Source organism: Pyrococcus woesei (genome assembly GCF_050496105.1).
Classification (GTDB): domain Archaea; phylum Methanobacteriota_B; class Thermococci; order Thermococcales; family Thermococcaceae; genus Pyrococcus; species Pyrococcus furiosus.
Genome location: NZ_CP179867.1, coordinates 1,340,260 through 1,397,192, shown reverse-complemented (window position 1 = coordinate 1,397,192; position 56,933 = coordinate 1,340,260). Strand labels below are relative to the sequence as shown.

The 56,933-nt window shown below is 40.2% G+C and carries 61 protein-coding genes and 1 tRNA gene (1 of these 62 running past the window's edge); 29 read left to right on the top strand and 33 right to left on the bottom strand.

Annotated elements, in window-relative coordinates:
- Positions 1-545: the 5' portion of a cysteine--tRNA ligase gene (gene cysS, locus ACMFNG_RS07775; RefSeq protein WP_014835307.1), read on the bottom strand. It extends 889 nt beyond the left edge of the window; only the first 545 of its 1,434 coding nucleotides appear in the window; the start codon lies at positions 543-545; its stop codon lies off the left edge, out of view.
- Between the two features lie 112 nt (positions 546-657).
- Here cysS and ACMFNG_RS07770 point away from each other — a divergent pair, with 112 nt between their 5' ends.
- Positions 658-885: an Lrp/AsnC family transcriptional regulator gene (locus ACMFNG_RS07770; protein WP_011012160.1), complete on the top strand. Its 228-nt coding sequence runs from the start codon at positions 658-660 to the stop codon at positions 883-885.
- Between the two features lie 6 nt (positions 886-891).
- Here the strand turns inward: ACMFNG_RS07770 and ACMFNG_RS07765 are convergent, their stop codons facing one another.
- The 3 genes from ACMFNG_RS07765 to ACMFNG_RS07755 form a co-directional block, all read right to left on the bottom strand.
- On the bottom strand, positions 892-1,560 hold the full coding sequence (locus tag ACMFNG_RS07765; protein ID WP_011012159.1) for a TIGR00153 family protein: 669 nt from the start codon (positions 1,558-1,560) through the stop codon (positions 892-894).
- 4 nt (positions 1,561-1,564) lie between these two features.
- Complete coding sequence (locus ACMFNG_RS07760) at positions 1,565-2,803, bottom strand: inorganic phosphate transporter (RefSeq protein ID WP_011012158.1); 1,239 nt, start codon at positions 2,801-2,803, stop codon at positions 1,565-1,567.
- A 71-nt stretch (positions 2,804-2,874) separates the two neighbouring features.
- The gene (locus ACMFNG_RS07755; protein ID WP_011012157.1) at positions 2,875-3,528 is read right to left on the bottom strand and encodes a metallophosphoesterase; all 654 of its coding nucleotides are present in this window, start codon (positions 3,526-3,528) and stop codon (positions 2,875-2,877) included.
- A 409-nt stretch (positions 3,529-3,937) separates the two neighbouring features.
- Here ACMFNG_RS07755 and ACMFNG_RS07750 point away from each other — a divergent pair, with 409 nt between their 5' ends.
- From ACMFNG_RS07750 to ACMFNG_RS07730, 5 genes are all read left to right on the top strand, one after another.
- Entirely contained in the window at positions 3,938-4,726 is a 789-nt protein-coding gene (locus ACMFNG_RS07750) for a nitrilase (protein ID WP_011012155.1), read from the top strand.
- Between the two features lie 5 nt (positions 4,727-4,731).
- Complete coding sequence (locus tag ACMFNG_RS07745; RefSeq protein WP_011012154.1) at positions 4,732-5,415, top strand: fumarylacetoacetate hydrolase family protein; 684 nt, start codon at positions 4,732-4,734, stop codon at positions 5,413-5,415.
- Between the two features lie 424 nt (positions 5,416-5,839).
- Positions 5,840-6,004 (top strand): hypothetical protein, encoded by a 165-nt coding sequence (locus tag ACMFNG_RS07740; protein ID WP_164490361.1) that lies wholly within the window; start codon positions 5,840-5,842, stop codon positions 6,002-6,004.
- Complete coding sequence (locus ACMFNG_RS07735; protein ID WP_011012152.1) at positions 5,994-7,208, top strand: RNA-guided endonuclease InsQ/TnpB family protein; 1,215 nt, start codon at positions 5,994-5,996, stop codon at positions 7,206-7,208. Before ACMFNG_RS07740 ends, ACMFNG_RS07735 begins: the two co-directional genes overlap by 11 nt.
- 370 nt (positions 7,209-7,578) lie before the next feature.
- Positions 7,579-8,094 carry a hypothetical protein gene (locus ACMFNG_RS07730; RefSeq protein ID WP_223208965.1) on the top strand — a complete coding sequence of 172 codons (516 nt, stop codon included), beginning with the start codon at positions 7,579-7,581 and terminating at the stop codon, positions 8,092-8,094.
- A gap of 4 nt (positions 8,095-8,098) precedes the next feature.
- Here the strand turns inward: ACMFNG_RS07730 and ACMFNG_RS07725 are convergent, their stop codons facing one another.
- The 12 genes from ACMFNG_RS07725 to trm14 all read right to left on the bottom strand — a co-directional run bounded on the left by ACMFNG_RS07725 (position 8,099) and on the right by trm14 (position 19,322).
- Positions 8,099-8,500, bottom strand: a complete 402-nt coding sequence (locus ACMFNG_RS07725; RefSeq protein ID WP_223208964.1) for a hypothetical protein — start codon at positions 8,498-8,500, stop codon at positions 8,099-8,101.
- Between the two features lie 278 nt (positions 8,501-8,778).
- Complete coding sequence (locus ACMFNG_RS07720; protein WP_011012149.1) at positions 8,779-9,960, bottom strand: ABC transporter permease; 1,182 nt, start codon at positions 9,958-9,960, stop codon at positions 8,779-8,781.
- Entirely contained in the window at positions 9,957-10,841 is an 885-nt protein-coding gene (locus ACMFNG_RS07715) for an ABC transporter ATP-binding protein (protein ID WP_011012148.1), read from the bottom strand. Before ACMFNG_RS07715 ends, ACMFNG_RS07720 begins: the two co-directional genes overlap by 4 nt.
- Positions 10,842-10,944: 103 nt before the next feature.
- Entirely contained in the window at positions 10,945-11,484 is a 540-nt protein-coding gene (locus ACMFNG_RS07710; RefSeq protein ID WP_011012147.1) for a phosphate signaling complex PhoU family protein, read from the bottom strand.
- Positions 11,485-11,546: 62 nt separating this feature from the next.
- Positions 11,547-12,140, bottom strand: a complete 594-nt coding sequence (locus tag ACMFNG_RS07705; protein WP_011012146.1) for a PhoU domain-containing protein — start codon at positions 12,138-12,140, stop codon at positions 11,547-11,549.
- Complete coding sequence (locus ACMFNG_RS07700; protein ID WP_011012145.1) at positions 12,137-12,898, bottom strand: phosphate ABC transporter ATP-binding protein; 762 nt, start codon at positions 12,896-12,898, stop codon at positions 12,137-12,139. Before ACMFNG_RS07700 ends, ACMFNG_RS07705 begins: the two co-directional genes overlap by 4 nt.
- Positions 12,895-13,725 (bottom strand): phosphate ABC transporter permease PstA, encoded by an 831-nt coding sequence (gene pstA / locus ACMFNG_RS07695; RefSeq protein ID WP_014835305.1) that lies wholly within the window; start codon positions 13,723-13,725, stop codon positions 12,895-12,897. The genes ACMFNG_RS07700 and pstA overlap by 4 nt, the downstream gene beginning before the upstream one ends.
- Positions 13,712-14,560, bottom strand: a complete 849-nt coding sequence (pstC, locus tag ACMFNG_RS07690) for a phosphate ABC transporter permease subunit PstC (RefSeq protein ID WP_011012143.1) — start codon at positions 14,558-14,560, stop codon at positions 13,712-13,714. Before pstC ends, pstA begins: the two co-directional genes overlap by 14 nt.
- Before the next feature lie 68 nt (positions 14,561-14,628).
- Positions 14,629-15,471, bottom strand: coding sequence for a TIM barrel protein (locus ACMFNG_RS07685; RefSeq protein WP_288073250.1), 843 nt, complete (start codon positions 15,469-15,471; stop codon positions 14,629-14,631).
- 33 nt (positions 15,472-15,504) lie between these two features.
- Positions 15,505-16,989: an alkaline phosphatase gene (locus ACMFNG_RS07680; RefSeq protein ID WP_011012141.1), complete on the bottom strand. Its 1,485-nt coding sequence runs from the start codon at positions 16,987-16,989 to the stop codon at positions 15,505-15,507.
- 13 nt (positions 16,990-17,002) lie between these two features.
- Positions 17,003-18,130 carry a phosphate ABC transporter substrate-binding protein PstS gene (pstS, locus tag ACMFNG_RS07675; protein ID WP_011012140.1) on the bottom strand — a complete coding sequence of 376 codons (1,128 nt, stop codon included), beginning with the start codon at positions 18,128-18,130 and terminating at the stop codon, positions 17,003-17,005.
- A gap of 94 nt (positions 18,131-18,224) precedes the next feature.
- Positions 18,225-19,322: a tRNA (guanine(6)-N2)-methyltransferase gene (trm14, locus tag ACMFNG_RS07670; protein WP_011012139.1), complete on the bottom strand. Its 1,098-nt coding sequence runs from the start codon at positions 19,320-19,322 to the stop codon at positions 18,225-18,227.
- Between the two features lie 102 nt (positions 19,323-19,424).
- Here trm14 and ACMFNG_RS07665 point away from each other — a divergent pair, with 102 nt between their 5' ends.
- Positions 19,425-20,483, top strand: coding sequence for an ABC transporter permease (locus ACMFNG_RS07665; protein WP_223208963.1), 1,059 nt, complete (start codon positions 19,425-19,427; stop codon positions 20,481-20,483).
- A 1-nt stretch (position 20,484) separates the two neighbouring features.
- Positions 20,485-21,618 (top strand): ABC transporter permease subunit, encoded by a 1,134-nt coding sequence (locus ACMFNG_RS07660; RefSeq protein ID WP_011012137.1) that lies wholly within the window; start codon positions 20,485-20,487, stop codon positions 21,616-21,618.
- 112 nt (positions 21,619-21,730) lie between these two features.
- Here ACMFNG_RS07660 and ACMFNG_RS07655 read toward each other — a convergent pair whose 3' ends face one another.
- Positions 21,731-22,798: a GTPase gene (locus tag ACMFNG_RS07655; protein ID WP_011012135.1), complete on the bottom strand. Its 1,068-nt coding sequence runs from the start codon at positions 22,796-22,798 to the stop codon at positions 21,731-21,733.
- Positions 22,752-23,087: a TIGR04076 family protein gene (locus ACMFNG_RS07650; RefSeq protein WP_011012134.1), complete on the bottom strand. Its 336-nt coding sequence runs from the start codon at positions 23,085-23,087 to the stop codon at positions 22,752-22,754. The genes ACMFNG_RS07655 and ACMFNG_RS07650 overlap by 47 nt, the downstream gene beginning before the upstream one ends.
- 124 nt (positions 23,088-23,211) lie before the next feature.
- Here ACMFNG_RS07650 and ACMFNG_RS07645 point away from each other — a divergent pair, with 124 nt between their 5' ends.
- The 6 genes from ACMFNG_RS07645 (at position 23,212) to tdh (ending at position 32,135) form a co-directional block, all read left to right on the top strand.
- A complete protein-coding gene (locus ACMFNG_RS07645) occupies positions 23,212-24,621 on the top strand; it encodes a DUF515 domain-containing protein (RefSeq protein ID WP_011012133.1) in 1,410 nt (469 codons plus the stop codon).
- 4 nt (positions 24,622-24,625) lie between these two features.
- On the top strand, positions 24,626-25,555 hold the full coding sequence (locus tag ACMFNG_RS07640) for a hypothetical protein (RefSeq protein WP_288073258.1): 930 nt from the start codon (positions 24,626-24,628) through the stop codon (positions 25,553-25,555).
- 8 nt (positions 25,556-25,563) lie between these two features.
- Positions 25,564-28,989, top strand: a complete 3,426-nt coding sequence (locus ACMFNG_RS07635; RefSeq protein WP_430515133.1) for an ATPase, T2SS/T4P/T4SS family — start codon at positions 25,564-25,566, stop codon at positions 28,987-28,989.
- Positions 28,990-29,001: 12 nt separating this feature from the next.
- Complete coding sequence (locus ACMFNG_RS07630; protein ID WP_011012130.1) at positions 29,002-30,069, top strand: type II secretion system F family protein; 1,068 nt, start codon at positions 29,002-29,004, stop codon at positions 30,067-30,069.
- 10 nt (positions 30,070-30,079) lie between these two features.
- Positions 30,080-31,009 (top strand): type II secretion system F family protein, encoded by a 930-nt coding sequence (locus ACMFNG_RS07625; protein ID WP_011012129.1) that lies wholly within the window; start codon positions 30,080-30,082, stop codon positions 31,007-31,009.
- A gap of 79 nt (positions 31,010-31,088) precedes the next feature.
- Positions 31,089-32,135, top strand: coding sequence for an L-threonine 3-dehydrogenase (gene tdh / locus ACMFNG_RS07620; protein ID WP_011012128.1), 1,047 nt, complete (start codon positions 31,089-31,091; stop codon positions 32,133-32,135).
- A gap of 169 nt (positions 32,136-32,304) precedes the next feature.
- Here tdh and pheT read toward each other — a convergent pair whose 3' ends face one another.
- The 5 genes from pheT to ACMFNG_RS07595 all read right to left on the bottom strand — a co-directional run bounded on the left by pheT (position 32,305) and on the right by ACMFNG_RS07595 (position 37,514).
- A complete protein-coding gene (pheT, locus tag ACMFNG_RS07615) occupies positions 32,305-33,975 on the bottom strand; it encodes a phenylalanine--tRNA ligase subunit beta (RefSeq protein WP_011012127.1) in 1,671 nt (556 codons plus the stop codon).
- A gap of 10 nt (positions 33,976-33,985) precedes the next feature.
- Complete coding sequence (locus ACMFNG_RS07610; protein WP_011012126.1) at positions 33,986-35,485, bottom strand: phenylalanine--tRNA ligase subunit alpha; 1,500 nt, start codon at positions 35,483-35,485, stop codon at positions 33,986-33,988.
- 218 nt (positions 35,486-35,703) lie between these two features.
- Positions 35,704-36,342: a DUF120 domain-containing protein gene (locus ACMFNG_RS07605; RefSeq protein WP_011012125.1), complete on the bottom strand. Its 639-nt coding sequence runs from the start codon at positions 36,340-36,342 to the stop codon at positions 35,704-35,706.
- Entirely contained in the window at positions 36,329-36,904 is a 576-nt protein-coding gene (locus tag ACMFNG_RS07600) for an endonuclease V (protein ID WP_011012124.1), read from the bottom strand. Before ACMFNG_RS07600 ends, ACMFNG_RS07605 begins: the two co-directional genes overlap by 14 nt.
- Positions 36,891-37,514, bottom strand: coding sequence for a haloacid dehalogenase (locus ACMFNG_RS07595; RefSeq protein WP_014835302.1), 624 nt, complete (start codon positions 37,512-37,514; stop codon positions 36,891-36,893). Before ACMFNG_RS07595 ends, ACMFNG_RS07600 begins: the two co-directional genes overlap by 14 nt.
- A gap of 87 nt (positions 37,515-37,601) precedes the next feature.
- Here ACMFNG_RS07595 and ACMFNG_RS07590 point away from each other — a divergent pair, with 87 nt between their 5' ends.
- Genes ACMFNG_RS07590 through ACMFNG_RS07575 form a run of 4 tightly spaced genes read left to right on the top strand, consistent with a single transcriptional unit; the run spans position 37,602 to position 39,431 of the window.
- Positions 37,602-37,934, top strand: a complete 333-nt coding sequence (locus ACMFNG_RS07590) for a transcription factor S (RefSeq protein WP_011012123.1) — start codon at positions 37,602-37,604, stop codon at positions 37,932-37,934.
- Positions 37,916-38,095, top strand: a complete 180-nt coding sequence (locus ACMFNG_RS07585) for a hypothetical protein (protein ID WP_011012121.1) — start codon at positions 37,916-37,918, stop codon at positions 38,093-38,095. The genes ACMFNG_RS07590 and ACMFNG_RS07585 overlap by 19 nt, the downstream gene beginning before the upstream one ends.
- A complete protein-coding gene (locus ACMFNG_RS07580; protein WP_011012120.1) occupies positions 38,085-38,834 on the top strand; it encodes a DNA polymerase sliding clamp in 750 nt (249 codons plus the stop codon). Before ACMFNG_RS07585 ends, ACMFNG_RS07580 begins: the two co-directional genes overlap by 11 nt.
- A 36-nt stretch (positions 38,835-38,870) precedes the next feature.
- Positions 38,871-39,431 (top strand): hypothetical protein, encoded by a 561-nt coding sequence (locus ACMFNG_RS07575; RefSeq protein WP_014835300.1) that lies wholly within the window; start codon positions 38,871-38,873, stop codon positions 39,429-39,431.
- On the opposite strand, the gene ACMFNG_RS07570 is transcribed toward ACMFNG_RS07575, so the two are convergent.
- Positions 39,388-40,641 (bottom strand): MFS transporter, encoded by a 1,254-nt coding sequence (locus ACMFNG_RS07570; RefSeq protein WP_011012118.1) that lies wholly within the window; start codon positions 40,639-40,641, stop codon positions 39,388-39,390. The two genes, ACMFNG_RS07575 and ACMFNG_RS07570, sit on opposite strands and share 44 nt — an antisense overlap.
- 95 nt (positions 40,642-40,736) lie before the next feature.
- On the opposite strand from ACMFNG_RS07570, the gene ACMFNG_RS07565 reads away from it, so the two are divergent.
- A tRNA-Trp gene (locus ACMFNG_RS07565) sits at positions 40,737-40,885 on the top strand.
- Between the two features lie 3 nt (positions 40,886-40,888).
- Here ACMFNG_RS07565 and ACMFNG_RS07560 read toward each other — a convergent pair.
- Genes ACMFNG_RS07560 through ACMFNG_RS07520 form a run of 9 tightly spaced genes read right to left on the bottom strand, consistent with a single transcriptional unit; the run spans position 40,889 to position 47,019 of the window.
- The gene (locus ACMFNG_RS07560; protein ID WP_011012117.1) at positions 40,889-41,575 is read right to left on the bottom strand and encodes an aspartate racemase; all 687 of its coding nucleotides are present in this window, start codon (positions 41,573-41,575) and stop codon (positions 40,889-40,891) included.
- Positions 41,572-42,090 carry a cob(I)yrinic acid a,c-diamide adenosyltransferase gene (locus ACMFNG_RS07555; RefSeq protein ID WP_014835299.1) on the bottom strand — a complete coding sequence of 173 codons (519 nt, stop codon included), beginning with the start codon at positions 42,088-42,090 and terminating at the stop codon, positions 41,572-41,574. The genes ACMFNG_RS07560 and ACMFNG_RS07555 overlap by 4 nt, the downstream gene beginning before the upstream one ends.
- 8 nt (positions 42,091-42,098) lie before the next feature.
- Complete coding sequence (locus ACMFNG_RS07550; RefSeq protein ID WP_014835298.1) at positions 42,099-43,049, bottom strand: transglutaminase-like domain-containing protein; 951 nt, start codon at positions 43,047-43,049, stop codon at positions 42,099-42,101.
- A gap of 1 nt (position 43,050) precedes the next feature.
- Entirely contained in the window at positions 43,051-43,644 is a 594-nt protein-coding gene (locus ACMFNG_RS07545; RefSeq protein WP_011012114.1) for a lysine exporter LysO family protein, read from the bottom strand.
- Positions 43,641-43,889, bottom strand: a complete 249-nt coding sequence (locus ACMFNG_RS07540; RefSeq protein ID WP_011012113.1) for a membrane protein — start codon at positions 43,887-43,889, stop codon at positions 43,641-43,643. Before ACMFNG_RS07540 ends, ACMFNG_RS07545 begins: the two co-directional genes overlap by 4 nt.
- 1 nt (position 43,890) lies before the next feature.
- Positions 43,891-44,343, bottom strand: coding sequence for a hydrogenase maturation protease (locus ACMFNG_RS07535; protein ID WP_048059049.1), 453 nt, complete (start codon positions 44,341-44,343; stop codon positions 43,891-43,893).
- 31 nt (positions 44,344-44,374) lie between these two features.
- Entirely contained in the window at positions 44,375-44,785 is a 411-nt protein-coding gene (locus tag ACMFNG_RS07530; RefSeq protein WP_011012111.1) for a Zn-ribbon domain-containing OB-fold protein, read from the bottom strand.
- Between the two features lies 1 nt (position 44,786).
- Positions 44,787-45,953: a thiolase domain-containing protein gene (locus tag ACMFNG_RS07525; RefSeq protein WP_014835296.1), complete on the bottom strand. Its 1,167-nt coding sequence runs from the start codon at positions 45,951-45,953 to the stop codon at positions 44,787-44,789.
- 13 nt (positions 45,954-45,966) lie between these two features.
- On the bottom strand, positions 45,967-47,019 hold the full coding sequence (locus ACMFNG_RS07520; RefSeq protein ID WP_011012109.1) for a hydroxymethylglutaryl-CoA synthase: 1,053 nt from the start codon (positions 47,017-47,019) through the stop codon (positions 45,967-45,969).
- A gap of 238 nt (positions 47,020-47,257) precedes the next feature.
- Between ACMFNG_RS07520 and ACMFNG_RS07515 the strand changes: the two genes are divergently transcribed.
- The 10 genes from ACMFNG_RS07515 to ACMFNG_RS07470 all read left to right on the top strand — a co-directional run bounded on the left by ACMFNG_RS07515 (position 47,258) and on the right by ACMFNG_RS07470 (position 56,812).
- On the top strand, positions 47,258-47,815 hold the full coding sequence (locus ACMFNG_RS07515; RefSeq protein WP_011012108.1) for a pyruvate/ketoisovalerate ferredoxin oxidoreductase subunit gamma: 558 nt from the start codon (positions 47,258-47,260) through the stop codon (positions 47,813-47,815).
- Positions 47,816-47,851: 36 nt separating this feature from the next.
- A complete protein-coding gene (locus ACMFNG_RS07510; protein WP_011012107.1) occupies positions 47,852-48,169 on the top strand; it encodes a 3-methyl-2-oxobutanoate dehydrogenase subunit delta in 318 nt (105 codons plus the stop codon).
- 12 nt (positions 48,170-48,181) lie between these two features.
- Positions 48,182-49,366, top strand: a complete 1,185-nt coding sequence (gene porA, locus ACMFNG_RS07505) for a 2-ketoisovalerate ferredoxin oxidoreductase subunit alpha (RefSeq protein ID WP_011012106.1) — start codon at positions 48,182-48,184, stop codon at positions 49,364-49,366.
- 5 nt (positions 49,367-49,371) lie between these two features.
- A complete protein-coding gene (locus tag ACMFNG_RS07500) occupies positions 49,372-50,307 on the top strand; it encodes a 3-methyl-2-oxobutanoate dehydrogenase subunit beta (RefSeq protein ID WP_011012105.1) in 936 nt (311 codons plus the stop codon).
- A 48-nt stretch (positions 50,308-50,355) separates the two neighbouring features.
- A complete protein-coding gene (porD, locus tag ACMFNG_RS07495) occupies positions 50,356-50,673 on the top strand; it encodes a pyruvate synthase subunit PorD (RefSeq protein ID WP_011012104.1) in 318 nt (105 codons plus the stop codon).
- A 10-nt stretch (positions 50,674-50,683) separates the two neighbouring features.
- On the top strand, positions 50,684-51,874 hold the full coding sequence (gene porA / locus ACMFNG_RS07490; RefSeq protein ID WP_011012103.1) for a pyruvate synthase subunit PorA: 1,191 nt from the start codon (positions 50,684-50,686) through the stop codon (positions 51,872-51,874).
- Positions 51,875-51,884: 10 nt separating this feature from the next.
- Positions 51,885-52,880, top strand: coding sequence for a pyruvate synthase subunit PorB (gene porB, locus ACMFNG_RS07485; RefSeq protein ID WP_011012102.1), 996 nt, complete (start codon positions 51,885-51,887; stop codon positions 52,878-52,880).
- 49 nt (positions 52,881-52,929) lie between these two features.
- The gene (locus tag ACMFNG_RS07480; protein WP_048059048.1) at positions 52,930-53,700 is read left to right on the top strand and encodes a hypothetical protein; all 771 of its coding nucleotides are present in this window, start codon (positions 52,930-52,932) and stop codon (positions 53,698-53,700) included.
- A 4-nt stretch (positions 53,701-53,704) separates the two neighbouring features.
- Positions 53,705-56,218, top strand: a complete 2,514-nt coding sequence (locus ACMFNG_RS07475; RefSeq protein WP_011012100.1) for a CDC48 family AAA ATPase — start codon at positions 53,705-53,707, stop codon at positions 56,216-56,218.
- Between the two features lie 75 nt (positions 56,219-56,293).
- Complete coding sequence (locus tag ACMFNG_RS07470; protein WP_011012099.1) at positions 56,294-56,812, top strand: hypothetical protein; 519 nt, start codon at positions 56,294-56,296, stop codon at positions 56,810-56,812.
- The last annotated feature ends 121 nt before the right edge of the window (positions 56,813-56,933 follow it).

The following is a 56,933-nucleotide window of genomic DNA, read 5'->3' as shown; positions in this document are numbered from 1 at the left end:
AGGGCGAAATCTTCAGGGTTTTTCTTCCCTTCACCAGGTTCAACTCTTGCTCCTTTTTGGAGATCCTCAATTTTTACTCCGCTAAGCTTTCCGTATTCTGGAAACTTTTTAACTTCAAAGTAAATTCCATCACTTCCCTCATAAGCATATCCCTTTTCCTTAAGCTTCCCAATGAACTCTATAATATCGTCTATGTGATCTGTAACCCTAGGATAAATATCTGCAGGCTTTACCTTTAATGCTTCCATATCTTCAAGGAATATTTTTATAAATCTCTCAGCTAGCTCTTTTGGGTCTTCTCCCGTCTCTCTTGCTCTTTTGATTATCTTGTCATCTATATCCGTAAAGTTCATCACCATAAGTACGGTGTATCCTTTATGTTCTAAATATCTCCTGATCACGTCAAAGGCTATGTATGTCCTTGCATGTCCCAAGTGAGGATAATCATAAACTGTGGGACCACACACGTACATTTTCACTTCTCCTTCCCTTAGGGGCTTAAATTCTTCCTTTTGTTTCGTTAAGGTATTGTAAACCTTGAGCATATTCTTCCCCCTGGGCACAGTATTAGTTTTGGCTATTTATTAGAGTGTCGATGAGGGCAAGCAAAGGCAACATTTAAATACTAGAGAGCGTAAGTTAATTTGGTGATGAAAAGTGGTTACAGCCTTTATCTTGATGGTAACGGCAGCTGGTAAGGAAAGAGAAGTTATGGAGAAATTACTAGCTATGCCAGAAGTTAAAGAAGCCTACGTAGTCTATGGAGAATACGACCTAATAGTTAAGGTAGAGACCGACACTCTAAAAGACCTTGACCAGTTTATAACAGAAAAGATAAGAAAGATGCCAGAAGTTCAGATGACTTCGACTATGATTGCCATCTGATCTCTTTTATTTACTCATCATTATTCTTATTCTTTCTGCGGCATCCTTTGCTTTATCTGAAATGTTGCTTATAGTTCTGCCTATATTAAGGAGGTATATCCCTTCAGTCCAGCTAATGTTAGCATTTAAGACTAGTCTCATAAGTTTGGTGTCTAGACCATCAATTTTGTTTTCTACTTCCTCTATTTGCCTTATGAGGTCGTATTCTTTCTTTATTTCATTCTCAGAAAATCCACTCTCTACTACCATGTCCATCTGCTTTATTGCTTCATAAACTAACTTTGCTGCTCTTATGCTCTCTTTTCCCATTTTTAGAATAATATCTTTGATGTCTTCAGGCACATTCCCTCTATCTCTCACCAGTAGCCACTTAGCTGTATCTTCAGCAGCATCAGCTATTTTATCCTGCATGTGGAGGTATTCTAGAACATCACTCCTCTGAACGGGCATTAAGAGCTTTGCAGTTATGCTTTCCCTAAGTTCCATCTTTATTCTATCAGCAACATCCTCAAGTCTGTCAACTTCCACTGCAAGCTCCTTCATTTTTTCGTAATCTCCCTTAGCCCATGCCTCTAAGGCTTTTTCCAATGTTTCTACAGTCTCAACTACAACCTCTGCATGCTTTATAAGAGGCTTGAATGGACTTTTAGCAAAGAGTTTCGTCCAAACCTGCATGGTATCACCCCATTAACATCATTAAGGCCTTAAATATTATTCCAGCTATTACTCCTGCAGCTGGAACTGTAACGAACCACGAGATTATTATGTCCTTAACTATATCCTTGTTTATCGCTTTTATTCCTCTTGCAAGACCAACTCCAATTACGGCACCAACTACTGTGTGAGTAGTAGATATTGGCATCCCCAACCAAGAGGCAATCAAAACTACCGTAGCTGCTGAAAAGTCTATTGTAAACCCTCTAGTGTTTGTCAGCTCTGTTATTTTCTTTCCAACGGTTTCCATAACTTTATATCCATAAGTTGCGACACCTATTGCTATTCCCAGTCCTCCAAGGGCCAATATCCACCTTGGAACTGGCACCTTTGCTCCAGCAAGACCGAACATTGCCACTGTATAAACTGCTGCCACTGGTCCTATTGCATTAGCAACGTCGTTTGCTCCGTGGGCAAGTGCAACGTATGCTGATGTTATAACCTGCACCCTTCTAAATACTCTCTCAGCTCCAAGATAGGGATCAGTGGCTGGAAATCTCTTTTCCAATATTAAGGAGACTACTATGAATGTTAGAATTCCAGCTGGCATTCCGTATTTGAGAAATCCTTCAAGTAATGAATTACCGTGTAGAACCTTTATGTAGAACATTGTTCCAATGACCACAAATGCTAGCCCTATCCAGAATGGAGACCATCTCTTTGCACTTTTCACAGGGTCCTTGCTTTGAAGAACCGTTTTACTTAGCGCTCTGAATACTAGGTATGCAAAGATTGCTCCGACGATTGGGGAGAGTATCCAACTGAGAACTACTTTAATCATCTTATCCCAATTTACTATTGACATTCCTCCATAAACAATTCCATAACCCACTATCCCCCCTATTATTGAGTGAGTAGTAGATACTGGAAGTCCATATTTTGTTGCGATTACTAGCCATATTGTTGCACCAATTAATGCCGCTATTGAGCCAAATATTAAGACATTTGGATCTGTAATTTTTGAGGGATCGATGATGCCTTTTCTAATTGTCTCTGTAACTGTCTTTCCAAAGAAATAAGCTCCCATAAATTCAAGAACTCCAGCAATTATCACGGCCTGTCTGGGTGTTATTGCTCCTGCACCTACGGCGGTGCTCATGGAATTAGCAGCATCATTTGCACCTATTGCCCAGGCCATTGCAAATCCCAAAAGTATCGTAATTAACAAAATTGGATCAGCAAGCATGGCGAACCCCAGTTGCATGTGTTTCCCTCCAAATAAATATTTTACCGCTATAGAAAATATATAGCTCAGTATTCTATATAGATCGTTGATTAGATATCTATGGTATATTGGCCTAGGTAAATCCCAGGGGGAATAACTACATCAACTGTTTTTACTTCTTTGAGCGTAGGAATCATTTTTATCGCTTGTTTGGTCTCAATTCCCTCGTAAAAGGGATTTATTGTTGGCAAAACTACATACCTTCCAGCTTTTATGAAACATTTTGCTTTTTTCTTAATTCCTTTAACGTTTACATAAATAACAGGGTGAGCATGGCCTAAAAATGCAATCTTAAACTCTATTGGAGGTGCAACTTTGTGACCATGAAAAAATAGAACGTCATCGAGCAAATAGTATTCGACAACATTTATGTTATCGAAGTTTTTAGTGACTTCTTCTATTCTCCCATCATGATTTCCCTTTGTGATTATTACTATGTAATCTTTAAGCTCTAAAAAGAACGACATCAAAATCTTTCGAGTAAAACTGCTCAGTCCAATTTCCTCCTTTATATCTCCTAATATTATTATTGCATCTGGATTCTTGGATTTTATAAAATTTGCAAGTTTTTCTTCTAACCTCGACCTAATTCTAACACCTTTAGCTATTTCAAAACCGAGATGAGGATCTGCAAAAATTAGAGTTTTTCCTAAAGATGTTTCAAATTCTAAAGAATAAAGGGAAAAATCTTCAAAAAAAGCCATCAGATTAGACCTCTCTCTTTCTTCCTCTGTCTCTTCAGCCTCCTTATTCTCTTCTTAATCCACTTCCACCTCATTCTACCTTTCTTTTTCCATTTCCTTGGTCTCCTCTTCATGATCATCACCTCCTTATTTTCCCAATTTTTACCTTCTAAGTCAATTTTTAAGTTTTATTGGTTTTTACATTTTCCCCAAGTTCTTAGGACATTTTGCTTAATTGGCTGGTTATTTGATTATAATCATTGAATGCGATACAGACACAAAAAATTTTCAATCTTTTGTCATCTTAAAACTATTTTATTGGCAAGGCAACTAACAGAATTGAAAAAATGTGATCTTAGGAGATCTGAGAGTTTTTCTTATAATCTAAACATTGAAATACTAAATAAGCAACTAGATATGGGGGGTTATCATGGTTAAGGTTGCCTATGTGCAAATGGAACCTAAAATACTTGAACTTGACAAGAATCTCTCAAAGGCTGAAAAATTAGTAAAAGAGGCAGCAAAGAGAGAAGCTAAACTCATAGTTCTCCCTGAGCTTTTTGACACTGGATACAATTTTGAAAGCAGAGATGAAGTATTTGAAATAGCTCAAAGAATACCTGAAGGAGAAACAACTACCTTTCTCATGGACCTTGCTGGAGATTTAGAGGTCTACATTGTGGCAGGTACTGCTGAAAAATATAACGATCGCTTATACAATTCAGCAGTTCTCGTAGGTCCCACTGGCTACCTGGGAAAATATAGAAAGATCCACCTCTTTTATAGGGAGAAGGTATTCTTTGACCCGGGGGATCTTGGCTTTAATGTATTTGACCTGGGGTTTATAAGAGTAGGAATTATGATATGCTTCGATTGGTTTTTCCCTGAATCTGCCAGAACTCTTGCCTTGAAAGGAGCGGATATTATAGCTCATCCAGCCAATTTAGTTATGCCCTATGCTCCTAGAGCCATGCCCATAAGGGCTCTTGAAAACAGGGTATATATAATAACTGCAGATAGAGTAGGAGAAGAAAGAGGGCTAAGATTCATTGGAAAAAGCTTGATTGCCTCTCCAAAAGCGGAAGTTCTAGCCATGGGAAGCGAAACTGAAGAAGAGGTGGGAGTTGCAGAAGTAGACATCTCATTAGTAAGAAACAAGAGGATAAACGATTTAAATGATATCTTCAAGGATAGGAGGCCGGAATATTACTTTAGGTGATGAGCATGAGTTTTGTTAGGCTTCCTTTTAGAGATAGCTATTATGAGCTAAGGCCAACCAAGATAATAGCTCTAGCAAAGAACTATGCAGAGCATGCAAAAGAGATGGGTGACAATCCACCCACCGAGCCCATAATATTTCTTAAGCCTCCTTCAGCACTAATTGGCCCAGGAGAGCCCATTATACTTCCAAAGATTAGCAAGAGAGTAGACCACGAAGTAGAATTGGGAGTAATTATAGGGAAGAAAGCCAAGAAAGTTCCTGCAGAAAAGGCTTTTGACTATGTGTTGGGTTATACAATTATTCTCGACATAACCGCTAGGGATCTTCAGGAGAAAGCTAGAAAAATGGGACACCCATGGACTGTATCTAAGGGGTTTGACACATTTGCTCCCGTTGGTCCGAGGATAGTTGACAAGAGAGAGCTAGATCCCTCAGACTTGGAGATAGGACTAAAAGTTAACGGGGAAGTTAGACAGCTTGGAAGGACTAGCCAGATGATATTCAAGATTCCTCAGCTCATCGAATACATATCTAATATAATGACCCTCGAGCCGGGAGATATAATTGCTACTGGAACTCCTCCTGGGGTAGGGTCATTGAGGCATGGTGACCACATTGAGGCGTGGATAGAAGGAATAGGAAAGGTCGAGTTCGACGTTTTAGCTGAGGATTCTATCTTATGCTGACTAATTTTTTGTTTATGATATTTGTGGAAATGATGTTTCGTGCCTTAAATCTGTCATGTAGCTTGCCTGCATTTTTGCACTGGGGTTTGTTGGCAAGAGCGTCTGGGAGCGATTAAAGATCTGCTCAAAATTGAGCAAAATATTTGTGAACGGGACGTTGAGTACCTATGCCGTAAACTACTTGAACTTGGGACAATCGTAATAGAATGTGACATGAATTTGAAAGGACTCTTGGTGGATTCCCTTTTCTTTTTCATAATTTCTGCCTTGACAACGCGGAAAATTAAGAATACGCACAGACGTGACTACTTCTGTCTATTCTTATGGGCTGTTTTATAGATAGTTAAAAGCGTTAAGTTTGGGTGGTTTGTATCGTCAAAAAGTTTATAAACTTCTAGAGCCATATGTATGGTGGTGGATGTATGTGGGGAAGATGACTATAGTGATTGATGATGATTTAGAAGAAGAATTCAGAAGACTTGTTGCCCTAAAATACGGGACACGAAAGGGGGTTCTTGGAGCGGCAATAAGCGAGGCCATAAAAATGTGGATCAGAAAAACCAAGAAGGAGCTAGAAAATGCCGAGTGAAACAATTAAACTTACTGCAAAATTCAAACTCAAGGAGATACCTAATGGGTTAGATGTTCTCTTCTCGACTTATCGGGAGATTGTGAACTTTCTAATTTCTTATGCATATGAAAACAACATTACTAGCTTTTATAGGCTTAAAAAGGAAACGTACAAAAACCTCCGCAAGGAGTATCCTGAATTACCAAGCCACTATCACTATACAGCCATAGATATGGCTACTAAAATTTACAGGGGTTACCGCAAGAGGAGGGGTAAGGCTAAGGGTAAGCCAGTTTTCAAGAAGGAAGTTATAATGCTCGACGATCATCTCTTCAAGCTAGACTTTGAAAAAAGAATAGTAAAACTCTCCACTCCGAGTGGAAGGATTGAGTTAGAATTCTATCCAGCAAAATATCACGAGAAGTTTAAGGGTTGGAAGGTAGGCCAAGCTTGGCTAGTAAAGACTCCAAAAGGTCTCTTCATTAACGTTGTATTCTCCAGAGAGGTTGAAATTAGAGAGCCTGAAAACTTTATCGGCGTGGATTTGAATGAGAATAATGTAACGCTCTGCCTTCCAAAGGGTGAGTTTATCCAAATAATTACCCATGAGAGGGAGATAAGGACTGGCTATTTTGTAAAGCGGAGAAAGATTCAGAAGAATCTTAGGGTTGGAAAGAAGAGGGAAGAGCTTCTCGAAAAGTATGGGAGTAGGGAGAGGAATAGAGTGGATGACCTTTATCACAAATTAGCCAATAAAATTGTTGAATTGGCTGAGAAATACGGTGGTATTGCCTTGGAGGATTTAACAGAAATAAGGGATTCAATTAGGTATTCGGCTGAATTGAATGGTCGTCTTCATCGCTGGAGTTTTAGGAAACTCCAGCGCATAATCGAATACAAGGCGAAATTAAGGGGTATAAAAGTTATTTTCGTTAACCCCGCTTATACTTCCACCCTGTGCCCGATATGTGGGGGTAAGTTAAGCCCGAATGGGCACAGGGTTTTGAAATGCAAATGTGGTTTTGAGGCTGATAGGGATGTTGTTGGAAGTTGGAATGTTCGCTTGAAAGCCTTGAAGATGTGGGGAGTCACCGTTCCCCCCGAAAGCCACCCGATGAAGAAGGGAGGGTGGAAGGTCAGCCGTATCGACATTACACAAATCACGGCTGACCAGAACGGTTACTTTATGCGGCGGCTGAGGAGGGCTCTTTTGTTGCAGTAGTCTTACTTGTTATGATGTCTCTCCCAGAGAAATTTAAGCGTACGATTGACTGGATTATAATTGTCATTTCCTCATTATTCCTGAACTCATATCTCATTTACAGCCGCTTAACTTCAATGAGTTCTATTTATGTCATCTCCAGTCTCACCGTTTTCTTATTGTGGACAGTGGGAGTTCTCAGAATGAGTCTCATATGTATTGTAACCTCTGTAATTCTCTCAGGTTTGATCTTCTATAGGTTTCCGCTTATTCCATTTATAATGGGAGCTTTCATGTTACTCTTGTGTTGGAGGGGGATAAAGGAGAATGAGGGAATTAAGGACAAATGACGTATGTCTTTGCATATCTGAAACCGTGGAGGGGAGGGGGTATGAGAAAGAGAGTGTTGTTTGTCATTTTGGTAGTTCTGGCGGGTGGTGGCTGTATATCTATCCATCACTCAACAATAGATGTCTTATCTTACTGGTCATCAATTACATCTTTCACCGCCCAGGAAACCATCAAAATCAACAACCAGACGTTCGAGAGCCGTGTCTCTTTCACAAAGCCTGATAAAATTATTAGGGAGGATTATGTTAATGGCTCCTTGGCTCAGAAAATCATAATAGAAAACGGCATTCAGACAGTAATTACATCTAGTGGAACTTTCACTCTGAACGCGACTCTTGATGATGTCAATGCCCTCGATCCCTTTGCGTTGATATTAAATAATCTCAACTCCTTCAACGTCACAAAGAATGGCAATAAGCTTCTCTTGACCCCTAAAACTCCTGGACTTCCAGCCTACACCGTAGAACTCAACGGAAAGCTGCCAAAAAGAATCATAATTCAGCAGGAAGGGCTGAGGATGGTCATTGAGTACAGAAGGATTAATGTGACCTCTTAGGGCGCTACTCCTTCTTGTTTACAATCTTCGCTGAGATCCATCTTCTTCCCTGTCCTTCATTTTTAACGACTAGAATATGTTCTCCACTAGGTATTTTAATGCTGTTGAATTCCACGCTCTGCACTTTCTCCCAGGCTTTATAATAGCTGAAAAATTCACCATTCTTCATCTTTTTGAAGTCCTCTTTTGTAAGGATGTACACACTTATATTTCCATCTGCCATAATGTAGCCGTTTAAAACAGAGTTTCCTGCTAAGTTATAGGTGTGGTAGTTCTTAAAACTAGTCTTCCACTCGTAGTTGATACTTCCATAGGTAGAAGTTATGTAATCCACAGCAAGCCCTATAGCGAGGAAAATAGCTATTGTTAGGATGATAACACTAACCCTCCTCATGAACCATCCCATTAAATATATGAAATACAATTTAAAAAAGTTTATTGGAGGTCTTAACTTTTTTCTTTTGAAGGCCTCGTCCTTTAGGGTGGGATGTAGTAATCGAAAAATCTATCCGAGCTTCAACCTTCAAAAGTCAAGATAAAAATCCTTAAAGAGTTAACTCTTATTGGCTCGAAAGTTTGGAAAGGCCTTGAAAGTTCAAACGCTTGGAAGTCCAGCTCAAGGGTAAACAGGGAAAATTAGAAATAACTTACGATCCAATAAGGCGGAAATCGAGGGTAAAGATGTCAATCAATCCTCCTTATGGCCCACGCATAGCTGGCCACTGCGACCATTGCCATTAGAACACTCCATATGAGAACGTAGATGAAGTCCCCTACAAGCTCTCCTGGGGGTCTTCCATAGATGTCCGAGAGCCTCAACACTTTTAGGGCCCTTCCTAGGGGGAAGTAGTGGGCTATGGGCCTTGCCCATTCTGGCATTATGCTTTCTGGGATTACTATACCAGCTAGGAAGAGAAGAGGCATGGAAACAAGGTTTACAACAGCTGGCGTTGACCTCTCACTCCTGGTGAGCATTACAATGGCCAATCCAAGGCTCATTGAAAAGACTGCAGCCGTGAATATAATCGCCCAACCAAAGAGACTTGGGAAAAGTGTTGCACCAAAAACTACCCTTGCATACCCTATTCCTATTATTATACTCACAATTATGGTTGTTAAGGTTGAAAGGCTCTTTCCAATTAAAAAATCCCAGGGCGTCGTTGGAGAGGCTGCTATCCTTCTTAGCGTTCCCTTAGTTATTTCTTCAAGCACGGAGCCTCCTATCATGAGCATCGTTGCAAAGAAGAACTGTATTCCTATGAAACTCGTTACGTAGAACTTTATTCCTCTCCCGCTCTCCCCGTGAATAATTTTCTCTTCAAGCACTATGGGCTCGGCAGTCGCGAGTAAATACTCCTTATATTCTGTTGGGATATACTGCATCATCATTTCTATTTTTCTAGCCCTGAATTCCCTTCCAACCTCGGAAAAGAAGCTTCTAATTATTGAACTTACTATTTGATAGTTCTGAGGATCAGTTTTATCAAAATAAACAAGAACTCTTCCCTGCAATCCAGAGGTTATGTTGATATCAAAATCTTCTGGAAAGAGAACAAGAGCTTTTATACTACCATGTTTTAATGCCTCAATGCCCAAGGATGCATTGGGAAACAGCTTAACATTGAACAACTGTGTTCCATTAATAGTTGAATTTTCCATAATTTCCGTTATGAGAGTAGAAATATTTCCTCCTGGGTTTACTACACCTACATCAACAGTTACGGGAGAACCTGGGCCACCCCACAGAGCCCCCATAAGGGTGACCCACATTAGGGGGAAAACAAATATCCAAAATACCACCATCTTTTCACGCCTGATTTCCTTCAAATCCTTTATGAGGATAGCCTTAATGGCTCTTAAATTCATTCTAACCTCCTCCCAGTCAGCTTTATAAAAACATCTTCAAGTGTTGGCTCCTCAACTCGAATTTCCTTTATAATACTTCCAGCTTTAATAAGATTCTCAACTATTTTAGGCAAAGCTTCTCTTGGATTCCTAACTCGAACTCTTATCTCGTTATCTTTTTCAATAAAGGGATAACTTATCTCTTCCAAACCTTTTAGGAGACCTTTAATCGTTATTATGCTTTCCTCACCAATAAGCCTCTTCAGCTCTTCGGGCGTTCCAATGGAAATTACTTTCCCCTCATTCATTATGGCAACTCTGTCAGCAAGCTCTTCTGCCTCCTCCATGTAGTGAGTGGCAAGAAGAACAGTCTTTCCATCCTTTTTGAACCCTCGAATGATTTCCCAGAAATCTCTCCTTGAAGGCACATCTAGTCCCGTTGTTGGCTCATCTAGGATTAGAATCTTAGGATCATATAAGAGAGCAATTGCTAAGTTTAAGCGTCTCTTGAATCCACCACTCAACTCCTTCGCTTTCTTTTTCTCTGGTAGAGAGAAAAGTTCGATAAGCTCTTTTATCCTCTCACGAGGAGCGTTGTATATGTCAGCATAGAACTCAAGGTTTTCCTTTACAGTTAGAAGATCATAGGCTATGCTTTCCTGGGGTACATAACCTATTAACCGCCTTGTCTCCCTTGAAAGAGTCCTTCCAAACACCTTAATTTCACCTTCATCATATTTCAATCCCTCTGCCAGAATTCTTATAAGTGTTGTTTTTCCAGCCCCATTAGGGCCAAGAAGGGCAAATATCTCTCCTTCATAGACTTCAAGAGTAATTCCCTTTAGAGCCTCAACGTTACCATAGCGCTTTTTAAGACCTTTTATCTCAAGTGCAATGATCATGTTCTCTCACTATTTTGGAAATTAGTTAAAGCTTCTAAAAAAGCTTGTTGTTTTTCTGGGATTCAGACGGATTATTTACAAAAAAGGAAAGGAATATTGGTAGCTATATTCTCTTCCCCTCTTTTACATAAACGACTCTTGCTCCAATTTCCTTTGCATGATCACTTATTCTTTCCAGATGGCGCATTATAAGTGCTTCAACAGGAGATGAAGTTTGATCTTTCAAGTTTTTAAGGGAAATAATATACAACTCATCAACTCTGTTGTCTATTTCTAAAAGTTTTCCAGCTAAAACTTCATCCAAATTTTCAAAAGCCTTTATTGCAGTTTTAACGGCTTCAATTGTTAATTCAAACCCTTCTTTGAGAATATCGCTCTCCTCAGCTTTAACTATTTTGACTGTCCTTTCTATTTCCATAGCATAGCGAGAAATCCTGTATAGGTCATAAGAAACATCTATAGAGCTCTGAATGAAGCGAAGATCTCCCGCTACTGGGGAATATCTTATGAGAAGCTCAGTTGCTATATCAAGGACTTCGTTTCTAAGAATGTGAAGTTTACTCGAGATTTCCACTGCTGAGTTAAGTTCTCCCCTGAGACTCTTTCTTGCACTTTCTAAGGATTTTATCGCCTCTTTACCCATTTCCCTTAGAAGTTTTTTAGTTGCTCCTTACCAATATCAAGGAGTCTTCTCATGTTATCACCTCACACAAGGTATAACATCGGAGTCTCCTCAACCCCCCTAGAGCCGAGAAAATAATAAACTGCGGAACGAAGAATGTTTTTCACATAACTAAAGAAGCTCTCTAGGTGTATTAAAGTTCCTACAACATATGGATCCTTTGTTCTAATGTAAGAGCTCCAAAGTTCATTAAACTCAAATTCAAAAAATGGAAGTTCATCTATTGGAATTTTCTTATCCTCTGTTAGTGCTTCAATACCTCTGAGAACCCAGGGACGGAAAAGTTTCATGGCCTCTTCTATAAGATTTCCCTGTTCTTCAGATTTGTGGAGTTTAAGCAAAACTTCAATTCGTGATAAGTGCCTCATCATTCTGTAGAGATCGTAATTTACATTGAGGGCTGACCTGACAAAGCGAAGCTCGGTTGCCATGGGATGATATCGAAGGAGTATTTCTATTAGAATGTCGTTGAGATTCTCACTGATATAGGCAACTTCCCATAGAATGTTTTCAATTTCTTCACGTGCTTCTGTGTTTAAAAGCTCCATGCTATTTATTACATAGTCACCTTCTGTTTTCAAGAGGTTCCGAGCTTTTTCCAAAGCTTTTTTCTTCATCCAAGAGCCCCCGTAACGTACTTTTCGGTTAATTCATGCTCTGGATTCTCAAATACCTTTCTAGTAGGGCCAACCTCTATTAATTTGCCTAAATAAAGGAACGCTACATAATCAGCAATTCTTGCAGCTTGGGCAGGTGAGTGAGTAACAAGAACTATCGTGTAGTCTGTCTTGAGTTCTAGAAGAAGTTCCTCTATTTTTGCTGTTCCTACTGGATCAATATTTGCTGTAGGCTCATCCATTAGAAGAATATCTGGCTTCATTGCAAGAACTCTTGCTATAACCAATCTTTGCCTTTGGCCGCCCGAGAGGTTTCCAGGATAGTCATTTAGCCTATCTTTAACCTCTTCCCAAAGAGCTGCTTTTTTAAGGGCCCATCTAACTCTTTCATCTAGCTCTTTTTGAGACTTAACTAATTTATTTAGCTTAACCCCAATAGCCACATTCTCATATATGGTCAGATGAGGAAAAGGATTTGGATACTGAAAAACCATTCCTACCTTTTTCCTTACTTCTATTGGGTCAACATCTTCCGAGTATATATTCTTTCCAAATATCCTAACTTCTCCTTCCACCCTTGCATCTTGATTCAGCTCTATGAGTCTGTTAAATGTTCTCAATAACGTACTTTTTCCACAACCGCTTGGCCCCATTATAGCGAATATACCCCTTTGAGGTATCTGGAGATTTATCCCTCTAAGCACATGGTTTCTTCCATAATATACGTGGAGATTAATTGTTTCTATTGCAAACTTCATAGTTTCACCTCCTTTAAGCTGAGGCGTATTGGGATAAATATTCCAAGAAAAATCGCAAGAAGAACAAGAGAAGCACCCCAAGCTGTAGCGTGGTCTGCGGGATTTGGGCTTTGAACGAGTTGGTAAATCAAGAGAGGTATAGCACCGATGGGCTCAGTTATAGATGAAGGATAACTTTCATATAATCCTCCAGCAGTAAAGAGCAATGGTGCAGTTTCTCCAGCGGCTTTGGCCATTCCTATAAGGATACCTGTCAAGATGCCACGTTTTGCCATTGGAACTAGAACTCTAAAGATGACCTTTGCTCTAGTGAGCCCTAAGGAAAAGCCCGCTTCTCTGTAAGTTTGGGGAATTTCTCTTAAGGCTTCGTGCGTGTAGATAGCTACATAGGGAGTAAGTATTATCGCCAGTGCCAAAGCTCCAGCAAATGCAGAATAAGTTCCCATAGGAACAACTATGGCTCTCATTACGAAAACTCCTACAAGAATTGTTGGGAACTCTATCATTATCTGGAGAAGAGTTTTGACCCACCGACCAAGAGTGCTCCTTGGATTTTCGTAGACATAGACTCCAACAAGAAAGGCTATCGGAACACCTAGAAGTGCAGACAAAAACGTGAGAACGAAACTTCCAACTATCGCGGGACCAATACCTCCTTCGCTGAGAGTTCCTGTGATGAACTTTGAGCCCTTTTCTAATATAACTGGAAGACCCTTAAGCAAGACAGTTATTATTATGTGGAATAGTGGGATGAAAGTTAAAGTGGCTAGAATGCCAATACTAAAGAAGAATATCTTTTCCTGCATCTTTCTATTAAAGCCTAACACTTTCCTCCCACCTCTTGAGGATTTTAAGACCAATAACATTAACTACCAGTCCAATTACGAAGAGAGTCAACCCTGCTGCAAAGAGAACAGGAGTCATGTATTCATATATGAAGGCATTGCCAAACTGGTTAGCTATTAGAGATGAAATAGTGTAGCCTGGGGCGAATAGGGCTAGTGTAATATTAAAGGTGTTGCCTATTACAAGGGAAACTGCGACAGTTTCGCCAATAGCTCTTCCAAAGGCAAGTATGGTTCCAGAAATTATGGCAGGCTTTATGTATCCGAGTAAGATTTTTGTTGCCTCATATCTTGTTGCTCCAAGAGAGTAAATGGCTTCTTTGTATGTTAAGGGAACCATGTTATAGGCCTCTCTTATTATAGCCGAGGCAAAGGGAGTGATCATTATGGCCAGTAAAACACCAGCTGAAAAGTAGCTATAACCTCCAACAGGGGGATAGGAGAAAAAGGGCAAAAACGATAAATATCTATAAAGAGGCTTCATAACTAGATCTCTTAGGAAGGGAACTAAAAAGAATGCTCCCCATATTCCGTAGATTATTGTCGGTAAGCCAGCCATTATATCTGAAAGTATTGTGAAGAAGTTTTTCAGCTTCTTTGGTGCATAGTCAACGATAAATATTGCATAGGCTACCGATAGGGGAAGGGCTATTATGATTGCTATAATAGATGTGTAAATACTTCCCCATATGGCCGCTGCTATTCCATATACTTCTTTACTTGGTTCCTCTGCTGCCTTCCAGACGTTTTTTAAGTATAGGTCAAGACCATATTTATGAAGTGCTGGAAGAGCATTAGTAAAATACAGGAAGAGCATCCCAGCAAATAACAAAAAAACTATGATAACTGCTGGATATGTAGCAATTTTAAATATATCAATCTTTTTCAAGGCTCCACCACCTCTGTTAGCCTTTTCATTTGAGAAAAGTCTCTGCTTATTTCTTGAAGAACCTCCACATTTAAGAGAACGGAATTCTCTTTGTTGTATCTTCTAATCTCTAAAACAGCTCTTTCAGGATTTGTTAGTTCAAGAACTCTTTCAACGTAGGAGAAACCAATAATTCCTTCTCCTATTGGTTTGTGTTCATCTCGGAAACCATTATTATCATGCAAATGGAGGTGGGTTGTGTAGGGGAAAAGCATTTCAAACTCATCCACTCGAAGACCCGTGCGTATCGCAGTTAGAAAAGCATGACCTATATCAAAGCACACTTCAAAGCCCTCTTTTGCAAATGAGAGAACTTCGTGCGGTAATGCTCCAATTCTGCCTTCAAAAAGATTTTCCACCACTATTTTAACTCCACTATCCTCTGTTATGGGCTTCAGTTCTCTAAGGTTTCTTAGAGTATTTACATATGCCTTTGTGTAGCTTTCCTTTATATCTCCCCCATGTACAACAATAACACTTGCATCAAGATATTCTGCAACTTTGATAATTTTTTTCATTCTTTTTATAATGGGGGTTTTTCTATATGTGCCCAGGTCTATTGGGAAATATTCTCCAAAGTCTATAGGAAAGTTTTTTCCGTCAGATGTAGGCGCATGAATGGTAAATTCTATTCCAAGGCCACTTAAGTCTTTGAGGATTTTCATATTTATTTCTCCATCATTCTTTATTATCTCAGCGTCATCAAAACCGAGCTCTACAAAGTCAACATTAAGTTCATCTAACGAAAATCCTCTTCCAGTTATTTCCCTCACTATATACGAATTAACACCTATTTTCATGATTCATCACCAAAAAAATTAAATAATGAGAAGTTAGGACTCTTGTAGAATCAGGAGCACGTCTCCCAACTCGATTATGCCGTTATTATTCATGTCGACTTTCCTTTCAAGTTCAGTATCTACCCTTTCCCCAAGCAACATCATTAAGGTCACATATGCATCTTGCTCATCCACTTTGAAGTCTCCGGTTATATCTCCTTTAACTCCACTTATTCCCAAGATGGTAACGGGAATATCTTTCTTCCCAAAGAGCATTAGCTTGGCAATTAGCTTTGCCGTATCTACATGGTGTAAAAAGCCTGCAAAATTCTCTGCACCTGGGCCGTAGGCTAGAAGTGAAACAGGAGCTCCTGTATGTTTGTGGGATACAAAACCTACACCAACGCGTTTGTTTATAATATCAGCTATTGCATTTTGAAGCGCATATTCGTCTGCTAAGTTTATAGCTTCCTCAATGTAATTAATTTCGTCCTCTGTTAGCTCGAATCCAGTATATTTTTTGATAACTCTCTTTATGTCATTCGTTGCCCTTATTTCACTAGCAATTTTCGACACACTAGCGTTTATGTTCCTGATGACATCTTCATTAATTGCATCTCCATATGTTAGACCTAATCCAAGCCCCCCTGTCTCATGGTCAGCCAGCACTATTACTAGTGTATCTCCCCTCTTTTTTGCATACTCAAGAACATATCCAACAACGTCATCAAACTCCTTAGTCTCTGCAACAACTGATGCTATATCATTCTCATGAGCTGCATGATCAATTCTGCCCCCTTCAATCATGAGAAAGAACCCATTTGGATTTTTCTCTAGTATTGAAATTGCTTTTTTAGTCATTTCCAAAAGTCCAACATCTTCTGGTTTTCTGTCCAATACGTAAGGAATGTGGCTATCTGCAAAAAGCCCTAGAATAAACTCACCCTCTGCTTTCTCGAGCTCTTCTTTCGTGAAGACTATATTATATCCCTGTTCTTTTGCCATTTTTAGGGTATTCTCGTCAAATTTCTTTCTCCCTCCACCTAATAGGACGTTGACCCGGTGAGCTATGAGCTGTCTCGCTATTTCCTCTTCCATATCTCTGTCAGGAACGTGGGAAGCAAATACTGCAGGGGTTGCGTGTGTAATTCTAGTAGTAGTCACAAGTCCAGTTGATTTTCCAAGTACCTGGGCTATTTCAAGCAAGGTAGTTAGATTTGTAACTTTTCCAGTTATGTTAGTAACTGAAATCATTCGATTATATGTTTTGACTCCAGTTGCTATTGCAGTTCCTGCTGCAGCGGAGTCCGTAACTTCCCCACTTAATGACTCAGTAAGTTCGAATCCAATAATTGGGAACTCTTCCATGTTTAGATGACCATAAACAAGCTTTGTAATCTGGACATGACTCATTCCCATGCCGTCTCCAATGAGGATTATTATATTTTTAATACCGCTCTCTTGGGAATCGTATGCGAGATTCAAATTGGTAGAAATAAGTAAAAGTAGAAGCAAACTACTAATAGTTATTTTCTTCATTTTTTCACCTCCTTTAACCTGTTTCTATCATCTCAACTGCCTTAAGACCTATTTCGGCAACTTCAGGTGGGAGACCTACGTAGCCTGGAGCAATATTCTCTGGTTTCTGTCCCTCTGTTAAAACCCATCTAAGAAAGTCCTTAATCGCTTGAGCCTTCTCTTTACTGTAGTGCTTTCCTCCCTTATTCTGCCAGACGAGAAAGTGTGTAAAAGCAACTATCGGGTATGAATTTTCTCCGGGAGCATTGAGAAGTTGCCTAATATCCTCTTTATACCCCTCAGCGGGATCGGGTATAAAGGCCTTAACTGCGGCTACTGCAGCTTTTATTGTCTCCTCGGTAGGTTTGACGAAGTTTCCGGCTTTGTTTTTGAGTGCTACTATCTTGAGATTTTCCTCTATTGCAAAAGATAGCTCAGTGTATGCTATACTATATGGGGTGTTCTTTAAGGCCTGAACAACTCCTGGGTTGCCTTTTGCACCAATTCCCCTTCCAACTTTGTCAACTGGCCAATCCACAGTCTTTCCGGCTCCTACTTTTGTGGCCCATTCTTCACTGACTAAGCTCAAGTAAGTGGTAAAAATTGCAGTGGTTCCACTCGAATCACTCCTATGAATTACTATTATTTTTTCGTGAGGAAGGTTTACATTAGGATTAAGGGACTTTATTGCTGGATCATCCCAATACTCTATTTGGCCCATAAAGATTTTCGCTAAGGTCTCTCCATCGAGCTTTAGCTCATCAACATTTGGAATATTGTGAACGACGACTACAGCACCGACAACTATAGGAAACTGAAGGGGCTGATCACCAGTTTCAAGGAACTTTTTCCACGTGGATTCTTTAACTGGGGGGTCTGTTCTTCCTATATCTGTAAGGCCCTTTAGAAATGCTTCTTGACCATGCCCACTTCCACCACCTTCATACTCGATCTTAACGTTTGGGTTCTTTTTTGTATATATGCTAATCCACTTTTGGAGCTGATATTGGGGAAAAGTTGCACCTGTTGTGCGAATCGTTATTATCTCAGTTTTAGAAGTTGCTTGAGGGACATTGGATGCATTTCCCTCGGATATACAACCGCTTGCCACTAAGGAAAGCCCCAAGGCAAAAATAATAAATATTGTTGCTAGCCTCTTCACGATACATCACCAAGAAATAGAGAAAATTCAGAAAATATAAGCATTGTCGAAATAAAACATATCTGAACAAAGAATCTATATAGATATATATTCTCTATTTCACTACATACAAGTGAACCATTAACCCACCATGCCCAATCACCCTGTGATGGATAATTTCAAAGCCATTCTCGGCTATTGCCTCTTCTATTGCTTTTTTCTCAGTAGTTATGAAGACGCCACGCTTCTCCAAAACTTTTGCCAATTCATTAAAAAACTTCATATAGAGATCTGGAATCATGCTCTTTTTTCCTATCTTCAACCCATAAGGAAGGTTACTTATAGCGAAATCAACACTGTCAACGTATTGAGAAAGTTGAGTGGCATCCCCTTGGATGAATTTAATTTTGTCCAGAACTCCCGCGGCAAGAGCGTTCATCTCCGCCCCGATTAAGTGCTTCCTATACTTCTCAATTCCAATGATTTCTCCAGAATACCTCCTTAGAGCGAGCTCAATTAGAATTGTACCACTTCCACACATTGGATCCAAAACACTCCCTCCATCAAGCTCAGCAAGCTCTATCATTGCATTTGCTATGCTTGCCTTTAAGTGGGCTGGGTGATCATAAACTCTCCAAGGCCTTTTGTGAAGTGAGCTATCTCCAGTTGTATCAATTCCCAGGAAAAATACGTCTTTAATTAGCTCTGCCCTAAAAATTACTGCTGGATGATCAAGATTCACCAGAGGAGTTCCAAAACGCGATAACCTCTCAAAAATAGCTTCACCAACAGTTCTAGCAATATCTATGCTAGTTATATTGTGGTCACCTTTTCTAAATGATCTAACAGCAAATGTTTCACTTACCTTTACGAACTGTTCAACTGGAAGTGATGATACAAAATCCTTAATTCTCTTTAAGGCTTCCTCTGACTCATCTTTTTCAATCCCATTGAATTTTTCACTCGCGATCTCAATAATAACTCTGTGAAGAAGTCGGGAATTCTCATTAAGGTAAGTTGAAATGCTCAACTCTCTCTTTCTTCCCTTTTCATCCACATAGTAAGCTTTTTCAGCTTCAAGTAGCAGCCTTCCTTCAATACCCAAAGGCTTCTCTTCTATTTGAAACGAAATTCCAAGCTTTTTTAATAGTAGAGAAACTTCTCTTTTAGCTATATCCTCAATCCCTTGGGCTGTTGTGAGCAAAAACTTCATAGTTCAAAGTACTTTAGGGCTATCTTTTAAATTTTCTCAAATCTAAATTTTCAAGCGGCTGAATACAAAAATACTTTTAATATGTAAAAAACTTTAAACAAAATGACGAAACAAAGTAGAGGTAATGAGATGAAATTTCCCACTAAAACTCTCATGAAAGTAGCGGCAGTTTACGCCTGTGTGTTTCTTGCAATAATCCTAGTTGCCGGTATTACAGCAAATAGGCTAACCTGGGAGTACGTTAATGAGGCTGTCCTCACTTTTCAAGTAAAGAACCCGAGTTTTTATGAAGAGCTCAAGCAAAATGCCACTAGAGAAGGCATAACTGTTGAAGAGTACTATTATCGTCTACTTGCGAAGGCAAAAGGGATTAGAGCTGATAATCTTCTTTTTATGGGTATTGACCTACTTAGAAAAAGTATTGCATACTATCGAGAAAATCCAAAACATGACATTATCCATGCAACAAAGGTTACCCTTATCGTTATGGGGCTTGCCATAGCCTTAATTATTATATTAGCGTTGTCATTAGGATTTAAGCTGGCAAATAGTCAATACCTGGGAACTGTTGAAGGACTGGCTCGGTTTTTTAGTGGAATCCCTTCTTGGTGGGTCGGAGCAATTCTACTAGCTGTTTTTGCAGTTAAGATTAATATTTTTCCAGTTGGAGGTCTAAGAAGTTTCCCAACCGAAAAAGGCTTTTTGGCTTTTCTAGATTTTCTTTGGCACATTATTTTACCCATTGTTACATTGGTCCTCATTTATGTGTGGGAATTCACGATAACTGTTGCTTATGAAGTTAGAAATGAAATTGGAAAGCCGTATATTCTTACAGAAAAAGCTAAAGGGTTACCCGAGAAAGTAATATATTGGAAACACGTACTTAAAAATGTCTCCATAGTTCTAAGCTCTTTTACTGTTCAAAAATTTATTGAGATGTTCACAGATTATATTGTCATAGACGTGCTCTTTAGCCTTGGTGGAATTGGAACGCTTTTTAAAGCGAGCTTTGTTAGAACAGTTGTGCCAAATGTGGGGGTCGTGATAAGTTTTGACTATCGCCTCTTTTTTGTAGTTGCTCTCTTAATATCTGCCATATCTTTCATACTATCACTTCTGCTCGAACTCCTTAAAGGAATACTTGATCCGAGGGTGAGCTAAAATGAAGAGGAAAATCGGAGTAGTATTGCTTGTTCTCCTGGGTCTCTTTGTAGTTTTGTCAAATCTCAGTGTAAGTAGTGATGAAATTGCCAATTGGGTAAACACTAATTATTGGAGAAACAATCCCAAAAAAGCCTATCCATCTTGGTACTGCCTATTTAGTGAGAGAACACCCACAGTTTTCCTAAAGGGTTCAGAGATTGAAAGAGATGGTTTTAGAATGTATCAATTCCTTTACAATCACACATACAAAGACGAACCAAGTGACATTAGGTTTTATAATCTTTCCCAGGGAGAAAAGGTTGAAATTGTAGTTCTAAGACCTGATGGAATATTGGTTCCTCTTTACAATGACACTGCAATAAGTAGCAATTTAACTCTGAACATCGACATGAGAATGGAGGTAATCTCTACCATTTCTAGTGTTTTCAATCTTAGCAGAGAAGAATATGTTTTCACTCCTCCAACTAAGCTTCTTTTTTCTAGCTACAAAGGAAAAACCCTCAAAGGAGAATATGTATTTGAAATTCGAATAAGGGGAAACTCCACGTCATTTGTTGAAATCCTTGGAACTTGCTATGGCATCCTGGGAACAGACTCTTACGGTAGAGACATGTGGGTTGGATTTGTTAAAGGAATGAACAACACACTCTATTTTGCATTCTCCACTACTTTCATCACAGTAGTCTTAGGAGCTTTGCTAGGTCTTCTCTCAGGCTATTTCGAGGGAAGAGTGGCTGGACTATTAACTTTTTTGCTGGAGGTCTTGATAGCTCTTCCAATGCTTCCTTTCCTTGTCCTTCTTGTCTGGCTTTCATCAACTCAGGGAGTAGGCCTCGAAGTAGAAATAAACCCGTTGGTTTTAATGCTTTTTATCGCCATTCTATCCTTAGGAAAGTTTGCAAAAACAGTTAGAATGATAGTTATGAAAGAAAAAGTAAGTGAATACGTCAAAGCCTCAATAAGTGTAGGTGCTAGCTCGTTGTGGATTATAAGAAGGCATATATTTCCAGTTATTAGAGAATTCTCTTTCAGACACTTCACTATTCTTCTTCCAAAGATGGTTGCTCTTGTCTCCGTTCTTGGATTCTTTGGCCTTATTCCAGGGACTAATTGGGGGGTCTTTCATGATTGATGCAATGAATGAGGGAGCAATCTATGGCGGGTATTGGTGGTGGATACTTCCCCCAGGCCTTTTTATGGCAGCTTTAAGTGCAAGTTTTGTCTTAATTTCTTCCAACAAATGATTATTCTAGAATTGCCACTATTCCCTTCCATTTCTTTCCAAAGCATTCTGCTGAGATTACTGTTTTTCCAGTGACTTTTTCGATAAACTTCAATGCGTTTGGACACTTCTTAAATCCCGTAGCTATTGCTACAGTGAATTCATCTATTTGGATTGTCCCAAGCCTCTTTTCACTTCCCAAATACTCTTCTAGCTTTTTTCCAAACTTCCATAGTATCATCCTGGGCTCTGTAATTTTCTCTTTTTTGATGTATTCAAGGATATCATGAAAGCTTGGCAAATATTCCTCTTCTCTTTTTTCTTCTTTTCCAAATAAAGTGAATCTTCCAGTTTGCCACTCACGAAGAAACCACCTTGCGGTTTCTTCAATATCTACTTCACCACCCGCCTTTATAAGACCCCTTCTTTTTCCTATCTCCTCTAGAATTTCCTCCTCGTTTTCAAACTTCTCAATTCCAAATTTCTCTGTTATAGCTTCTTTTCTTGTTTCAAGAATTCTCTTGATTAACTTTAATGCAGGCTTTACAGGATCCCTGATTTTATCTGCCGGAAATCCTCCTTTAATAACTAACTCATCAAAGTCATCTATTGGAACAACACCTGGGGTGTCTAGTAGCCATATCCTTTTAGTTAATCTTATGAGTTGCTTTCCCTTCGTATACCCAGGAATTGGAGCTGTTCCAACTGCATGTTTACCTTTTAACACATTTATTATCGTGCTCTTCCCGACATTTGGATATCCAATTAGAGCGACTTTCACCTTCTCTTTGTCTATCTCTTTAGCCAATTTCTTCAGTTCCTTTCGAAAGATACCAGTTCCCTTCCTTTCTCTAGCTGAAATAAACACAACTGGAATTTCGCTTTTCCTCTTATATTCTTCAGCCCAGTCTTTAGGGACTAAGTCTGCTTTATTCATAACCAATAGAAGCTTTTTACCGCTCTCTAAAACCATCCTTTCAAGTTTCCTGTTTCTGGTTCCTATGGGATCCCTAGCATCGACTACCTCAACAACTATATCTGCCTCATTGATGACCTCCTTTACTATTGCCCATGCCTTCTTCTGCTTCACTTCTGACCACCTCAATTTCAAATATCACTGTTCCACCTTCAGTATAGGGGGGACCTGGGTCTAGACATTGAACATATGCTTTTCCATTCTTTCCGAGACCTACCTCTTCCGGCTTTACGCCTTTTCTTAGAGCTACTAAGTATGGAATTAGAGAGGCAAATGCGTGTGTGCAAATTGCATCTGTTTCTTTGAGGTTCACTTTTGGACCATCTATTACCATTTTGTCTCCAATTTTAAACACTGGGCATTTTCCTCTAATTTCTCTTACTCTTATTATTACTCTCTCCATGCATTTAGTTTCGTGATGAAAATATTTAAATTGATTTGGGTGAGATCATTATTAGCAAAATCTTAAATAAAGGAAGAGATAAATAGATGTTATAGAGTTAAAGATCACTACGGTGGTGTTGACAGTGGCGGAAGACATCGAAGCTAAGATTAGAAGATTGAGAGAACTGGGAAAAATAGCTGAGAGTAAAGAAGAGACTCCAACCCCAACTCCTGCTAAACCTCCAAGAAGAAGATTTTCAAGGATTGGGACCCTTAGAGAAAAGGAAAGAAGAAAAAGAGTCATCATTGGTGCTGTTGTGTTATCAGTTATAATAATTGCGGGTGTTTTTGCTATATATATGTATTTTGAAAACAAAGCTGTTAGGGAGCTTGAAAATGCAAAAAATGCTAAAATAGCAGAGGTAAATGCTTGCTTTAAGGGAGAATTGGCCAACGATACAGTAAAATTCCAGCTCATAAACAAGATAATGGCAGCGAAAAGTATTGAAGAGCTTGAAAAAATTAACGTAAACCAAATCTGTGAACAAAGAAAGAAAGAGCTTGAAGAAGAGAGAATTAGAGCTGAACAGGAGAGATTGGCCAAAGAGTTAGCGCAACTTAAGAATGATACAAAAGAGTCTATAAAAGCAGCATTTGGTCCTTTATTGCAAGTAGAAGTTCCCGATGAAATTAAGAAGAAAATAGTAAGTACACTCAACGATCTTCTGTCTAAGGTAGATAGTGCAAAAACCAAAGATGAAGTCCTAAGCATTAATGTAGAAGATTATCTGCTACCTCTTTGGAAAGAGGTATACATTTACAAGATTGACTCAATGCCAACCTCTAAGGTCATCTTAAAGAAAGGTGAGGAAAAGAGGATGTATACAAAGGAAGAGGCAAAGCTTATTATCAATAGAATTGGCAGTCTAAGTGAGCTATTGGAATATAACGTTGAAAAAGTAGAACTAGTGCAAGTCGCTCTAGTTCTCAGCAGGGAGAACGTAGTTGGAGGATTCATTGCCCCAGGAGATGAAGTGAAGGTGTATGCTAAGAATGGAACGACTTTCCGAGAAATTGTACCTGAGGGATACGTTGTTACAGCACTACTCTCAACTGATGCTGGTAGGATAACGGTTAGTGAATCACAGCAACAAACAACAACGGCGTCTTCTACATCTTCAACATCCTCCCAACAAATATCATCGACGAGTTACTCTCCAGGTGATGTTACTTATCAGAATTCTCAGCAATCCCAGACCCAATCTTCTGTAACACAAACCACAAGCGAGAGTTTGTCCTCAACTTATACCTATTCAGTCAACTTAGGGGAAATTCTCAAGGCTATAGCGGCAGGAAAGATAAAGGCTCCTGAATCTGTTAGGGCTCAATTGAGCAATTATGGATGGGAAGTGCTTGATCTAGAACAAGAATTTAAGTTCTTGGCATTACCAGAAGATACAAGATTGCTAGTAATAATTGAAGTTCCAAGTGAATTTGTACCCGAAATTCTTAACTGGAAAGACTCCATTGTGGTAGCAAAAGTCTCGAGGTGATAACATGAGGAAAGGAATACTTATATTTGCTCTTATTTCCTTTTTGCTACTTAACACTCCTGTATTAGCGCAGGAGCCTTTGAACAATATTGATTTGCAACCTTTCCTCAAGCTTACAATGAACGTTACTCTCGTAAATACTGGTGAATATCCAAAGTTTATAGCCGTAAATCCAACATATGATTTCAAAACGTTTAGAGAGGGAGATGAATATCTTCTTCACAACACAACAGACTTAATTCAGCTTTCAAAGGCAAATCTTATACTTAATAAGAGGGTAGGATTTTGGATTTATCCTCATGAAGTCCTAAAGGTGGAATTTTCAATAAATATCCCCATGGATTTGGGGGAGTTGTATCTTCAAGACTATGCGGATTTGTGTTATCCCGACTACACTATAACATGGTCAACAAAGAGAATTACATATCCCCCATCTCTTGGCGTAGGCCCACTTTGTGAGGTTGTATACCCCCACCTTATTAATTATCCAATCTTAGTAGATCTAACATCATTTATCCAAGTTAGAGATCCGGAGATAGTAATCTATTCATACTCTGGGGAAGTGGAATTCACTATTACAAATAGAGGACCAAAAACAATGTTTGCCGTTGCACTCCCTCTAATTCCAGTTGATGCTAAAATCTATAGCATAACTCCCAACCCAGACATGAACTACACTGAGTATATGGGTAAATTCTTGCCTACTTATCTTAAATCCCAAGTTCAAAATGCTAAATTCAATTTGACTCAAGAATCTGTACTTTTTGAGTACACTGATACGCTATTATCTACAATGAGCTCACAACAAAATCTTATTCAAAACAGTATAACAACTAACGAAGATATAGTTGACTATCCCATCTGGATTGTGGTATTGGGTGAGAATTCAAGCTTTGATATTAAATATAAGTTCCAATGGGAGTTTACGAGGTGAGAAAGAACATGGAAGAAGATAAAAAGAAAAAGAAATCCTGGATTGATGAGATACTTAGTAGTGATAATTTGAGCTTGGAATCTATACTAAAAAAGAGTGAGGAAGAAAAGCCAAAAAAGGTTAGTGTAGAATCTAAATCCCTCTCACTAGGAGATATTCTTTCTGGCAGGGTTAAGGAGGAAGAAAAGAAAAGAGAGGCATCTCCACTCCAATCTTTACTAGGAGGAGGTCCACCAAAATTAGAGGAAATTTTGAAAAAAGAAGAACCTAAAAGAGAGGAGAAAAAACCCAAAATCGAAAGAGGGGCTCTGGGTCTTCAGGAGATATTAGCGGGCACAACACCAAGAACTACCTCCTATGCAGGAGAAGTGAGAGTCTTAGACGTTTACGGAAATATCAGAATTTTAAAGGTAAAAGGAGAACCTGTTCCTATTTATGAAATTAATATGCCAAAGCTAAGTAAGGAAGAGGAAAGGCTTGTTAAGATGGTTCGAGATAGGGCTATAGTTGAAATACAAATAGATCCAGAATCAATACCAAATCCTGAGGAAAGGAGGAAAGTGTTCCTTAGAGAAGTAAGAAGAATGGTAAAAGAGATGGCCCCAACCTTATCGGAAGGAAGAGTAGAGCTCATATCAGAACTCATTGTTCAGAATATGATTGGGTATGGAAAAATTGATCCACTTGTTAGAGACGATAATCTTGAGGAAATAATGGTCATAGGAATAAACAAGCCTGTTTATGTGTGGCATAGACGTTTCAACATGTGTAAGACTAATATTGTCTTCACAGACGAGCGTGAACTTTTAACTATTATAGAAAGGATAGCTAGAGAGGTTGGAAGGAGAATAGATCAACAGAATCCTCTTTTAGATGCAAGATTGCCCGATGGTAGCAGAGTTAACGCTACATTACCTCCTATAAGTCTTGATGGACCAACACTCACAATTAGGAAATTCAAGAAGGATCCTCTAACAATTATTGACCTGATTAGATTTGGAACTCTAAACTCTGAAGTTGCAGCATTTTTATGGCTCTTGGTAGATGGGCTTGGAGTTAAGCCAGCAAATATCTTAGTGGCAGGAGGAACTGGTTCAGGTAAGACAACAACTCTAAACTCTCTAGCAATGTTTATTCCACCTAGCGAAAGAGTAATAAGTATAGAGGACACTGCAGAGCTTCAGCTTCCAATAGAGCACTGGGTAAGGCTTGAAACTAGACCTCCAAACGTTGAAGGGAAGGGAGAAATTACTATGGATGACCTCGTAAAGAACACTTTAAGAATGCGTCCAGACAGAATCATTGTGGGTGAAGTGCGTGGACCTGAAGCAAGAACAATGTTTACGGCAATGAATACGGGACATGATGGAGCACTTTACGATTTCTCTGTCATCCAACTATCTAATGGTAGATTTGTACTTATAGGAGATTTAGTCGAGGAATTATTCAAGAAGTATGCCGAGAAAATTAAAACATACAAAGACCTTGAGTACATAGAGCTTAACGAGGAAGACCGTTTTGAAGTTGTTAGTGTTAGTCCAGATTTGAAGGCAAATAAACATGTTGTCTCAAGAGTTTGGAGAAGAAAGGTCAGAGAGGGGGAAAAGCTAATACGCATAAAGACGAGAACTGGCAACGAAATAATCCTCACTAGAAATCATCCGCTATTTGCCTTCTCCAATGGAGACGTAGTCAGAAAAGAGGCCGAGAAGCTCAAAGTTGGGGATAGAGTTGCAGTGATGATGAGACCTCCTTCACCTCCTCAAACTAAAGCTGTAGTTGACCCTGCAATTTACGTGAAAATAAGTGATTACTACCTTGTTCCGAACGGAAAAGGTATGATAAAAGTTCCTAACGATGGTATTCCTCCAGAAAAGGCCCAATATCTTCTTTCAGTAAATTCATATCCTGTAAAATTAGTCAGAGAAGTTGATGAGAAGTTATCCTATCTCGCTGGAGTTATACTCGGTGATGGGTATATATCATCGAATGGATACTACATCTCAGCTACATTTGACGACGAAGCTTACATGGATGCCTTTGTCTCTGTAGTCTCGGACTTTATCCCTAACTATGTCCCCAGTATAAGGAAGAACGGAGATTACACAATTGTAACTGTTGGCTCGAAGATTTTTGCTGAAATGCTCTCAAGGATATTTGGAATACCAAGGGGCAGAAAATCTATGTGGGATATTCCAGAGGTAGTACTTTCAAATGACGATCTTATGAGATACTTCATAGCTGGACTTTTCGACGCTGATGGGTACGTAGATGAAAATGGGCCCTCCATAGTCCTAGTAACAAAGAGTGAAACCGTGGCAAGGAAGATTTGGTACGTTCTTCAGAGGTTGGGGATCATAAGTACAGTTTCCCGTGTAAAGAGCAGAGGGTTTAAAGAAGGCGAGCTGTTCAGGGTAATTATTAGTGGTGTTGAAGATCTTGCTAAATTTGCAAAATTCATACCCCTACGTCACTCAAGAAAGAGGGCCAAACTTATGGAGATATTAAGGACTAAGAAGCCATATCGGGGAAGAAGAACTTACCGCGTGCCGATATCCAGTGATATGATAGCTCCTCTCCGTCAAATGTTGGGATTAACTGTTGCAGAGCTGTCTAAGTTAGCGTCTTATTATGCAGGGGAAAAAGTTTCTGAAAGCCTAATTAGGCATATAGAAAAGGGAAGGGTCAAAGAGATAAGACGCTCTACGCTCAAGGGGATTGCCCTTGCTCTCCAGCAGATAGCTAAAGATGTGGGTAACGAAGAAGCTTGGGTGAGAGCCAAGAGGCTTCAATTGATAGCTGAGGGAGATGTTTACTGGGATGAAGTCGTAAGTGTTGAGGAAGTTGATCCGAAGGAGCTTGGCATTGAGTACGTCTATGACCTCACGGTTGAGGACGACCACAATTATGTGGCAAATGGCATACTAGTCTCAAACTGTATGGGAACTATTCACGCTAATTCAGCTAGAGAGACCATAATTAGGCTTGAGAGCCCTCCAATGAGCGTTCCCAGGATTATGATTCCAGCATTGGATATAATTATTATGCAGGTTAGATACCACTCAAGAAAGAAGGGAACACTAAGAAGGATAACCGAGATAGCAGAAGTTTCTGGGATTGAAGGAGAGAGTATCCAACTTAACTTCCTCTATAAGTATGATCCCGCGAAAGATGAACTAATTAGAACAGAAGTTCCAAGTAGATTTATTCAGACCCTCTCCTATCATACTGGTCTTAGCATAGAAGAACTTAAATGGGAAATTGAGAAGAGAAGATTAATTTTAGACTGGATGATAGAGAAAGGAATAAGGAGAATTGATGAGGTCGGTTATTACATTAAAGAATTCTATATTGACGAAGAAGAGCTATTAAAGAAAATTGAAAGAGAAGCCGAAACAATTGAAACAAGTAAGAGAGCAAAGGAATTCATCTAGTGAGGGAGGGTTATGGGGATTGTAGAGGGAATTATTAATTTCTTAGATAGATTGGGCGGAAAAACTCTAGAGGTAGTTGAGATTCCAACTCGTAGAATCTCTACCGAGGGAATGTCAATAAGGGAGAGACTTGAGCTTTTAAAAAAGATGAGAGAGGAAATAGAGAAAGAAAAAGAGTCAGAAGAAGAGAAACTTATTGAAGATACCATAGAGTGGCGTGAGAAGACTCTTAGACAGATTTCTCTATCCGAAAGAATTGCCGATGGTGTTCTAAAATATCTAAAAGGTCCAGTTTCCTCTCTAAGTTCTTCAATTAAAGGACTTGACATAGACTTATACAGGGCTAACATAAACATGAGTAGAGAGAGGTATGTGGCTTTAATGCTTGGAGTTGCCATATTAGTGGGCATATTTTCATTTGCATTCTCCCTAATCTTATATCTTCCAATTGACATCTCAATATTGGTAAGCCTCCTCGGATTTATAGGGGGATTTTGGTACATGAGATACTATCCAAGAGTTGTATGGAGAAGAAGGGTTGCGGAGGTTGAGAAAGCCCTTCCCTATGTTCTGAGACATATTGCATCTCTCTTAAGTGCAGGAATAGGTATTGCAGAGGCATTTGTTTCTGTGGCTAAAGCCGATTATGGAGTTATCTCAGAGGAGTTCTATCTTATTGTCCAAGATATGCACAAAGGGGCTAGCTTTGAAGATGCTCTATCAAAATTTGAGATGAAGATGGCGTCTGAAAATGTAACTAGAGTTACAAAGCAGATACTAAGAGCAATCAAGTTTGGTGGAAATTTGGCAGATATCCTTTATAAGATGGCCGATGAATTTGCATTTGAGTACAGGTTAAAGCTCATGGAATACGTCCAAAAAATTAATGGTTTATCTTTTGTGTATATGTTCTTGAGTGTAATAATGCCAACGTTGTTCATAGTTGTTATACTTGCTGGATCAATCCTTTCGAGAACCTTGGTAATATCAATTCCTGGGCTTGTGGCAATAATGTTATTCGCATTCCCAATGCTATCTTTGATAATGATAACAATGATTAAGAGAGCTGAACCCAGGTGAGGTGAGTAACGTGGCTGAAGAGAGAAGAGCTGGTAGATCAACCACTGCATTTACTGATGCCCTGGAGAAAATTTTGCCCAGTAAATTCCTCAAGCGCTATGATCTCTTTTTATATTCCGCAGGCATAGACTTTAGAGCCTCTGAATATCTTGTTATATCACTCTTTATCGGGATAATCCTGGGAATAGTGATCTACATCTTCTCCTCTTCCATTCCTGGATTACTAGTGGGAATTTTGGCTGGTTTTGGAGGATTTGGGTACTTCTACCCCTACATTAGAATCACAAGAAGGATTGAAGACATGGAAAAAGCTCTTCCAGATGCATTCTTTTATTTAGCTGGATCTCTAAGAGCCGGTGTGTCATTCTCAGAGGCCTTAGAAGAATTAGCCTCAGCGAAATTTGGGGCCTTGACCTTAGAGTTTAGAAGAACTGTTTCAGAGATCAAGAGAGGAAGGCCTACTGTTGAAGCATTAAGAGCCTTTGCCCTAAGGAACAAGAGATCTCCAGTCATATACAGATCAACCATGATAATTATTGAGGCCTTAGAAAGAGGAGCTCCCATGGCCGATGTGCTTGTGGCAGTGGCAAATGACGTAAGAGAAATAATAAGAATCCAGAAAGAAAGGAAGGCATCTACTGGAATGCAGATGATGTTCTTCCTTGTTTCAAGTGGATTTGTTGGTCCTTTTATAGTAGCTGTAGTTTCGAACATCGCAAGAGGCATGATTGGAAGTGGAATGGGCCTTTCTATTCCAGTATCTGAACTAACCCTTGTACTTTGGCTGTTTTCAATAGTCCAAGGATTCATTAGTGGAATTGGGATTGGAATTATAAGGGAGGGGAAGTTCTCAGCTGGAATTCGCTATGGAGTTCTGCTAGCAATTATGGCGGGGGCAGTTTTCTGGGGAGGAACGAAGGTCAACATTGGAGGGTTGTAGTTTCTATTATTTTATCTCCATAAACCGTTTAAATTCTCATTGCATTAGATATAGTGACGAATAAAAGGGGTGGATTTCCATGTCCGAGAAGATGGTTGCTATCATGAAGACAAAACCAGAGTACGGTGCAGAGTTAGTTGAAGTAGATGTACCAAAACCTGGGCCAGGGGAAGTCCTAATAAAAATTCTTGCAACAAGCATATGTGGAACTGACCTGCACATTTATGAATGGAATGAATGGGCTCAGACAAGAATTAGGCCACCTCAGATAATGGGGCATGAGGTTGCAGGAGAGGTTGTGGAAGTTGGTCCAGGTGTAGAGGGAATTGAAGTTGGTGATTACGTTTCTGTTGAGACTCACATAGTCTGTGGAAAGTGTTACGCATGTAAAAGAGGGCAATATCACGTATGTCAAAACACAAAGATATTTGGAGTAGATACTGACGGTGTTTTTGCCGAATATGCAGTAGTTCCAGCACAAAACGTCTGGAAGAATCCAAAGAACATACCTCCCGAATATGCTACTCTACAAGAGCCATTGGGAAATGCTGTGGATACAGTACTTGCTGGCCCAATTGCCGGAAAGAGCGTTCTCATTACTGGAGCAGGTCCCCTGGGACTTCTTGGAATAGCAGTGGCAAAGGCATCCGGAGCCTATCCTGTGATAGTTTCTGAGCCAAGTGAATTTAGAAGAAACTTGGCAAAGAAGGTGGGTGCAGACTACGTAATAAATCCATTTGAAGAAGATGTTGTAAAGGAGGTAATGGACATAACCGACGGAAACGGAGTTGATGTGTTCTTGGAGTTCAGCGGTGCTCCAAAGGCTCTTGAGCAAGGACTCCAGGCAGTAACTCCAGCTGGAAGGGTTTCTCTTCTCGGACTATTCCCAGGAAAAGTGAGCATAGACTTTAACAACCTTATAATATTCAAGGCATTGACAGTTTACGGAATCACTGGGAGACACCTTTGGGAAACTTGGTATACAGTCTCTAGACTGCTCCAAAGTGGAAAATTAAATATAGACCCAATAATAACTCACAAGTACAAGGGATTTGACAAGTATGAAGAAGCCTTTGAGCTAATGAGGGCTGGCAAAACTGGCAAAGTTGTTTTCATGCTTAAATGAATACTTTACATTTGTAATATTTTTTGTCTATTTTTCAAAATATTTTGCCAAATGTTTATATTACATTATTGTATGCAACATCTTGGTGAGAGAATGGAAATAGAGACTGCTGTAAACCTTGAAAATTTCGAAATAATGCTAAACTGTGCAAAAAAATATATAGGAAGAGTCAGCGATAGAGAGGCTTCAAAAATATCTCAAAAGCAACAACTGGAACTTGGATATTCCAATTTTCTAGAACTTGTGGATGAATCTCTCCTATGATTCCGATTTCCTTTCCATCCACAAGTATCTTTCCAACTCTCCCTGGGATAAAGCTTCCATGCACTGTCTCTTCTATATCATATTCAATTCCTAGGTGTCTCATTAAGGAGTCAAGTATTTCCTTTGCGTTGGTGAAGGTGTATCCACTTCCGGCTAGAGCTACTGCAAGCTTAGGTTCACTAACAGTCTTAGTTTCTCTGCTCTCGTCTATCAAAGTTGCTAAACCAACCTCGAATATCCTTTGTGGATATTCTTCATGAGTGTTGTTGCTAAGGAATTCCATCAAACTTGGAAGTAACCATTTTCTTAATGCGCTCCATCTGCTACTAATTGGATTTGCTATTTCAACAATTTCCTCCTCTGGAATGTTCATCTTGTCAAACTGGACTTCTTTGCTTGTTAAGTTAAAAGTCATGACTTCCTGGAGACCAAATCCCACCATTAAATCCCTAATTGCATCCTCAAAGTCCTTAAATGGATCACCTCTCCCTTGGACAGCTAACTTTGGCTCTTCTGGGTCTATATTATTGTACCCGTAAGCAATTAACACATCCTCAAGTACATCTCTAGTGTGCATTATGTCATCTCTGAAGGCTGGATACTTTACTTTTGCCTTGTTTTCACTGAGAATTTCAACTTCATACATCATTCTTTCTAAAAGTTCCTTGATTTCTTCATTGCTTAACTCTAACCCAGAAAGCTTTCTTATGTACTCAAAACTAACTTCAAATTCTTTAGGAGTCAAGTCAGGAGTCGTGATCTCGAAGTCAGGGTAAATCACTTTAACCCTTTTGATTTTCCCTCCTCTTTCGGCGAGCGCCGTGACTATTACATTCAGGGCTAACATGACTTTTCTCAGATCCCATCCCGTGACGTCCACGAACACATTCTTGGTCTCTGTGGTCACTCTCCCCGTTAGCTCGGAGTTTATTATTGGAGGCATTGAAAGGACGTTACCTTCTGAATCAACAAGAAGTGGGTAGTAAGGCTTGTCTCTTATTAAGTGGCCATACTCCCTTCCTTTCTCGTGCTTTTCAAGGATTTCTTCTAACGTCATTTCCTCACTATATCCAAGGGGGACAAATTTTTCTGTCTTTTCTGCAGCTCTGTAATATATTGGGGGCTTTACTTTGTCAAAATCAAATATCCCTATTGCGACTTCTCTTCTCCTCCTTCCATAGGTTAGGGCAACTTTTTCTTGGAGCTGAATTAACTGACTCAAGGCTTCTTCATCTAGCTTTAATCCTTCTACTACGGCGTAAACACCGTAGGGCCTTATGTTTCTGAGCTTTTTATCAACATAAACAACAACATCACTTTCCTCGACTTCATATTTTGGCAATCCCTTGGCTAATCCAAGAGCCCATCTTATTTGTCGAGCAACGCCCTCAGCGCTCCAAAGATCTGGCCTATTAGTGTCTTTTGAGTCCAACTTGAAATATATTTTTCCATCTTCTTCCCAAACGTCATCGAGCTCGCACTTAGCATAAAGAACAAGGTCTTCCCACTCTTCAACTGAAAACTCTCTTCCAACTAATCTTTCCAAGTCTGATTTTGCAACGTCAAACTTTGGCATTTCTCATCACCTACCAAATGAGCTTAGCTTCCCTAAGCCACTTCAGATCGTAGCTGAAGAGATATCTAATATCATCTATTCCAAGCCTGAACATTGCAAGCCTATCTATTCCAATTCCCCATGCTATAACTGGGACATCTATTCCTAGAGCTTTAGTCATCTCCTCCCTAAAAACTCCTGCACCTCCAAACTCGACCCATCCTAATTCAGGGTGATATGCACTTAGCTGAACACTAGGTTCTGTAAACGGATAATAATCTGGGAAGAACTTTACCTTTTTTGCTCCTGCAATCTCAATTGCAAACTTCTTTAGTATGCCCAGTAGATGCCTAAAGGTTAAGTCCTCAGCTGCCACAAACCCATCAATTTGGTTGAATTCTATCAAATGTGTTCTATCTAGGACATCAGGCCTAAATACTCTCTGTATTGTGAAATACTTCCCAGGAATTTCTATTCCTTTCGCGAGCTGTCTAGCACTTAAGGCCGTGGCATGGGCCCTGGGCATTAGAAACATTGCTCTTTCGGGGCTCCATACGTAACCCCACCCTCTTGAGCCAGCCAATCCACGTTCATGGGCCTCCTTTACTCTTTCCACTAATTCTCTATTAGGTAAATAGCCTTTTTCTGGATATTTCAGCTGGTAGGTGTCTGTCCATTCTCTGGCAGGGTGGTTTTGAGGCTGGAATAGAGCATCAAAGTTCCAGAACTGGGTTTCAATTAAGCTATCCACGGTTATTTCAATGAATCCCATCTCGATTAATTTTCTCCTTATCTTGTCTAAGAATACTCTATATGGTTGCTTCTTGCCCGGGTATATCTTCTTTACAGGGGCCTTAATGTTGAAAGGTTTGAACTCTACTTCTCTCCATTTTCCACTTGCTATAAGTTCTGGAGTTAAACTAGTGACCTCTCTCTTTAACTCTATTCCTTTTTTCACTAGTTCAACTCCCTTTTCAGTAATCTCCGCAATCCTCTCAACTACTTCCTCCTCCTGGGCAACTTTTCTTCTCTTGAGTTCATTTATGGGAACTATTTTTGATATTTCTTCAGAAGTGGCATATTCTTTTTCTGATAATATTTTTAGAGCCTTATCTATTGGTCTCTCTTCTGGATTTTCTCCTCTTTCTGTTATTTCTAACACCAAACCTTCTGGAGTTTTCTCTACCTTTACCCATCCTTCCTTTCTTAGAATACCAACTATTGGCTTTAGCTCATCTTCCGTCAGCACTCCTCTTAATTCATCTAGTTTTACCTTTTTCTTGCTTTTTAAAACGTTTAAAGCTCTTATTTCAGGTAATCCCATCTGAATGTATTTTCTGCCTAGATCTGTTAATCGTATTATTCTCTCTTTTCTTTCCGAAATCTTGGCTAAACCCTCTTTTTCAAGGGTTAAAAGGGCTCTCATTATCGCAACTTGCTCAAGTCCTGTGAGCTTTACAAGTTCCTCTATTCTTGCTTTTTTTACTTCGTTGAGCTTAAGTAGAACAAGCTTCTCATTGTATCCTAACATTTCCACACCTCCATTTTGTGAGCGGCATACATTTAAAAATTCTTTTTGGTATATTCACATGTCCGACCTGCCGCCCGGGCGGCCCGACCGAGGGAGCGTGCCGGCAATGGCGCGCGATGAACGAGGTGACGTCTCCGGGCGGACAGGGCCCGGCCTCCGGGGCCGCCTGAGGGAGCCGAGAAGGGCAGACGATGAAGGCGGGCGGATAAGCCGGGCCCTCAAAGGGTTTTGATTCTAATTCTATCACCATCCTTTAAGTTGAGGGTTTTTCTTAAATTCACGGGAGCTATTATTTCAGCGATTTTTGGAGGATGAATTGTTCTTGAGGGGATCACTATTGCACCTTCGATATTATCGATTTTAACTCTATATGCCCTCACGTCTCCAAAGGTTCTCCCTTCTTTTGTAAATCCCGGAATTATAATAGGCCTAACATTGCAAAGTGCATCGAATATGGTCTTTGGGAATATTACTCTGACGTTTAATGTTCCAGGGTATGGGTCAAATCCCAGGTACTCTCGTATTAAGGGGGCATATTGTCTAACATAGTAAGCACCCTCTCCGATTCCAGAAACAACTTCTCCAATTATAATTCCTCTGTAAAGAGCATCTGATAATTCCTCGTGTAGTTTTTCCAAAAACTTAACTCCTTCTTCGGTGATTGTAACTAAAGTTCCTTTCCTTGATTCACTTTTCTTTATTAGCCCATCTTTTTCGAGATCTTCTAACCATCTAACTATCGTTTGAGGAGAAACGTTTAACATTTTACTAAGTTCTCTAGAAGTCGTTAGAATCTCTTTCTCTATCCCCCCTGCCTTTGCAAGGAGGATTAACAAATCAAGGTTACTCTTTTTCACGAGACTCACCTCTTTTGGAGAGTTTGTCGGCTATATTTAAGGGCTTTGGATAACCGTTTTCATCTAGCAATTTTTCTACAATTCTGACAGCATCATTGAGAGTTATTAGGTTGCCTACACTAACAAAAGCTTTTCCCACCTTTACGTAGGTATCTTTTGACACGCCTCTCAATAACCTTTTGGCAACTCCTATTGTTGGCTTTGAAAGAATTACTCCTATGTGAGATGCTAGTCCATATCTCCTGGGATGAGCTTTTCCATGCCCTTCAACTAACAGAACGTCAAAGTTCTCGTCTTTAACAGCCAACAATATTGGTTTTGTCTCCCTTAAAAAGAAAAACGTGGGGATATAGGGAAACTCAACGGTTGTTACTATTGTTTTTGTTTTTATTATCTCACCAGAAGGAAATTCTACGCAAACAAATGCAGCTTTAGCAAAGTTATTCTTATAAGAGACGTCCACGGCTCCAACTCTCTTCACTTTCGCTATATCTATTGGTTTTTCCACTATTTTCCTACTAAGCCTTCGCTGCACTTCCGTCAGTTTTCTAAGATCTATCATTCAAAAAAGCCTCCAGTTTTTCTTCAACCCTTCTGTTAACTTTTGCTCTTGTTAGATCTTCAAGAGTTCTTTCCAAGGTGTACCTCGCCTGATCTTGCTTTTGCCTTATATTAACTAGACCTTTTGGATATTCGAGTGTCATTAGTTCTTCATAGACTTCTTCCATAAATCTGTAAGTGCTCTCTGCTTCGTCAAGATTTCCTTTCATTAGATTTATCAAGAAATATCGTCTTAACTCTCCTATGAAGTCCCCAACTCCCAAAATGTAATCCTGGGAAGGAACTCCCAGGTCGACGTGGCTTGGAAATTCCCTATCTGTGAGATAGTGGTACATTAGAACAGCTTCAACGAATTCTTGGTTCGCATTCTGGACGTATCCTGTATAGTAAAGATCTGGATGCTCTCTCAACTTTTCTTTTAATTCTTTTACGAGCCCCCTAGCTTTTTCAAGTCTTTCGTGAGCTAATTCTAATTCTCCCCTATGCATTGCCTTTATAGCATCACCACTTAGTCTTATTATGTCCCTAGTAATTTCTAATGCCTCTTCTCTTAGCTTATCTTTTTTATCGAGCTCAGATTTTATTTGCTCTATTATCTTACTAATCTTCATACACCTTCCCTCCAAAGAATGGTGTAAGGTAAACTTTTTATTTTGAACGATTAAACTTTGCCCTTGGCTAGTATGGGGGTGAGATAAATGGTGAAATTCTGCCCCAAATGTGGGAGTATTATGATACCCGACAGGAGGAGAGGAGTCTTTGTCTGTAGAAAATGTGGTTATGAGGAACCTATAAATCCTGAGGACACCAAAGCATATAGAAGAACAGAAGAAGTCAAGCATAGGCCTGATGAAGGAGTAGTTGTAATTGAACAAGAAGTTTCGACTCTTCCAACAGCAAAAGTAACCTGCCCAAAATGTGGGCATAATGAAGCATGGTGGTGGGAACTTCAAACTAGGGCAGGAGATGAGCCAAGTACAATATTCTATAAGTGTAAGAAGTGTGGATACGTATGGAGGAGTTACGAATAAAGGTTTTGACAAGATTAGCAGAGAAAGCTTTGAAGGAGCTAGAGGAAGCTTATAAAAGAATACCCGATACAGACAATGGAAAAACTTATTTATTGAGGGGTAAAGAAAGAGTTAGGCTTATGCTAAACATTCTTAAGGAGGTGGAAAGAGATGCCATTTGAAATCGTATTTGAAGGTGCAAAAGAGTTTGCCCAACTTATAGACACCGCAAGTAAGTTAATAGATGAGGCCGCGTTTAAAGTTACAGAAGATGGGATAAGCATGAGGGCCATGGATCCAAGTAGAGTTGTCCTGATTGACCTAAATCTCCCGTCAAGCATATTTAGCAAATATGAAGTTGTTGAACCAGAAACAATTGGAGTTAACATGGACCACCTAAAGAAGATCCTAAAGAGAGGTAAAGCAAAGGACACCTTAATACTCAAGAAAGGAGAGGAAAACTTCTTAGAGATAACAATTCAAGGAACTGCAACAAGAACATTTAGAGTTCCCCTAATAGATGTAGAAGAGATGGAAGTTGACCTCCCAGAACTTCCATTCACTGCAAAGGTTGTAGTTCTTGGAGAAGTCCTAAAAGATGCTGTTAAAGATGCCTCTCTAGTGAGTGACAGCATAAAATTTATTGCCAGGGAAAATGAATTTATAATGAAGGCAGAGGGAGAAACCCAGGAAGTTGAGATAAAGCTAACTCTTGAAGATGAGGGATTATTGGACATCGAGGTTCAAGAGGAGACAAAGAGCGCATATGGAGTCAGCTATCTCTCCGACATGGTTAAAGGACTTGGAAAGGCCGATGAAGTTACAATAAAGTTTGGAAATGAAATGCCCATGCAAATGGAGTATTACATTAGAGATGAAGGAAGACTTACATTCCTACTGGCTCCAAGAGTTGAAGAGTGACTTTTCTTTTCCTTATAATTTAATTTGGGGATAACAATGGATATTGAGGTTCTCAGAAGATTATTGGAGAGAGAACTTTCAAGCGAAGAACTGACTAAAATAGAGGAAGAATTTTATGACGATTTAGAAAGCTTTAGAAAAGCCTTGGAAATCAATGCCGAGAGACATGAAGAAAGAGGAGAGGACATTCACAAAAAGCTGTATTTAGCTCAACTATCTTTGGTTAGGAATCTTGTTAGAGAAATATTAAGGATTAGGTTGCATAAGATTGTTGATATGGCATTTGAGGGAGTTCCCAGAAATTTAGTTGGAGATGAAAAGAAAATATACAAGATAATAACAGCTTTCATAAATGGAGAACCTCTTGAAATTGAAACGGCAGGAGAAGAGAGTATTGAAGTTATTGAAGAGGAAAAAGAAACATCTCCTGGGATAATAGAGGCATATCTTCTTAGAGTTGATATTCCCAAAATATTGGATGAAAATTTGAGAGAATATGGGCCCTTCAAGGCTGGCGATCTTGTTGTATTGCCGAAGTCTATTGGCAGGGTACTCATTCAGAGGGATGCCGCGGATAAGGTATTGATACAATTGTAAAGGCTAACAACAATGGAACTACCGTTGAATACAGCATTATTCTAAAACTTATATCAGCAAGATATCCTCCAATGAGAGGGCCCAAAACCCATCCTAAGCTCATCATAGTGTTTAGCAGCCCCATCCCTTGTCCTCTTTCACTTGAAGGAACTTTTTTAGCAACATATGTGGAAACTGAGCTTATGAACATGGCCCATTTTATTCCTGAAAAGACTGAAACTATTCCCATTGTTATCGGATCATTGACAAAAGCGTAGCCTAGAAAGGTAAAAGTATACCCAATTAGAGACAACTTATAGAAAACCTCAGCTCCCCATCTATCAATAAGCCTACCAATTACCAAGGAGCTTAAAGCTGCAGCAAGAGAATCAATACCAAAAAATATGCCAACGAAATTTTCCCCAAATTTCTCTTCAAAATATACGGAGATTGTAGAGTAAACTTCCCCTGATGCTATCATAGCCAAGAATACCGAAATATAAAACAGCCCTAGTTTTCCCCTCATTAATCTTTTGAAGGCCATTCTTTTCATCTCAACTTTTTCTGACTCTCTTCCTTCTTGCACTATTATCAAACCCTGAACGCTTTTTCTATTGCTTACCCTTTCCCTAATTGGAAGGAGGAATAATATGGAAAGTAGAGAAAAAGCTGAAGCTATGAAGAATGCACTTTTAATGTCAAGATATTGGACAATAAAGCCTCCAAGAAAGTTCCCTACCATATATCCAAGGTTTTCAACAAAGTTAAAAAACCCAAAAGCCGAGCCTACCCTTGTAGCAAGTTCAGAAATTAGAGCAGAATGAGCTGGAGAAAGGGAAGCACTTAAAGCCCCTTGAAGTCCTCTTAATCCTAGTAAGAGGATTGGACTAGATATGAATGCTATTAATGCATAAGTTCCTCCAGAGGATAAAATTCCCAGGGCTATGAAGGGTTTTCTTTTTCCAGTTCTATCTGAAAGATATCCAAAAGGATATTGAAACACTGTGGAGGTAATGTTAAATATCACGCTCAAAAGTCCAACAAGGAATACGCTCCCTCCAATAATCCTCATATAAACACCTAGGTACGGAAAAGCTATTCCCCAAGATATATTAGCAAAGAACATTGCTATAGCAAGAAATATCATGTTTCTTCTCGCCGTTGACCTCCTCTTAACTTTTCCCACTCTCCCTCGCAATCCTTGAATCACTATTGCCTTTTCTCTGTTCACTTTCACCACCTTTAGATTTTCTTCTCATCGTTAAGCTGTGAGATGTAGAAGGAGTAAAGCTTATAAGTTCATCGAAAACTAAAAGTTAATCGAGTGGGGGCGTGGTGTAGCCTGGTCCATCATCGCGGGCTCCAGAGGCCATGAGGATAGGCGGGTTTGCTGACCTCGGGGCGTGATGAACCTTTGGAGCCCCGAGGGCCGGAGAAACCCGCGGACCGGGGTTCAAATCCCCGCGCCCCCACCATCCTCATTCTTCTAATGCCATCTTTACTGCAACTTCTGCTATAACATTCATAGGATCTATCAGCATAACTCTAAGGTCGCTTTCTTTTATAACTACACTAACTTCTGTACATCCCGCAATTATTGCCTCTGCCCCTCTCTCTTCTAAAATCCTCGCAATTTGAAGAAGAAGGTTTCTTCCAAGATCTAAATTACCAGCTTTTACGCCTTCGTAAATCCCCTTCATGACTAACTCTTGTTCTTCTTCAGTGGGAGTTAGAATTTCAAGTCCATACTTCTCGAGCTCTTTGTGGTACACACCACTTACTATAGTCCCTGTGGTGGCTAGTAAACCTGCCTTCTTTATTCCCAGGGAGGCTATTCTCTTTGCAGTCTCTTCAATCATACTTATCACTGGAATGCCAACTTCCCTCCTAATGTCATCAATAAAGGCATGGGCAGTATTGCAAGGCATTACTATGAAATCTGCTCCACATTTTTCCAATTTTTTAGCCGTCCATATGAGTTGTGGTCTTGGATCTTCTCCCCTTCCTAAAATGTAGGCTGTTCTATCTGGAATTTGGGGATTATTGTAAATGATTATTTTGGGATGATCCTGATCCCTCTTAGCGGGTGTTTTTTCCACAATCCTCTTAAAAAGCTCCACCGTAGCTAAAGGGCCCATCCCTCCTAATATTCCTATGACCTTCATCTCTTTACCTCCCTCAGCTTTCCTTCTTTAATTTCGATATACCTAGCCATTAAATATAGGAGGTCACTTAGTCTATTTACATAAATGAGAGATAGCTTTCCTAGTCCGTACTCCCTTAAAACTGTGGCCAATCTTCTCTCAGCTCTTCTTGCTATTGTTCTGCATATATCGAGTTTTGCACTTGAAAGCGTGCTTCCTGGGAGAACAAAGCTTCTTATTTCTATTTTTTCCACGTAAGTTTTTATTAAAGATTCGATCCACTCTACATCTTCCTTAGAAATTCCCTGAATCTTTCCCTTGCTCCCAATCTCTCCCATTATCTTGTACAAATCTTCTTGGATCTTGTCTATAATTTGTTGGAACTCTTTATCCACGTAGTGCCTGGCCTCTCCAAGGAAGCTTGTTAGTTCATCTAGTGTCCCATTTGCTTCAATAATGGGAGAATCCTTCCATACTTCATCTCCTGTATAAAGCCTAGTAGTTCCCTTATCCCCAATCTTTGTTGTGACCCTCATAGATATCCCTATTTTGCTAAGTAGAATTTGATTATTAAGTCTTCTTGTTCCATTGTAACTTCCAAGTAAAACCCTCTTGCAGTTTTAATGTGCTCTTTAATTTCTTCGTCTTCTAAGATATGGTAGATAATTGTCTCCAAATATTGCTCCTTAAAAATAGGATTATAGATAACTCTAAACCTGGGAATTTTAAGTATCCAGGCTCTCCGCTCCTTAAACCCCCTGGGAAGTGAATATTTAAGTTCATAAACTTGAGATAACTTGCTTCTCTGCGCTATCATAGTTTTTAGAGCAATTTCAATGCTTTTTAGTTCTTGCTCATCAATTTTATAGTCCTGCCTAATGAAATCATTAGCTCCTAGAATTGTTGGTCCTTCAATGATAATACTTCCGTTAGATTTACTCACATAATAAAGCTCTCCCTGTGTTATGAGTTTTCCGGCTTTTCCACTCTCTACAATATAACTTCCTAAATCTAAAGGTGGAAGCTTCTGATCTAAAACAAATAGAGTTCCTGAAACATTAGCAATTGCAGTAGAATGGAGAGTTGTACTTTCAGCATAGTGCACTATCATAAAGCCAACTTGGGAGTAATTTAAAGTTAAGAGAAGCCCAAGGGTAAGAACGGTGTAATCTGTGCAAACCCCTTTTCTTTTTACTAAGAATTCGCTTGGCCTAAGAATGTAGTTTGTTGGTTTGTTGTCATCATATTTGAGGTTTTCTTCTTCCCACTTTAAGATATTCCATATTGTCCACTCTTCATTGGGACCTTTAAGAGATTTGGATAAATTTGTTAGGGCTTTAATTTCTCTTGGATCCTCTAAGTAGCATTTAATTGCTTTGTTGAGATCCTTTTCTTGCTCTAAACAAGTAGGTGTTTGGGTGAAAGAAGGAGTTGAGGGGGCTATGCAACCAGAAGTAAGTACAAGAAATAGGAGAATGAGAAGTGGGACCCTCATATTATCCCCTCGCAGCTAGAGATGCTAGGGTTGGAGTAAGAATTGGAACTATTAAACTTAAGATAAAACCATGAACAAAGGCAATTATCATGACGTCTCTTCCTCCGAACTTCACTATAACCGGCAGCGTAGAGTCCATTGTTGTTGCTCCCCCAATACTTATGGCTACTTCTTTTCCAACTATTCTGGCAATGGTGGGGTAAAACAGCACAGTAAAAATTTCCCTCAAAAAGTTTGCAAGAAAACCAACTACTCCATAAAATTCTGAATATTTAGCCAAAACTGGGCCTGTAAGGGAGTACCATCCCACTCCAGATGCTATGGCGACACTCCATCTTATGGGTATCGTGAGGATTATTCCAATTAGAACTCCTCCCACCATGGAGCCCATTAATGTGAGTAAGGGCATTAGCAGTATTTTTGCATTAAATTTGTCCCTAAGTTCGCTAATTCTACCGTTTAATCCAATTTCTAGGCCAATTACAAAAATCAAAACATACAAGGCCCACTCGTATAAGTTCCCGGCTTTAATTCCAACTTTTCCTCCAATCCACCCCATAGTGAAGCTTATCAGGGATAGAATCATGAATTTCATGATTTCTCCCTCCAAAATATCTTTGCAAAGATTAAGCTACCTGCTATAGTTGATATCATAATTGCTATAGAGTAAAGCAAGACTTTAGTCGCATCTATTTTAACATTCCCAGTTCTCACTCCCATTAGGAAGATTAAAACAAGAACAGATACACTCATAAGAAGTTCCGTATCAATTTTCTTCCTCCTTTCTCTAAGAATGTACCCAATAATAATTCCCAGGAGGAGCGGGATTAAAATATTCACCTTACTCACCTTCCCTAATTATTGACAATATTAGTTCCATAGCTCTTGGAATTGCTCGCTTAACTTCTTCACTTAACTCTAGGCCCAATTTTGGTTCCTTTATCGTAACCCCAACAAAATGAAGTTCAGCGTTCTTAAGTCTTTCGTCAACCTCTAACAGTAATTTTAACCCCTCAACTGCCCCCATAAAGTGAGCACTTCTAATTTCTGCCCTTAACTTCTTGAAAATATCCTCTCCTTTAAAGTAGACGACCTTACCTGGGATCTCTCCAAGAACAGCATCTACTATAATTACTTTATTCTCCCCGTTATAAACCCTCATGAGAGAGAAAATATCAGTTCCAAGTTCTTCTACTTTGTACCCTTGCCTTTTCAATTCTCTCCCGATTTTAATCCCTACTCCATCGTCTCCCATGACTTCATTTCCCAATGCAACAATAAGAACTGAAGACATCAAAAAAGGAATAAAGTGAAAGTTTAAAAAGTTACTCACTCTTTATGATGGGTCTAAACTTATATCCATAGAGAATTAGCCCATCTTCGTCAAATTCTCTGATCTTTCTTGTTACCATCTCCACTTCCATTCCTTCTTTGATTTCTTCAGGCTCTACGTCTGTAAGTTGAGCCAATACAACGGGCCCTTCCTCAAGCTGAACTAAAGCCAATGGGTAGGGTTTGTAGTACTCAAAGCCACTTGGAGGGTTTCTGACTATAGTCCATGTTATAACTTTCCCCTTTCCACTAAACTGAAATTCTTCAATGTTTCTACTTCCACAAATTGGGCAGATTGGTCTCTTGGGGAATAGAAGGTGGCCATTTTCACACTTTCCACCTATAAGTCTGTATTTCTCCCTAAAGTGTCTCCAATACCTGGAAACCTGCATCGGCTTCCCCATTTCAGACCCTCCTCAAAACAGTAACGGTGATATTTGATCCAGTACCTCCAATATTCTGAGTTAATCCCACTTCAGCATCGGGAACTTGAATCCCATCAGGAGCCTCTCCTCTTAGCTGGAGAACAGCCTCTACAACCTGATAAACCCCAGTAGCTCCTACTGGGTGACCTCTTGCTTTCAATCCACCCATTGTTTGGATTGGATAATCCCCGTCAATTGCTATTTGACCCTCAATTGCGAGTTTAGCTCCTTCGCCCTTCTTTGCAACTCCCAGCGCCTCTAGACTTAATGCTGCCATAACTGTAAATGCATCGTGGACCTCAAAGAAGTCAACATCCTCAGGCTTAACTCCGGCCATCTTATAAGCTCTTTCTGCTGCAATTGTAGCTGCTTTTAAAGTTAGGAAATCTTCTCTATTGGCCAGATTTATTGTGTCAATAGCCCTTCCCATTCCTGCAATCTCAATCCATTTGTCCTTTGGAATACCAAGCTCTTTAGCCTTCTCTGGTGTGGTAATTATAACTGCTGCAGCACCGTCACAAACTGGAGATGCATCGAAGAGCTTAAGTGGATCAGCAATGTAGGGACTCTTCATAACTGTTTCAACTGTTATTGGCTTCTTAAACATTGCATAGGGATTCTTTGCACCATTTGCGTGAGCATTAACTGCAAATAGTGCCAAATCCTCCTCCTTATACCCGTAAGTGTTCATGTAAAGTCTCATTATAAGAGCATTCAAAGCTACAAAGCTGGCACCATGGAAGAGCTCCCACTCAGCATCAGCGGCATATCCCAAGTATCTCGTAGCATCACTAGGCCAAGCATCTGTCATCTTCTCTACTCCAACGACTAAAACTACATCTTCAAGACCACTAAGCACAGCTTTAGCACCTTCTTGAACTGCAGCTCCACCAGAAGCACAAGCAGCTTCAATTTTAACGGCAGGAATATTCCCCAATCCAGCCCAATCAGCTATTAATGCTCCCAGGTTTTCTTGCTCTACGAATGAACCAGATGCCATGTTACCAACATATAGAGAATCAACTTTGTCAATTCCCGCATCATCCATCGCGTTTAAAATTGCTTCGACGGCTAAATCCCTAAGAGAAGACCTCCAATGTTCTCCAACAGGAGTCATTCCAACTCCAACTATTATTGCTTTTCTCATATCTCCCACCCCTCTACAAGATGTACTTTCTTCTAGCCTTTGCATAGAGAGCGTAATCAATGACTTTTCTCCTCTTCACATAATCCTCAACTTTTGGCGCTAAATCTCTCTTCTCCTCTATGGCATCCTGAACAACTATACTAAATGCATTGCTTCCTGCTCCAGAACCAAACGAGACCCAGAGAATTCTATCCCCGGGCTTTGCTATGTCCAAAACAGCAGAAACTCCAACCATTGTTGCACCGCTGTATGTATTTCCTATTCTCCCTGTTAGCAATCCCGGTAGAACTTTCTCTTTAGGAATCCCAAGAATCTTAGCAACTGTCAATGGGAACTTTACATTTGGTTGGTGAAATACTGCATAATCAAAGTCACTTGGCTTAAGGCCTAACTCTTCCATAAGGGTCTTGGCTGCATTAATTATATGGTGGAAGTATGCTGGCTCCCCAGTAAACCTGTTTCCATGCCTGGGGTAGTGTTCATGTTGCCTTCTCCAGAAATCGGGAGTGTCTGTAACGTAAGAGTAGCTCCCCTCAAAATATGCTACACTCTCATTGCTCTTTTCTCCCACAATGAAAGCTGCTCCTCCTGCCCCAGCTGTGAACTCTAAGTGATCTCCGGGCCTTCCCTGGGCAGTGTCAGCACCTATGGCCATTGCATACTCAGCCATGCCCGAACCTACAAAACCTATGGCAGCTTGCAGAGCCTCAGTGCCAGCCTTACAAGCGAATTCAAAATCAGCAGCTTCAAGATCTGGAGTTGCACCAATAGCTTCAGCTATTATTGTAGCTGAAGGCTTTACTGCATAGGGCTTACTTTCAGTACCAAACCAAATGGCCCTTATTTTTTGAGGATCTATCTTAGCTCTCTTTAAGGCGTTTCTAGCAGCTTCTATTCCTATCGTTATAGCGTCTTCATCAAGCCCAGGTACAGCCTTTTCTTCTATCGGAAAGCTTGAGACCCCCCATACTCTTCCTATTTCTTCATTCCTTATCCTATACATTGGCACGTATGCTCCATACCCAACAATACCAACGTCTTTCATTGGCTTCATTACCTTTCTCATTTAACCTCCCCCTGGGAATTACTGTGTCACCTACTAGAAAAAGGAGGAGTTATAAAAGACTTTCGGTAAAAGCTTAACTTTATTTCGTTCATCGTCGATAAAACAATATTAATATTGTAAACCAAGGGTTTTGCAATTGACGTGAAAGTTTTCGGGACACACCGAAAATTAAATAAACTAATTTTCTTTAACCAAAAATGCCCGTAATTAAATTCAAAAATTTTAAGGAGGTTTGAAGATGATAGAAGTTCGCTTTCACGGTAGAGGAGGTCAAGGTGCAGTTACCGCTGCAAACATTCTTGCTGAAGCAGCGTTTCTAGAAGGTAAATACGTGCAGGCTTTCCCATTCTTTGGAGTTGAAAGAAGAGGAGCTCCAGTAACAGCTTTCACAAGGATAGACAACAAACCAATTAGGATAAAGACTCAAATTTATGAACCCGACGTTGTTGTTGTGCTAGATCCCTCTCTCTTAGATGCTGTAGACGTAACTGCTGGTCTTAAAGATGAGGGAATTGTCATAGTGAATACAGAAAAGAGCAAAGAAGAAGTTCTCGAAAAGTTAAAGAAAAAGCCAAAGAAGCTCGCTATAGTTGATGCAACTACGATAGCTCTTGAAATTCTTGGATTGCCCATTACGAATACTGCCATATTGGGAGCTGTTGCAAAGGCCACAGGGCTAGTCAAGATTGAGAGCATAGAGGAAGCCATCAAAGACACATTCTCTGGGGAGCTTGGTGAAAAGAACGCAAGGGCTGCAAGAGAAGCTTACGAAAAAACAGAAGTATTTGAGCTTTAACCTCTTTCTTTCCAATATTTGATGAGGTGAGAAGTTGTGAACACTCTATTTGGAAAAACCAAAGAAGAAGCAAAACCTATAGTTCTAAAATCTGTTGACGAGTACCCTGAAGCTCCTATAAGCCTCGGAACTACTTTGGTTAACCCCACCGGAGATTGGAGAACATTTAAGCCTGTTGTTAATGAAGAGAAATGTGTAAAATGTTATATTTGTTGGAAATACTGTCCAGAGCCTGCAATTTACATAAAACCCGACGGATACGTTGCAATTGACTACGACTATTGTAAGGGTTGTGGAATCTGTGCTAATGAGTGCCCAACTAAAGCAATTACAATGATTAAGGAAGAAAAGTAGTGAGGTGGGAAAATGGAATATAAACCAATTAGAAAAGTTGTGAGTGGCAACTATGCTGCAGCTTATGCAGCCCTTCATGCGAGAGTTCAAGTTGTTGCCGCTTATCCTATTACCCCTCAAACCAGCATCATTGAAAAAATTGCAGAGTTTATAGCCAATGGTGAGGCTGACATTCAATATATACCCGTCGAAAGCGAGCACTCTGCTATGGCAGCTTGTATAGGCGCATCGGCTACTGGAGCTAGAACATTTACTGCAACTTCTGCTCAGGGATTAGCTCTAATGCATGAAATGCTTCATTGGGCTGCTGGAGCAAGGCTTCCAATTGTTATGGTTGATGTAAACAGAGCAATGGCTCCACCTTGGAGTGTGTGGGATGATCAAACTGATTCTCTCTCACAAAGAGACACTGGGTGGATGCAGTTCTACGCTGAAAACAACCAAGAAGTTTACGACGGTGTCCTAATGGCATACAAAGTTGCAGAGACAGTCAACGTTCCCGCAATGGTAGTTGAGAGCGCATTTATTCTCAGCCACACATATGACGTCGTTGAAATGATTCCACAGGAACTTGTTGACGAGTTTTTACCACCAAGGAAGCCCTTGTATAGCTTAGCAAACTTCGATGAGCCCATAGCGGTAGGAGCCCTTGCAACACCAAACGATTACTATGAGTTTAGATATAAGTTAGCTAAGGCTCATGAAGAGGCCAAAAAAGTCATTAAGGAAGTCGGAAAAGAATTTGGAGAGCGCTTTGGTAGAGACTATAGTCAAATGATTGAGACAGGCTACATCGATGATGCAGACTTCGTATTTATGGGTATGGGTTCCCTAATGGGTACCGTAAAGGAAGCAGTCGACCTCTTAAGAAAAGAAGGTTATAAAGTAGGATACGCAAAAGTTAGATGGTTTAGACCATTCCCGAAGGAAGAGCTAGTAGAAATTGCGGAGAGCGTTAAGGGAATAGCCGTTCTTGATAGAAACTTCTCCTTTGGACAAGAGGGAATTCTCTTCACGGAGAGCAAGGGCGCGCTCTATAACTCTTCAGCTCACCCATTGATGAAGAACTATATAGTTGGCCTTGGAGGAAGGGATGTTACTGTAAAAGACATTAAGGCAATAGCAGATGATATGAAGAAAGTCATTGAGAGTGGAAAAGTGGATAAAGAAGTTGTTTGGTACCATCTTAAGAGGTGAGAGTTATGGAAGTTCCCGAGAATATTAAGAAGAGGGTAACGATCCCGTTTGAAGAGCACTTTTATGCTGGCCATACCGCTTGCCAGGGATGTGGGGCTTCCCTCGGACTTAGATATGTGCTGAAAGCTTATGGAAAAAAGACCATCCTAGTAATTCCAGCTTGTTGTTCGACCATCATAGCTGGTCCCTGGCCTTACTCCGCAATAGATGCTAACTTATTCCACACAGCCTTTGAAACAACAGGAGCGGTGATAAGTGGAATTGAAGCTGCACTAAAGGCTATGGGATACAAGGTAAAGGGAGAAGACGGGATAATGGTCGTTGGATGGGCAGGAGACGGTGGTACTGCCGACATTGGTCTTCAAGCCCTCTCTGGATTCTTGGAGAGAGGTCACGATGCGGTGTACATAATGTACGATAATGAGGCCTACATGAATACTGGAATTCAGAGGTCTTCATCAACTCCATATGGAGCATGGACCACAAATACCCCAGGAGGAAGGAGACACTTCCTAGAGAAGAGGCATAAGAAGAAGGTTATTGACATTGTAATTGCCCATAGAATTCCATATGCCGCAACTGCCAGTATAGCTTATCCTGAGGACTTCATTAGAAAACTTAAGAAGGCTCAAAAGATTTCAGGTCCAAGTTTCATCCAGCTCTTCGCTCCCTGTCCCACTGGGTGGAGAGCACCAACAGACAAGTCAATAGAAATTGCACGCTTGGCAGTTCAAACTGCATACTTCCCACTCTTCGAATATGAAAATGGCAAGTATAAGATTAATATGCCAAATCCCAAAAAAGAACCAAAGCCAATTGAAGAATTCCTGAAGCTCCAGGGAAGATTTAAATACATGACAAAAGAGGATATTGAGACACTTCAAAAATGGGTATTGGAAGAATGGGAAAGGCTAAAGAAGCTTGCCGAGGTCTTTGGATGACCTATATGCTTAAATTTTTATTTTGAAAACTCACTCGAGGTGGTAAATATGGCTGAAAGTCCGTTTAAGGCCGATATAGAAAGAGCCCAAAAAGAGTTAAGTGAAAAAATGACACCCGGAGCAATAGTCTACATTCCAGGAAGTAGCGTCATTAATAAAACTGGATCTTGGAGAGTTTTTAAGCCAGAGTTCAACAGGGACAAGTGTGTAAGGTGTTATCTCTGCTACATCTACTGTCCAGAGCCTGCAATATACCTAGATGAAGAAGGTTACCCAGTTTTTGACTACGACTATTGTAAGGGTTGTGGAATCTGTGCTAATGAGTGTCCAACAAAAGCCATTGAAATGGTTAGAGAAGTTAAGTGAGGTGGTTTAGATGCCAATTAGGAAAGTTATGAAGGCTAATGAAGCCGCTGCTTGGGCTGCTAAGTTGGCTAAACCAAAGGTTATAGCAGCATTCCCAATTACACCTTCAACCCTAATACCCGAGAAGATTAGTGAATTCGTGGCAAATGGTGAACTAGACGCAGAGTTTATTAAAGTTGAAAGTGAGCACTCAGCAATTTCAGCATGTGTAGGTGCGGCTGCTGCAGGTGTTAGAACCTTCACAGCAACAGCCTCTCAAGGTTTGGCTTTAATGCACGAAATTCTATTCATTGCTGCTGGCATGAGATTGCCAATTGTAATGGCAATTGGTAACAGAGCTTTGTCAGCTCCAATTAACATCTGGAATGACTGGCAAGACACAATTAGCCAAAGAGATACTGGATGGATGCAGTTCTATGCAGAAAACAACCAAGAGGCTCTAGACTTGATCCTAATAGCTTACAAAGTTGCAGAAGATGAAAGAGTCCTCCTTCCAGCCATGGTTGGATTCGATGCATTCATCCTAACCCATACAGTTGAACCAGTAGAAATCCCAGACCAAGAGGTTGTTGATGAATTCCTAGGAGAATACGAGCCCAAGCACGCATATATTGATCCCGCAAGGCCTATAACTCAAGGAAGCCTTGCATTCCCGGCCCACTATATGGAGAGCAGATACACAGTTTGGGAGGCTATGGAGAGAGCAAAGAAGGTAATAGACGAAGCATTTGCAGAATTCGAGAAGAAGTTCGGAAGAAAGTACCAGAAGATTGAGGAGTACAAGACAGAGGATGCAGACATAATCTTCGTAACAATGGGTTCACTGGCTGGAACCCTTAAAGAGTGGATAGACAAGAAGAGAGAGGAAGGTTACAAAGTCGGTGCAGCAAAGATAACCGTTTATAGGCCATTCCCAGTAGAAGAGATAAGAGAACTAGCAAAGAAGGCAAAGGTTCTCGCATTCCTAGAGAAGAACATCACAATCGGCCTTTATGGTGCAGTCTTTACGGATGCATCAGCAGCTCTCATCAACGAGAGCGAAAAGCCACTAATGGTCGACTTCATAGTTGGCCTAGGTGGAAGAGATGTAACCTTCAACCAGCTTGACGAAGCCCTGGAAATTGCAGAGAAGGCACTCAAGGAAGGTAAAGTTGAGAATCCAATTAACTGGATTGGATTAAGATGGGAACTTGTGAAGTGAGGTGATTGAGATGGCAGTTAGAAAGCCCCCAATAACTACCCGTGAATATTGGGCTCCTGGTCATGCCGCATGTGCAGGTTGTGGGTGTGCTACTGCTCTAAGGTTAGCTACCAAGGCTCTTAGTGAAGCTATGGAAGAGAAATATGGAGATCCAAACGCCTTCGCAATAGCTCACGCAACTGGCTGTATGGAAGTAGTGTCAGCTGTATTCCCATATACAGCATGGAAGGCCCCCTGGATTCACGTAGCTTTTGAAAACGCTGCAGCCGTAGCGAGTGGTATTGAAGCTGCATGGAAGAAGCTTGGAAGGAAAGGTAAGATATTGGCAATAGGTGGAGATGGTGGTACAGCTGATATAGGACTCCAAGCCCTCTCTGGAATGCTCGAAAGATGGCACAATGTTCTCTACCTTATGTATGACAATGAGGCTTACATGAACACTGGAATTCAGAGGTCTTCATCAACACCATATGGAGCATGGACCACAACTTCACCTCCCGGAAAGTATTCAGTAGGTGAAGACAAGCCAAAGAAGTGGGTAGCACTTATTGCAGCCGCTCATCAAATTCCCTATGTAGCAACTGCAAGCATAGGAAATCCACTTGACTTCGTGAGAAAGATAAAGAAAGCAGGCAAGATTGACGGGCCAGCATTCGTTCAAGTCCTCTGTACTTGTCCGACAGGATGGAGAAGTCCACTGGAAAAAGGCGTTGAGATAGCAAGGCTAGCCATAGAAACAGGTATATGGCCACTCTTCGAGATTGAAAATGGTGACATCTGGAACATTAAGATACAGCCCCCAGGAGGAGGAGCTAAGGTTTACAAGGAAGGCAACAGAGTCGTTAGAATAGAGTTCAAGAAGCCAATCGAGGAGTACCTCAAGCTCCAAGGAAGATTCAAGCACCTCTTCAAGAGACCAGAGGCCATTGAAGAGCTTAGGAACCAAGTAAAAGCAATGTGGAAAGTCTTAGGAGTTGAAGCAATACTTCCAAGACCCGAGGAGTAGCCTCTTTTTCCATTATCTTTTTTAACCTATTAATTATTTCCTTTTATTGATGCGAATTGCGATAATGACAAGTGACCCAAGAGTGTACTATTTAGCATCAAAGGTTCTCAAGGAGCATAAGATACCATTTTATAGTCTAACCCCCACAGATGAAATACCCTTCGACGTAGAAGTTATTCTAACAGGAGAGAAAGACTTTGACAAGATAAAGTTCCCAAACAAAATAATAGTTAGGGATGAGACTTTCATAGATGAACTTTTGCTGTTTCTTGAAGGAAAAAAGAGGTTCAAATCCGTTTTCATAGCCATAGACCCAGGAGAGCGGCCTGGAGTTAGTGTTGTTGCTGACAATAGGGTTTTGGAAGTATATCACCTAAAGAGCCCAAAAGATGTAGATATCATTATCCAGCTCCTAGAAAAATACCCAGGAGCAAAGATAAAAATTGGGCATGGGGCTAAGAGACACAGGATCTTAATGCTCAAATCATTGGCGAAGGTATTAGGAGAGAATTATCCCATAATACTTGTAAATGAAAGGGGGACAACTCCAAGAGTCGGAGGGGTTGAAGCTTGGGCTATTCAGGACATAGTAGCTTCAATAAACATAGGGCTTAGAGAGGGAAGGGAAATGACAATAAAAGAGTTAATAAGGGGTGACAAAGTTACCAAGGGAGAAATAGAGAATATAAAAGCTCAAAGTAGGATTGTGAGTGGAGGTAAAATTACCATTTCGTCTGAACTTGCTAAAGAAGTAGCTCTTGGTAACCTCACAATTGAAGAGGCTATAGAGCTTCAAAAGAAGAAAAAGGGTAAGGGGTGATATCATGATAATTGGAAGGGGAGAAGAGAGAAAAGAAGAAATTAAGCTTAGAGTAGCTGAAGCTCTTAAGTGGGACGTTGGAAGAGGTATTGTAAGATTTGATAAGAAATATCAGAGAATGCTTGGAGTCGAACCTGGGGACATTGTAGAAATTGAAGGAAATAGAATTACTGCAGCAATAGTGGCAAACGCCCACCCAGACGATAGGGGGTTGGATATAGTTAGAATGGACGGCTACATTAGAAAGAATGCTGGAGTTAGCATTGGAGATTACGTAACAATTAGGAGAGCTGAAGTTAAAGAGGCAAAAAAAGTTGTTTTAGCTCCTGCCCAAAAGGGAGTATATATCCAGATTCCAGGAGACCTAGTTAAAAACAACCTCCTGGGAAGACCCGTGGTAAAAGGAGACATTGTAGTGGCAAGTGGAAGAAGTGAATTTTACACAGGAACACCATTTGACGAGATATTCAGAGGATTCTTTGAGATGTCCATGGGCTTTGGAGAGCTGAAGTTTGTAGTTGTAAGTACAGTTCCCAGAGGAATAGTGCAAATAACTTACAATACTGAAGTTGAAGTACTTCCGCAAGCGGTTGAGGTCAGAGAGGAGAAAGTTCCTGAAGTCACCTATGAGGACATTGGTGGTCTAAAAGAAGCAATAGAGAAGATTAGGGAAATGGTTGAATTGCCCTTGAAGCATCCAGAATTGTTTGAAAGATTGGGTATTGAGCCTCCGAAGGGTGTTTTGTTGTATGGTCCTCCTGGGACTGGTAAGACTTTGCTGGCTAAGGCTGTTGCCAATGAGGCTAATGCTTACTTCATTGCAATTAATGGTCCGGAAATAATGAGCAAGTACTATGGAGAGAGCGAAGAAAGATTGAGAGAGATATTCAAGGAAGCTGAGGAAAATGCACCGGCAATAATCTTTATTGATGAAATTGATGCAATTGCTCCAAAGAGAGAAGAAGTTGTCGGAGAGGTTGAAAAAAGAGTAGTGTCTCAGCTATTAACCTTAATGGATGGGCTAAAGAGTAGAGGGAAAGTAATAGTAATTGCAGCCACAAATAGGCCCGATGCCATTGATCCAGCCTTGAGAAGGCCTGGAAGGTTTGACAGAGAAATAGAAGTCGGAGTTCCAGATAAGCAGGGTAGGAAGGAAATCCTCCAGATCCACACAAGAGGAATGCCAATAGAGCCTGATTACGATAAGGAAAGTGTCATAAAAGCACTAAAAGAACTTGAAAAGGAAGAAAAGTACGAAAAGAGCGAAATCAAAAAGATTATCGAAGAAATCAGCAAGGCAACAAGCGAAGAGGAAGTCAAAGAAATTCTAAAGAAGCACGGCAAGATATTCATGGATGTTAGGGCAAAGCTAATTGACAAGTTGCTCGATGAGCTGGCTGAGGTTACTCATGGATTCGTTGGTGCTGATTTGGCTGCGTTGGCAAGAGAGGCAGCGATGGTAGTGCTGAGGAGGCTAATAAAAGAAGGTAAAATAAACCCAGAAGCTGAGAGCATTCCCAGGGAAGTTCTTGAGGAATTGAAGGTAACTAGGAGGGATTTCTATGAGGCTTTGAAGATGGTGGAGCCTTCTGCTCTTAGGGAGGTTCTCATTGAGATTCCAAACGTCCACTGGGACGATATCGGAGGACTAGAAGAAGTAAAACAACAACTAAGAGAAGCAGTAGAATGGCCACTTAAGTATCCGAAAGCTTTCAAGAGGTTAGGCATTTCTCCGCCTAAGGGGATTTTGTTGTATGGTCCTCCTGGGACTGGTAAGACTTTGCTGGCTAAGGCTGTTGCTACTGAGAGTCAGGCTAATTTTATTGCCATTCGTGGGCCTGAGGTTTTGAGTAAGTGGGTTGGTGAGAGTGAGAAGAGGATTAGGGAAATCTTCAGAAAAGCCAGACAAGCAGCCCCAGCAATAATCTTCATAGACGAAATCGACGCAATCGCACCTGCTAGGGGTGGATACGAGGGAGAGAGAGTAACAGATAGGCTGATAAACCAGTTGCTAACTGAGATGGACGGGATACAGGAAAATAGTGGTGTTGTGGTTATTGGTGCTACTAATAGGCCGGATATTATTGATCCGGCTTTGTTGAGGCCTGGGCGTTTTGATAGGCTTATTTTAGTTCCAGCTCCTGATGAGAAGGCTAGGCTTGAGATTTTCAAGGTTCACACTAGGGGCATGCCATTGGCTGATGACGTTGACTTGAAAGAGTTGGCCAGGAGGACTGAAGGTTACACTGGTGCAGACATAGCAGCAGTCTGCCGAGAAGCAGCACTAAACGCTCTAAGGAGAGTTGTTAAAAGTGTACCGAAGGAGGAGTTGGAGGAGGAGAGCGAAGAGTTCCTTGATAAGCTAATAGTTACGAGGAAGGACTTTGAGGAGGCGCTAAAGAAAGTCAAGCCAAGTGTCAATAAATACATGATGGAATATTACAGGCAATTTGAAGAGTCGAGGAAGAGAATTAGTGGGGAGTCCATGGGAAGAGAGCCAGATTACTTTACTGGATAGCTTTTTGTCTTTTATTTAACTTTTTAGTAGAAATTTTTATAGGGATTTTATGTATTACTAAATTATGGTGATATAATGCTGAAAAATGTTTTTGCTTTAGTAGTCTGTATTATTATTCTAAGTGGGACAGTAAGTGCAACAAAGGGAATTATTAATCCAACGTACATAGATCCAGGTACAGGTGGTGGAGATGTTGTATATCTTGGAGTTGACAAAAAGTTGACCTATTCTGAATATGGGGACGCGGGAGTTGAGGATCACAGTGGATTGTTTTATATAGATCAAAATGGGTACTACCTAGGAACTTCTCAGAAAGTATCTGCATCTATTAAATCACTTGGCTTTGGATATGTTGTAACATATGCAGAGATAGGAGAGAAATTTGATACTGGAGGTAAAGGAGCAGTATATGCTACCATAGAAGTACCAATAAAGATTAGCGGATCAATAAGTCTCAGTTTTGGAGAGGCCTCATATAGAGTTGATGTCTGTATAAAGGATCTTACAACAGGCTCTGTAACATGCTTTAATGCTGATAGCCAAGACTTCTCGCTTGTTGGAATCAAAGATATAAACAGACAAAATATTGTATAGAACACCGGCGTATATGTTGAAAAGTGGACATAGGTATGTAGTCTACATAAAACTAACATCTAAGGTGTCCTCAGAGGAAAAGTATAGTTATGCATCCTTAAATCTGAATGTGAAATATGAC

Coding starts and splice junctions, on each gene's coding strand:
- ACMFNG_RS07710 (WP_011012147.1), bottom strand. CDS start 11,484: ATGGGTAAAGAGGCGATAAAATCCTTAGAAAGTGCAAGAAAGAGTCTC.
- ACMFNG_RS07560 (WP_011012117.1), bottom strand. CDS start 41,575: ATGAAGGTCATAGGAATATTAGGAGGGATGGGCCCTTTAGCTACGGTG.
- ACMFNG_RS07545 (WP_011012114.1), bottom strand. CDS start 43,644: ATGAAATTCATGATTCTATCCCTGATAAGCTTCACTATGGGGTGGATT.
- porA (WP_011012106.1), top strand. CDS start 48,182: ATGGAATATAAACCAATTAGAAAAGTTGTGAGTGGCAACTATGCTGCA.
- ACMFNG_RS07735 (WP_011012152.1), top strand. CDS start 5,994: ATGCCGAGTGAAACAATTAAACTTACTGCAAAATTCAAACTCAAGGAG.
- ACMFNG_RS07515 (WP_011012108.1), top strand. CDS start 47,258: ATGATAGAAGTTCGCTTTCACGGTAGAGGAGGTCAAGGTGCAGTTACC.
- ACMFNG_RS07470 (WP_011012099.1), top strand. CDS start 56,294: ATGCTGAAAAATGTTTTTGCTTTAGTAGTCTGTATTATTATTCTAAGT.
- ACMFNG_RS07760 (WP_011012158.1), bottom strand. CDS start 2,803: ATGCAACTGGGGTTCGCCATGCTTGCTGATCCAATTTTGTTAATTACG.
- tdh (WP_011012128.1), top strand. CDS start 31,089: ATGTCCGAGAAGATGGTTGCTATCATGAAGACAAAACCAGAGTACGGT.
- porA (WP_011012103.1), top strand. CDS start 50,684: ATGCCAATTAGGAAAGTTATGAAGGCTAATGAAGCCGCTGCTTGGGCT.
- ACMFNG_RS07725 (WP_223208964.1), bottom strand. CDS start 8,500: ATGGGATGGTTCATGAGGAGGGTTAGTGTTATCATCCTAACAATAGCT.
- ACMFNG_RS07635 (WP_430515133.1), top strand. CDS start 25,564: ATGGAAGAAGATAAAAAGAAAAAGAAATCCTGGATTGATGAGATACTT.
- ACMFNG_RS07755 (WP_011012157.1), bottom strand. CDS start 3,528: ATGGCTTTTTTTGAAGATTTTTCCCTTTATTCTTTAGAATTTGAAACA.
- ACMFNG_RS07610 (WP_011012126.1), bottom strand. CDS start 35,485: ATGTTAGGATACAATGAGAAGCTTGTTCTACTTAAGCTCAACGAAGTA.
- ACMFNG_RS07590 (WP_011012123.1), top strand. CDS start 37,602: ATGGTGAAATTCTGCCCCAAATGTGGGAGTATTATGATACCCGACAGG.
- ACMFNG_RS07640 (WP_288073258.1), top strand. CDS start 24,626: ATGAGGAAAGGAATACTTATATTTGCTCTTATTTCCTTTTTGCTACTT.
- ACMFNG_RS07680 (WP_011012141.1), bottom strand. CDS start 16,989: ATGAAGAAAATAACTATTAGTAGTTTGCTTCTACTTTTACTTATTTCT.
- ACMFNG_RS07555 (WP_014835299.1), bottom strand. CDS start 42,090: ATGAGGGTCACAACAAAGATTGGGGATAAGGGAACTACTAGGCTTTAT.
- ACMFNG_RS07665 (WP_223208963.1), top strand. CDS start 19,425: ATGACGAAACAAAGTAGAGGTAATGAGATGAAATTTCCCACTAAAACT.
- ACMFNG_RS07730 (WP_223208965.1), top strand. CDS start 7,579: ATGAGAAAGAGAGTGTTGTTTGTCATTTTGGTAGTTCTGGCGGGTGGT.
- pstC (WP_011012143.1), bottom strand. CDS start 14,560: ATGCTCTTCCTGTATTTTACTAATGCTCTTCCAGCACTTCATAAATAT.
- trm14 (WP_011012139.1), bottom strand. CDS start 19,322: ATGAAGTTTTTGCTCACAACAGCCCAAGGGATTGAGGATATAGCTAAA.
- ACMFNG_RS07630 (WP_011012130.1), top strand. CDS start 29,002: ATGGGGATTGTAGAGGGAATTATTAATTTCTTAGATAGATTGGGCGGA.
- ACMFNG_RS07550 (WP_014835298.1), bottom strand. CDS start 43,049: ATGAGGGTCCCACTTCTCATTCTCCTATTTCTTGTACTTACTTCTGGT.
- ACMFNG_RS07600 (WP_011012124.1), bottom strand. CDS start 36,904: ATGATAGATCTTAGAAAACTGACGGAAGTGCAGCGAAGGCTTAGTAGG.
- ACMFNG_RS07745 (WP_011012154.1), top strand. CDS start 4,732: ATGAGTTTTGTTAGGCTTCCTTTTAGAGATAGCTATTATGAGCTAAGG.
- ACMFNG_RS07750 (WP_011012155.1), top strand. CDS start 3,938: ATGGTTAAGGTTGCCTATGTGCAAATGGAACCTAAAATACTTGAACTT.
- ACMFNG_RS07700 (WP_011012145.1), bottom strand. CDS start 12,898: ATGAAGTTTGCAATAGAAACAATTAATCTCCACGTATATTATGGAAGA.
- ACMFNG_RS07595 (WP_014835302.1), bottom strand. CDS start 37,514: ATGAAGATTAGTAAGATAATAGAGCAAATAAAATCTGAGCTCGATAAA.
- pheT (WP_011012127.1), bottom strand. CDS start 33,975: ATGCCAAAGTTTGACGTTGCAAAATCAGACTTGGAAAGATTAGTTGGA.
- ACMFNG_RS07650 (WP_011012134.1), bottom strand. CDS start 23,087: ATGGAGAGAGTAATAATAAGAGTAAGAGAAATTAGAGGAAAATGCCCA.
- ACMFNG_RS07480 (WP_048059048.1), top strand. CDS start 52,930: ATGCGAATTGCGATAATGACAAGTGACCCAAGAGTGTACTATTTAGCA.
- ACMFNG_RS07705 (WP_011012146.1), bottom strand. CDS start 12,140: ATGAAGAAAAAAGCTTTGGAAAAAGCTCGGAACCTCTTGAAAACAGAA.
- ACMFNG_RS07520 (WP_011012109.1), bottom strand. CDS start 47,019: ATGAGAAAGGTAATGAAGCCAATGAAAGACGTTGGTATTGTTGGGTAT.
- ACMFNG_RS07525 (WP_014835296.1), bottom strand. CDS start 45,953: ATGAGAAAAGCAATAATAGTTGGAGTTGGAATGACTCCTGTTGGAGAA.
- ACMFNG_RS07500 (WP_011012105.1), top strand. CDS start 49,372: ATGGAAGTTCCCGAGAATATTAAGAAGAGGGTAACGATCCCGTTTGAA.
- ACMFNG_RS07535 (WP_048059049.1), bottom strand. CDS start 44,343: ATGTCTTCAGTTCTTATTGTTGCATTGGGAAATGAAGTCATGGGAGAC.
- ACMFNG_RS07720 (WP_011012149.1), bottom strand. CDS start 9,960: ATGAATTTAAGAGCCATTAAGGCTATCCTCATAAAGGATTTGAAGGAA.
- porB (WP_011012102.1), top strand. CDS start 51,885: ATGGCAGTTAGAAAGCCCCCAATAACTACCCGTGAATATTGGGCTCCT.
- ACMFNG_RS07765 (WP_011012159.1), bottom strand. CDS start 1,560: ATGCAGGTTTGGACGAAACTCTTTGCTAAAAGTCCATTCAAGCCTCTT.
- ACMFNG_RS07585 (WP_011012121.1), top strand. CDS start 37,916: ATGGAGGAGTTACGAATAAAGGTTTTGACAAGATTAGCAGAGAAAGCT.
- ACMFNG_RS07580 (WP_011012120.1), top strand. CDS start 38,085: ATGCCATTTGAAATCGTATTTGAAGGTGCAAAAGAGTTTGCCCAACTT.
- ACMFNG_RS07575 (WP_014835300.1), top strand. CDS start 38,871: ATGGATATTGAGGTTCTCAGAAGATTATTGGAGAGAGAACTTTCAAGC.
- ACMFNG_RS07715 (WP_011012148.1), bottom strand. CDS start 10,841: ATGATCATTGCACTTGAGATAAAAGGTCTTAAAAAGCGCTATGGTAAC.
- ACMFNG_RS07660 (WP_011012137.1), top strand. CDS start 20,485: ATGAAGAGGAAAATCGGAGTAGTATTGCTTGTTCTCCTGGGTCTCTTT.
- porD (WP_011012104.1), top strand. CDS start 50,356: ATGGCTGAAAGTCCGTTTAAGGCCGATATAGAAAGAGCCCAAAAAGAG.
- ACMFNG_RS07475 (WP_011012100.1), top strand. CDS start 53,705: ATGATAATTGGAAGGGGAGAAGAGAGAAAAGAAGAAATTAAGCTTAGA.
- ACMFNG_RS07685 (WP_288073250.1), bottom strand. CDS start 15,471: ATGAAAATAGGTGTTAATTCGTATATAGTGAGGGAAATAACTGGAAGA.
- ACMFNG_RS07530 (WP_011012111.1), bottom strand. CDS start 44,785: ATGGGGAAGCCGATGCAGGTTTCCAGGTATTGGAGACACTTTAGGGAG.